This window comes from Nonomuraea sp. NPDC003727 (genome assembly GCF_053586935.1).
On sequence record NZ_JBSFNE010000001.1, the window covers coordinates 968,255 to 1,025,925 of the forward strand.

Genomic DNA, 57,671 nt, shown 5'->3' on the forward strand with positions numbered 1-57,671 from the left:
GCTGACCGCGTCCAAGGCCGTCAGCAGTTCCTCCAGCGAGCCGATGACCGTCACGCCGTCCGGTGCCGGCCCGTCCCCGCCCCGTGCCCCCACGGCGCCCTCGCGTTCCCGGCCATCCCCCGCACGCGACCCCGCGGCACCCTCGCCTGCCGATACGTCCCCCGCCGGTCGCCCTGCGGCGCTCTCGCGGGCCGGAGCAGCCCCCACCTGCGGCCCCACGGCGCTCTCGCGGGCCGGAGCAGCCCCCACCTGTGACCCTGCGGCGCTCTCGCGGGCTGGTACGGCGCCGCGGCCCGACCGGTCGAGCCAGAAGGCGCGCAGTCCCGCGTCGCGTGCCCCCAGCGCGTCGATGTCGTACTTGTCGCCCACGAACGCGACCTGCGCAGGGGGCAGGCCGAGCCGCGCGCATCCCTCCAGGAAGATGCCGGGGTGCGGTTTCGCCTGGCCGTACTCGCTGGAACACACGATCGCCGTCGTGCCGAAGTGGCCGAGCAGGCCGAGCGCGGTCAGCTTGGCCAGCTGGTGCGACAGCGTGGAGTTGGTCACCACCCCCAGCCGGTAACGCGGCGCGAGCGCCGCCAGCACGGGGGCGGCGTCGGGAAAGGCCGCCCACGCGGCGTTGACGAGCGCCGAGTAGCCCGCGAACCAGGCCGTCGCCTCCTCTTCCGGCACCGGCCTGCCGAGGAACCTGCTGACCCGGACGAGCCGCTGCTCCTCGAAGGTCAGCTCGCCGACCAGGAACCTGTCGTACTCCTCCTCCATGATCCGTCGCCACCGCGCGACCGCCTCCTCGGGCGACGGGAAGCCGTCCAGCAGGCCCTCGGCGGCCAGATGCTCGAGCAGGCCGGCGCGTTCGGAGCTGGAGTAGTCGAAGAGGGTGTCGTCGATGTCGAACAACACGCCACGGATGAGGTCAGCCACCGTCCCGCCTCGTCGTCGTCAGGAAGTCGCAGTAGTCGCAGGAAGTCGCAGGAAGTCGGATCCAGCAGGCACGCTACCCGGCACCGCCCCGATCGTGCCTTCCGCCCCCCGCGTCGGGGCGCCGCCCCTGATCCGCGGTGCGCGCGCCGGGCGGATCCCAACCAAACCAATGCCCAATTTGCACACTTTTAGGGAGAAATGTGAAGCCGGGGAGGGCATGAACAGAGGACACGCCGGTGATCGACACCGGCGGTGTCGCATACCGGCTTCCGGCCGGTACGGGCGCGCGAAGCGATGGAGGAGGAAGCCGCCGACGGGGTCGACCGCGCTCGCCGTGTGATCGGCCGCGCTTTCGCAACGGAGGACGCAGAGGATGAGCAGCACCGTCTCGCCGGATCCGCGCCGCCCGGGAAAGCCGGAGACCGTCCCGGAGCGGGGGCAGGGGGCCCGTCCGGCATGGCACGCGGTCGATGTCGCGACGGTGCTCCGGGAGTTCGGCGTCCAGCTCGACCAGGGGCTCGGTGCCGAGGCCGCGCGCGAACGCCTCAGGACCCACGGCCCGAACCGGCTCGCCGCGGGGAAGAAGGAGTCCGCGCTCCAGGCGTGGCTGCGCCAGTACCGGGACTTCATGCAGATCGTGCTGCTCGCCGCCGCGTTGATCAACCTGCTCGTCACGCGCGAGGTCGGAACGTCCGTGGTCCTCGTCGCGCTCACCGTCTTCAACGCCGTGGTCGGGCTGCGCCAGGAGGCGAAGGCCGAGGAGAGCGTCAAGGCCCTCTCCCAGATGATGAAGACCATCGCGCGGGTGCGCCGGGACGGCCAGGCCGTCGAGATCGACGCCGAGGAACTCGTCCCGGGTGACGTGGTGCTGGTGGAGGCGGGCAACAGGATTCCGGCGGACGGCCGGATCTGCGTCGCCGCCACGCTGGAGATCGAGGAGGCCGCCCTCACGGGCGAGAGCCTGCCGGTCCTCAAGAGCGTCGAGCCCGTGCCGGGCAAGGAGGTGCCGCTCGGCGACCGGACGTGCTTCGCCTACATGAACACCTCCGTCACCCGGGGCCGCGGGGAGATCGTCGTCACCGCGACCGGGATGGACACCGAGATCGGCCACATCGCCGACCTCCTCGCCAGTACGGAGGCGGACAAGACTCCGCTGCAGAAGCAGCTGGACTCGCTTTCCAAGATCATCGCGACGATCGCCGGCATCGCCCTCGCCCTGGTGGTCGTGCTCGGGCTGCTCCAGAACAAGCCGTTCGACACCCTGTTCGTCACGGGTGTGGCCCTGGCCGTCGCCGCCATCCCGACGGGCCTTCCCGCGGTCGTGACGGCGCTGCTGTCGATCGGCACCCAGAACATCGCACGCCGTAACGCCATCGTGAAACGCCTGCCCGCGGTGGAGACCCTGGGCTCGACGTCGATGATCTGCTCCGACAAGACCGGAACGCTCACACTCAACAAGATGACGGCCAGGGAGATGGTGATCCCTGGCCAGAACCGCTTCACCGTGTCGGGTGAGGGCTACCGTACCGAGGGCGAGATCAAGCACGTCGGCGGGACGAGCGTCGACCTCGACCCGTACCTGCTGCCGATGATCCTGTGCGCGGACGCCGTCCTGGACGGCGAGAACCTGATCGGGGATCCGACGGAAGGCGCGCTGATCGTGCTGGCCGCCAAGGGCGGGCTCGACATCGCCGACACCCGCGCCGCCTACCCCCGGATCGCGGAAGTCCCGTTCGACTCGGACTACAAGTTCATGGCGACCTTCCACGAGATGACCGGCGCGAACGGGCAGCCGGTCGTCCGCTGCTACGTCAAGGGCGCCCCCGACGTGCTCATCGCGCGCGGGACCGCCTACCGCGCGCCGGACGGCTCACGCGTCCAGGTGACGGACGGCAACCGGTCGCTCGCCCTGGACGCGAACGACCGCATGGCGGCGGCGGGCGAGCGGGTCATGGTGGTGGCCGAGCGGGAGTTCGATCCGCGCGCCTTCAACCCGGACGGCGACCTCATCGGCCAGGTGCTCGACCTCACCCTGCTCGCGATGGTGGGAATCGTCGACCCGCCGCGTCCTGAGGCCAGAAGCGCGATCGCGACGTGCAAGAAGGCCAGCATCCGGGTACGGATGATCACCGGCGACCACGCGACGACGGCGGCGGCGATCGCCGGTGAGCTCGGCATCACCGGCCAGGCGATCACCGGGGCCGAGTTCGCGGCGCTGAGCGACGACGAGGCGCTCAGGAAGCTGGATGACATCGGCGTCGTCGCCCGGGTGGCGCCCGAGGACAAGCTGCGCCTGGTCCGGCTGCTCAAGCAGTCCGGCAACGTGGTGGCCATGACCGGCGACGGGGTGAACGACGCACCCGCCCTGAAGGCGGCCGACATCGGCGTGGCGATGGGGATCACCGGCACCGAGGTGTCCAAGGAAGCCGCCGTGATGATCCTCACGGACGACAACTTCGCGACGATCGTGGGCGCCGTGGAGTACGGCCGCTCCCTGTACGACAACCTGCTGAAGTACCTGCGCTTCCAGATGTCGACGCTGGTCGCCTACATCGCGGTCTTCATCGGCGCGGCCCTCTTCGGCATCGCCGACGGGATCCCGCTCAACCCGCTGCAGATCCTGTGGATCAACATGGTGGTGGACATCCCGATCGCCATCGCGCTGGGCTTCGACGAGCCGACACGCGGCCTGATGGACCGCGCGCCCCGGCCGGTCGGCGCACCGGTCCTGTCCCGGGCGAACTGGATCCGGCTGTGCGTCCAGGGGCTCGTCATGACGGTCGGCTCGCTGGCCGCCTACCAGGTCGGCGTGGCGTACGGGGCGCTCGTGGCCTCCACCATGCTCCTGACCACGCTGTCGCTCTTCCACGTCGCGGCGGGAGTGCTGACCAGGGACCAGACGAACACGATCTTCTCCAGGGACGCCATCCCCGGCCCGAACCAGCTGCGCAGGTACGCCATCGCGCTCCTCGCGGTCATCGCGGTGACCGTGGTCGGCTTCCTGCAGAGCATCCTCAGGACCACCGGCCTGAACCTCGCCCAGTGGGGCGTCTGCGTCGGGATCGCGGCGACCCTCGTCGTGATCGAAGAGCTGATCAAACTCGTCGTACGGCACCGCGTGCACGCGAGCCACGCACGGGTGGCGGAAGCGACCTGAGGCGGAGGCGCCGGCCGCTAGTGCTGGGCCATGTCGACGAAGCGGCTGTAGTGGCCCTGGAAGGCGACGGTGACCGTCGCCGTGGGGCCGTTACGGTGCTTGGCCACGATCAGGTCCGCCTCACCCGCGCGCGGCGACTCCCGCTCGTAGGCGTCCTCGCGGTGAAGCAGGATCACCATGTCCGCATCCTGCTCGATCGATCCAGATTCGCGAAGGTCGCTGACCGCGGGACGCTTGTCGGTGCGCTGCTCGGGACCACGGTTGAGCTGGGAGATGGCGATCACCGGCACCTCGAGCTCCTTGGCCAGCAGCTTGATCGACCGTGAGATCTCCGACACCTCGTTCTGCCGGGACTCCGTCTTCTTCGGCGAGCTCATCAGCTGGAGGTAGTCGATGACGACGAAACGCAGGTCGTTGCGCTGCTTGAGACGGCGGCACTTGGCCCTGATCTCCATCATCGACATGTTGGGCGAGTCGTCGATGAACAACGGCGCCTCGGCCACCTCGCTCATCCTGCGGGCGAGCCTGGTCCAGTCGTCGTCGGTCATCATGCCCGAGCGCATCGCGTGGAGCGCCACGCGCGCCTCGGCGGACAGCAGTCGCATGGTGATCTCGTTGCGCGACATCTCCAGCGAGAAGATGACCGTGGTCATCCCGTGCTTGATCGCCGCCGACCTGGCGAAGTCCAGTCCCAGCGTCGAGTTGTGCGTCGGAATCCAGGACCGACTGGCGAGGTACAGGTGCTCCGGGTTGTCCACCTCGACGCAGCGAACCGGAACCGACTCGACTCGCCGTACGGCGACGATGTTCCGGTAGCCGACCTTGGGGCTGGCCTGCGGCCGGTGTCGGGCGGCTTTCCCGCCGAGCTTGAACACCTTGTCGCCAGGGGTGAAGCAGACCTGGTAGCACGTGGAACCGTCCTCTGAGCGGCCGTTGACACGCTTGGTGGCGATGGTCGCCTTGTATCCGAGACCGAGGATCAGTTCCTGCGTGTCGTAGGCCAGTCGCCGGTTGGTGACGGCGAACACGACCGTGCCGCTGTCGTCGACGTACCCGTCGGTGTCCAGCAGGCCGGCGAGCAGGTCCCGGCGCTGTTGTTCGGAGGCACGCAGGTAGATGGAAGGGATGTGCTTGTTCCCCAGCACTCCCATACCGCGGAGAATGTCCTGAGCGGTCCCGTGGTGGTCCCGGCGGCGCAATCCGGTGGAGGGGCCGCCTTTTTCGACGCCTATCCCCTCTTGTTCGATGTAAGCGGCGATCTCCGGGTCCGCCGATGTGAACCTGGCGCTGTCGCTGTTCCCGTCTCCCAGCCACACCCCAAGGGTGTATGGCGGCAACGGGAGGTCGCGCTCGGGCAGCTCCATGGAACCGGCGACGGGTACTGAGTGGTTGAATCGCACGTCGGACGTGTTGCAGAGGAGAGTGGCGGCGATCTCCTCGGTGGTCTTCACCGAAGCACTCCGCCGGCCCGCCCTGCGGGATGCCCGTGTGTCCGTCAGCCACTGATGGGAGCCGTCGGCGACGATCACCGTACCGTCGGCGAACTCCACCTCGTAGCAGGGCCTGCCGTGCATGACGTCCGTCGCCGCGACAACGCGGGTGGGCTTTCCGTCGGCTCCGATCAGATGGTCACCGACTCTCACCTCACCCATGGTGGTCCAACCCGTCGGGGTCGGCAGGGGAGTGTCGAGCGCGAGCGCCTTGCCGATCGCGGGGCGGGCGGCGACGACGATCATCTGGCCGGGGTGCAGGCCGTTGGTGAGCGAGTCGAGGTCCTGGAAGCCGGTCGGGACGCCGACCATCTGGCCGCCGCGGGAGCCGATCGCCTCCAGCTCGTCGAGGGCGCCCGGCATGATGTCGGACAGCGGCGCGTAGTCTTCGGACGTGCGGCGCTCGGTGACCTTGTAGATCTCCGCCTGTGCCCGGTCGACCAGGTCGTCGACCTCTTCGTTCTGCCCGCCGTAGCCGAAGGAGACGATGCGGGTGCCGGCCTCGATGAGGCGGCGCAGGATGGCCTGCTCCCTGACGATCTTGGCGTAGTAGCCGGCGTTGGCGGCGGTGGGGACGACCGCGGTCAGCGTGTGGAGGTAGGCGGCGCCGCCGACCCTGGCCATCTCGCCGCGCTTCTGCAGCTCGTCGAAGACGGTGACGGCGTCGGCGGGCTCGCCCCTGCCGTACAGGTCGGTGACGACCTCGTAGATCATCTGGTGGGCGGGCCGGTAGAAGTCGTCGGACCTGATGATCTCGACGACGTCGGCGATGGCGTCCTTGGACAGCAGCATGCCGCCGAGGACGGACTGCTCCGCCTCGATGTTGCTCGGTGGGGTGCGCTCGAAGCCAGGACCGCCGCTTGGCTCGTCGTCTTCCATGGTCACCGCGCCCCCTCGAAACACCTAGCAGGCGGTCGCACCACCCCCACTTGTAGTCGACCGGGCTGACAGTTTCGCCCGTCGTTAGACGGTACGGCAACGCAGCCTGTGGACAACCCTGTGGTCAAGCTGTGCAGGAACCGGTGGAAGGTGGGGGAGCGCTGTGGACGAGCCTGGGGATAACTCTGAGCCTGGCTGTGGAAAACCGCCCTGACCAGCGAAAACAGTATCCACCAGCTGTGGAGGAAAGAAAGTTGGCCCGACACGCCAAAGGATCATTACGTAAGGGGCATAATGGCTAAATGCCCATTACTGCCCGGGACAGGGAGATTCTGCGCCTGGCACTCCCCGCCTTCGGGGCACTGGTCGCCGAACCGCTGTTCCTGATCGCCGACTACGCGATCGTGGGCCACGGTCTGGGCACCACCGCGGTCGGCGCGCTCGGCGTGGCGGGGACCGTCCTGTCGACGCTGGTCTATCTCTGCGTGTTCCTCGCCTACGGCACCACCGCCTCCGTCGCCAGGCAGATCGGCGCGGGCAACCACACCCGCGCCATGCGCGACGGCGTGGACGGGCTGTGGCTGGCCTTCGCCATCGGCGTCGCGCTCATCGTGATCTGCTGGCCGCTGTCACCCGCGATCGTCGACCTGTTCGGCGCCGAGCCCGCGCAGTCCGCGGACGCCGCCACCTACCTGCGGATCAGCCTGCTCGGCACCCCCGGCATGCTCGTCGTGCTCGCCGGCACCGGCGTCCTGCGCGGCATGCAGGACACCAGGACACCGCTCGTCGTCGCCGTCGCCTCCTTCACGCTGAACGCCGTGCTCAACGCGTGGTTCGTGCTCGGCCTGCACTGGGGCATCGCGGGCTCGGCGTGGGGCACCGTTCTCGCCCAGACCGCCGCGGCGGGCGTCTATCTGTGGGTCGTCGTCAAGGGCGCCCGGCGCGCGGGCGTACCGCTCACACCCGACCCGGCGGGCATCAAACAGGCCGGTACGGCAAGCGTCGCCCTCCTCATCAGGACGATCTGCCTGCGCATCGTGCTCCTGGTGGCCACCGCCATGGCGACCAGGCTGGGCACCGCCGAGCTGGCCGCGCACGCCATCACCACCCAGCTGTGGACGCTGCTCGCCCTCGCCCTCGACGCCATCGCCATCGCGGGGCAGGCCATCACGGGGCGCTCGCTCGGCGCGGGCGACGCCGCGGGCACCAAGGACGCCACCAGGCGCATGGTGTGGTGGGGCCTGTGGTCGGGGGTCGCGCTGGGCCTGATCGTGGTCGTGGGACGGCCGTTCTTCCCCGGCGTCTTCGACGCCGATCCCGAGGTGACCGCCGAGCTGCTCGGCGTGCTGTGGGTGGTGGCGCTGCTCCAGCCGGTCTCGGGCATCGTGTTCGTGCTCGACGGTGTCCTGATCGGCGCGGGCGACCAGCGCTACCTGGCGTGGGCCGGGGTGTGGACGACGCTCGCCTACCTGCCACTGGCGCTCGCGGCGGGCGACCTGGTCGTGTTGTGGCTGGCCCTGGGCGTGTGGATGGTCGCGCGTCTCGTCACGCTGGGAGCCAGGGCGTACGGCACGCGGTGGCTGGTTACCGGAGGTTGACCACTAGTCAACCGGCCCGTGCTTGCCTGGCACGCTCCACGGCCTGCATGGTGAGAATCCTCACCCCGGCGATTGGTACAGACACGTGCCCCGTCTCCCCCTCGCCGCGGCCACCGGCCCGCGCACCGGTGCCCGGCACCGCCTGCACCGGCTCTACCGGCCTGCCGACCTGGTGATCCTCGGGCTCGGCGTGATGATCGGCGCGGGCATCTTCAGCGTCGCCGGCCGCCAGGCGGTCACCACCGCCGGCCCCGGCGTGATCCTCTCCTTCATGATCGCCGGGATCGCCTCGCTGCTGGCCGCGCTCTGTTACGCCGAGCTGGCCTCCACGATCCCCGCCTCGGGCAGCGCCTACACCTTCTCCTACGTGCTGTTCGGCGAGGTGTGGGCCTGGCTCGTCGGCTGGGCGCTGGTCCTGGAGATGCAACTGGCGGCCGCCGTCGTGGCGCGGGTGTGGGCGCTGTACGCCGCCCAGACGTTCGCCGACCTCGGGGTGCCCCTCCCGGTGCCCCAGGGCGTGCTGACCGCGCTCGTCCTCGGCCTGCTGACCGCCACGGTCGCGATGAGCGCCAGGTTCGGGCTGCGCGCGCTGTGGCTGATCGTCGTGGCCAAGCTCGCCGCCATCGCCGCGGTGATCGCCGTCGGGGCGCTCCACTTCGACCCGGCCAACCTGGGTGACTTCATCGCGCCGCACCAGCCGTCGTCCGGCCCGCCCGACACCCTGCTCGGGCTGGTGGTGGGGCCGGCGGGATCCTTCGGATGGTTCGGGGTGTTCGCCGCCGCTCCCGCGATCGCCTTCGCCTACATCGGCTTCGACGTCGTGGCCACGGCCGCCGAGGAGACGCTGGACGCGCCGCGGGCCGTACCGAAGGGCATGATCCGCAGCCTGGTGATCGCCACCGTGCTCTACATCGCGGTGGCGGTGGTGATGGTCGGCATGGTGCCGTACACGCGCATCTCCGAGGTGGCGCCGCTGGCGGCGGCCTTCGCGGCGGTGGGCGAGAACGCGATGGTGCACGTCATCAACATCGGCGCCGTCCTGGGGCTGACGACGGTGATCATGGTGCTGATCGCGGGGCAGACCCGGATCATGTTCGCGATGGCCCGCGACGGGCTGCTGCCCCGCGGGCTCGGGACGCTCAGCCGCCGCTACCACTCCCCCACCAGGGTCACGCTGGTGATCGGCGTGACCGCGATCCTGCTGGCCGAGCTGGCTCCGGTGCTGATGCTGGAGCAGATCGTGGTGGTCGGGGCGTTGTTCGCGTTCCTCGCGGTGTCGGCCGGGGTGATCGTGCTGCGCCGCCGGATGCCGGACGCGCCCCGCGGGTTCAGCGTGCCGCTGTCCCCGCTGCTGCCCGCGCTGTCGATGCTGGCCACGCTGTGGCTGATGGTGAACCTCAGCGTCCAGACGTGGCTGTCGTTCGCGGCGTGGATGGCGGTGGGCGTTCTGGCCTATCTCGTGTACGGCAGGCGCCGCAGCCCGCTGGCCGCCCCCGTCGCCTCCGGACGCGGCCGCCACCGCCGCTAGGAACGAGGTGCGGGGCCGCCGGCCATGTACCTCGTTCCTAGAAGCGGCCGGACTCGATCACGCTGCGCAGGAAGTCGCGGGTGCGCGGGTGCCGGGGATCGGTGAAGATCTGCTCGGGCGTGCCGCGTTCGAGCAGCACGCCGCCGTCCAGGAAGCAGACCGTGTCGGCGATGTCCCGGCAGAAGCTCATCTCGTGCGTGGTCAGGACCATGGTCATGCCCGCGCTCTTGAGCTCCCTGATGACGCCGAGCACCTCGGTGACCAGTTCGGGGTCGAGCGCCGAGGTGACCTCGTCGAGCAGCATCAGCCGGGGCTGCGTGGCCATGGCGCGGATGATGGCCACCCGCTGCTGCTGCCCGCCCGACAGCTGGTCGGGGTAGGCCTTCGCCTTCTCCGCCAGGCCGAACCTGGCCAGCAGTTCCCTGGCCTGCTCCTCCGCCTGCTTCCTGGACACCCCGTGCACCTGGCGCGGAGCCAGCGTGATGTTGTCCAGGACGCTCATGTGCGGGAACAGGTTGAACGCCTGGAAGACGATGCCCATGCGCTTGCGCACGTCGTCGACGTCGACATCGGGGTCGGTGATCTCCCGCCCGTCGAGCGTGATGATCCCGTCGTCGACGGTCTCGAGCAGGTTCACCGTACGCAGCAGGGTGGACTTGCCCGATCCGGAGGCGCCGATGAGACAGACCACCTCGTGCGGCGCCACCTCGAGGTCGATCCCGCGCAGCACGGGATGGTCGTGGTAGCTCTTCCACACCCCTTCGAGGGTGAGCACGCTCATCGTCCCCTCCGCCTCTGCGACCGCGCGGCCAGGTAGTCGGTGAAGCGCGCCATCGGGATGGTGAGCAGGATGAACAGCAGCGCGGCCACCAGGTAGGGCGTGTAGTTGAAGGAGCTGGACGCGTGGATCTGGGCCTGCCTGAGCGCCTCGATCGCCCCGATCGTCGCCACCAGCGCCGTGTCCTTCTGCAGCGACACGAAGTCGTTCAGCAGGGGCGGGATCACCCTGCGCACGGCCTGCGGCAGCACCACGAAGCGCAACGTCTTGCCCTGTGTCAGCCCGAGCGAGCGGGCCGCGGCCACCTGGCTGGGATGGATCGACTCGATGCCGGAGCGGAACACCTCCGCCACGTAGGCGCCGTAGGAGAGCGTCAGCGCGATGATGCCCAGCGTCGCCTCGTCCGAGGGGGTGCCCTGCAGCCGCAGCGCGGGCAGGCCGAAGCCCACCAGGTAGACCAGCAGGATCGTCGGGATGCCGCGGAAGATGTCGGTGTAGGCGACGGCCAGGCAGCGCAGCGGGAAGAACACCGGGGCGGTCAGCCCGCGGGCCAGCGCCACCAGCAGCCCGACGACGAGGATCAGCGGCTCGGCGATCAGGAAGATCTTGACGTTGAGCAGGAACCCGTCGAGCACGTCCGGCAGCGCGGCGACGAACTGCTCGGGGTTGAAGAAGGTGTCCTGCACCCGATCCCAGCCGGGCGCGTTCGTGACCACCCAGACCACGAGCACCAGGAAGACGATCGTGGAGACGGTGGCGGTGGAGGCCGAACGGCGGGCGCGCCTGGCGCGCACCCGCTCACGTTCGAGCTGCTTTTCGCTCTTGACCCAGGTGGACGCCATCACTTCAGCTCGGGAGCACCCGCCGCCTCGCCGAGCCACTGCTGCTCGATCTTGGCCAGCTCGCCCTTGGTCTTGAGCGCGTCGACCGCCTTGTCGACGCAGGACTTCAGCGCGCTGCCCTTCTCCATGACCAGGCCGAACTCCTCGGGTGTGCCGCCCGAGGCGCTGAACTGGCCGATGATGGCGGAGTTGTCCACCTGGGCGGCGGTCACGTAGAAGGCCGTCGGCAGGTCGACGACGAGCGCGTCGATCTGGCCGTTCTTCAGCGCGTTGACCGCGTCGATCTGGTCGTTGTAGACCTTCGGCTGCTTGGCCGGCTTGATGATGTCCTGGACGGCGCTGAACGCGGTCGTGCCGACCTGCACGCCGATCGCGGCGTCCTTGAGCGCCGCCAGCGACGTGGCGCCCGCGACCTTTGACCCCTTCACCGCGACGACGGCCTGCTTGGCGGTGTAGTAGCCGTCGCTGAAGTCGACCGCCTGAGCCCGCGCGGGCGTGATCGAGACCTGGTTGATGTCGAAGTCGAACTTCTTCGCGCCGGGGGCGAAGGCGGTGTCGAACTTGACCGTCGACCACTGCACCTCGTCGCGGTCGAAGCCCATCTCACCGGCGACCGCGTAGGCGATCGCGCTCTCGAAGCCCTGGCCGTTGCTCGGGTCGTCGTCCTTGAACCACGGCTCGTAGGCCGGCTTGTCGGTGCCGATCGTCAGCTTGCCCGCGTTGACGAGCTTGAGCTGGTCCTTCGTGCAGGCGGTGGAGGCGGCGCCGCTCGGGGCGGCCGTACTGGCGGTGTTGTCGGCTGGGGCGCACGCCACAGTCGCCGTCGCCAGCGCACCGAGAGCGAACAGCATAGAAGGGCGAACCATGGGCGTCTCCACGTCTACTGAATGAACGTGCAAATTGTACGTGGGCCTAATGGCGGTTCCATCCGGGCCTATATGTACGTGCTCTTCGGCTGCCGGACACCGGAAACTGTCAGGGCCCCCGGCGATACTCGGTACCACGGAGCCGACCGGGCGCCACGGGAAAGGAAGAGACATGGCCGAGGTGTTGCTGTTCCATCACGCGCACGGGTTGACGTCCGGTGTCCGCGTGTTCGCCGAGGAACTCAGGCGGGCCGGCCACACCGTCCACGTGCCCGACCTGTTCGAGGGGCAGGTCTTCGCCGACCTCGAGGAGGGCGTCGCCTACGCCCAGAAAACAGGGTTCGACGCGATCGTCGAGCGGGGGCGGGCCGCCGCCGAAGGGCTGCCCGGCGAGCTCGTCTACGCCGGGTTCTCGCTCGGGGTGATGCCGGCGCAGCTGCTGGCCCAGACCCGAGCCGGAGCGAAGGGCGCGGTGCTGGTCCACGCCTGCGTCCCGACCGCCGAGTTCGGCGGCGGCTGGCCCGACGGCGTGCCGGTCCAGGTGCACGGCATGGACGCCGACCCGTTCTTCGTCGACGAGGGTGACCTCGCGGCGGCCCGCGCGCTCGTCGCGACGGCCGCGGACGCCGAGCTGTTCCTCTACCCCGGCGACAAGCACCTGTTCGCCGACCCCAGCCTGCCCGCCTACGACGAGCCGGCCACCACGCTGCTCACCGAACGGGTGCTGGGCTTGCTCAACCGGGTCGCGTAGCCGCCCGCACGGCAGGCGCTCGCCGGCTCGGGTCACGGTGGCGAGCGTCCTTCGGTTCGCGGCGGCGGGCATCGACGGACGCGACCACCCCATCCGCTACGGGAATCCCCGCACGCGAGCCGAGCGAGCAAGCCTGCCCGACCCCGCACGATCCCCGAACAGAACCTAGCGAGTGACCGGCGGACAGCGGGCAGCGCGGGCAGAGCCTCGCGCGTGACCGAGGACTCGCGAGCGACCAGCGGACGGCGGGCGGAGCGGGCAGAGCCTCGCGAGTGAGCGGCGGGCAGCACGGGCAGCGCCGGTGTCCCGGCCACGCACGATCCCCGGGCAGAACCGCGAGAGCGGCTGGCGGACGCCGGGCAGCACGGGCAGGGCCTCGCGAGTGAGCGGCGGGCAGCACGGGCAGCGCCGGTGTCCCGGCCACGCACGATCCCCGGGCAGAACCGCGAGAGCGACTGCCTGAGCGGCGCGAACAGGGAAGCACGCCCTCGCAGGGTCCCCTGACAGAACTGCGAGAGTGAGTGACCGCCTGAGCGCCGGGCGGAGCGGGCAGGAAGCGCGCCCGCCCGCGATCCCCCGGACGAGATCGTGGGAAGGAGCGTGCCTCGGTCCAGGTCGGGCTGAGAGGCCGTGGAATGACGAAAACCCCCGCGGGAATCCCCGCGGGGGTTTTCGCTGGTGCGGAAACCGCTAGCCGGCGACGACTTCGACGTCGAGGGAAGCGGAGACCTCGGGGTGCAGCTTGACGCTGACCTTGTGGGAGCCGACGCTCTTGATCGCGTTGACGATCTCGATGCGGCGACGGTCGAGGGCCGGGCCACCGGCCTTCTGGACCGCCTCGGCGATGTCACCGGTGGTGACGGAGCCGAACAGGCGGCCGGACTCGCCCGCGCGGGTCGCCAGCTTGACCTTGAGGGCGCGGAGCTGGCCGGCGACCTCCTTGGCGGTGCCCAGGTCGCGGATCTCGCGGGCGTCGCGCGCCTTCTTGATCGAAGCGATCTGCTTCTCGCCACCACGCGTCCACTGGATCGCGTAGCCGCGGGGCACGAGGTAGTTGCGGCCGTAGCCGTCCTTGACCTCGACGATGTCGCCGGGGGCGCCGAGGCCGGAGACCTCGGTGGTGAGGATGAGCTTCATGTCGCAAGTCCTCCCTTAGCGCGCGGTGCTCGTGTAGGGCAGCAGAGCCACCTCACGGGCGTTCTTGATCGCGGTCGCCACGTCGCGCTGGTGCTGGGTGCAGTTGCCCGTCACCCGGCGCGCACGGATCTTGCCGCGGTCGGAGATGAACTTCCGAAGCAGCGCCGTGTCCTTGTAGTCGACGTAGGAGATCTTGTCGTGGCAGAACAGGCAAACCTTCTTCTTGGGCTTGCGCAGTGCCGGCTTAGCCATCGTGGTGCTCCTTTCAGAGCCCCGCCGTGAAGCGGGAATGGACTCGGGCTTGTTGACAGGTGGTCAGGCCTGGCGGCCCGACCGGGAAGGGCCCGCGAACGGGCCCTTCGGGTTAGAAGGGAGGCTCGTCGCTGAAGTCGCCGCCGCCGAAGCCGCCGCCACCCTGCTGGCCGCCGAAGCCGCCACCCTGGTTGCCGCCGCCGTAGCCGCCGCCACCGCCACCGCCGAAGCCGCCGCCCTGGGGCGGGGCGGGCGTGGCAGAGGCCCACGGGTCGTCGGCGGGGCCGCCGCCGAAGCCGCCGCCACCACCCTGACGGGAGGTGCGGTTGACCTTGGCGGTGGCGTTACGCAGGGACGGGCCGATCTCGTCGACCTCGACCTCGTAGACCGTGCGCTTCTCGCCTTCCTTGGTCTCGTAAGACCGCTGCTTGAGCCGCCCCTGAACGATGACCCGCATGCCGCGCTGCAGCGACTCGGCGACGTTCTCGGCCGCCTGCCGCCACACGTTGCAGGTCAGGAAGAGGCTTTCGCCGTCCTTCCACTCGTTGGTCTGGCGGTCCATGAACCGCGGAGTGGACGCGACGCGGAACTGGGCCACGGCTTGCCCCGTAGGGGTGAAGCGCAGCTCAGGATCGTTGACAAGATTGCCGACGATGGTGATGACGGTGTCGCCTGCTGCCATGGCTGGAGCCCTTCCTCAACTCTTGGGTTACGGCTCAGACTACGGCCCGCCCCCGACAGAAAATCGGGAGAACGAGCTGCTTAGTGCACGTCCGGGCGGAGAACCTTGGTCCGCATGATGCCCTCGTTGAGGTTCATCTGGCGGTCGAGCTCCTTGACCGTGGCCGGCTCGGCGGACAGGTCGATGACGGCGTAGATGCCTTCCGACTTCTTGTCGATGTCGTAGGCAAGGCGACGGCGGCCCCACACGTCGACCTTCTCCACGGTGCCACCGTCGTTGCGGACGACGGCGAGGAACTGGTCGAGGGACGGCGCCACAGTGCGCTCATCGAGCGAAGGGTCCAGGATCACCATTACTTCGTAACGACGCATGATGGACTCCAACCTCCTCTGGACTCTTGCGGTCACGACAATCTGTCGTGACAGGAGGACGCTGACGTTTTTCCCGGGATCGCCCCTTTCGGCGACCCGGTGGCGGTTGACACAGCACAACGCAGCCTGCTCAGGTTACCAGCCGCGCACGGATGGGAACTCCTTTACAGATGAGGGGGTGGTAGCCATGCCACACGTGCTTCGTCCCGGCGAGAACGAGAGGTCCAGGCTGACGCTCAACAGCGACGGCCGCCCGCACCCGATCGAGAACCTGCTGTCGATCGCCACGCTGGTGTGCGGCCTGGTCGCGTTCGGGTCGACCTTCTTCCCCGACGCCCACGTCGTCTCGTCGTGGGTGGGGGCGCTCGGCTTCGGCCTCGGGCTCTACTCGCAGTACATCTCGGCGACCACGCCGGAACGGGCGCTGAACATCGTGGGGATCGTGGCGTCGTTCGTGGGCGTGGCACTGGGCATCGCGCGCGGCGGGTTCCTGCCATAACACCCCGATGCGGGCGGCACCCCGGGCGGTGCCGTCCTTCCGTGTGCCCGTTGAAGACGTGCCCGTGGAACGGGCTCCTCCGCCCTTGGGCGGCCGCGGCGGAGGAGCGCCGGGCCGGTCTCACCCCAGGTGCAGGTCGCCGCCGAGGAGGAGGACGAACCACAGGAATGTGGCCAGCAGCGCCTCGGCCACGTCCTTCAGCAAAGCCGGGGTGATGTAGTCGTGGATCCAGGCCACGTAGAGGCCGACCAGGACGTAGATCAGAAAGAGGAAACTACCTAAGCGATAGCGGGTCATCTGGCGCTCCTAGCGTCGGGGGGCTGCGCCTCGACTGCCCTGATCCGTGCCGCCGAAACGGATAGCCTGGGAGGCATGGTGCGCATCGGAGCTCATGTCGACCAGGACGATCCCGCGGCCCACGCGGCCGAACGCGACGCGGAGATCGTGCAGTTCTTCCTCGGCGACCCGCAGGGCTACAAGGCGCCCGTGCTGCCCGACAAGCCGGTCGAGGGCGTCGACATCTACATCCACGCGCCCTACCTGATCAACGTGGCGACGACCAACAACCGGATCAGGATTCCCAGCCGCAAGCTGCTGGAGCAGCATCTCAAGGCGGCCGCGGGCCTCGGCGCCAAGGGGCTGATCGTCCACGGCGGCCACCTCAACAAGGACGAGGACCCGCAGATCGGGTTCGACAACTGGCGCAAGGTGTTCGAGCGGATGGAGTGCCCCATCCCCGTGCTGATCGAGAACACCGCGGGCGGCGGCAACGCCATCGCGCGCAGGCTCGACCGCATCGCCCGGCTGTGGGAGGCGCTCGACGGGTTCGACGTGGGCTTCTGCCTCGACACCTGCCACGCCCACGCGGGCGGCGAGGAGCTGGTCGACGTGGTCGACCGGGTCAAGGCCATCACCGGCCGCATCGACCTGGTCCACTGCAACGACTCGCGTGACGCCTTCGACTCGGGCGCCGACCGCCACGCCAACCTCGGTCAGGGGCAGATCGAGTCCGAGCTGATTCTGGAGGTGTGCCGCAGGGCGGGGGCGCCGATCATCGTGGAGACGCCGTTCGCAGGTCAGGCCGAGGACATCGCCTTCCTCCGCAAGAACCTGTGAGGGAAACACACAGCCTGTGGATAACTTCCATGGATTACTTTCCACCGGAAGCGGGTACGGATGTCAGCCGGCCCACGCGCCGGTGAGGAACCTCAGGGTGTTCAGCACCATCAGCGGGCCGAGGAGCAGGCCGTACCCGATGATCCACCGGGTCGACAGCCGGGAGATCAGCACCCACAGCGGGAACCACAGGATCAGGGCGCGCGGCACCGACAGGTAGTAGGCCGACAGCAGCAGCGCGCCCGCCTGCAGGCCGCAGTAGACGAACTCGCTCCACCGGCGCCGCACGAGCAGCCAGACCAGCACCGCGACGGCCACCACGGCGCCGACGATCTCCATCCGGAAGGCGACGGCGAAGTCGTCGGTGCCCATGGCCGAGTTCCAGGTGGTCCGCCACGCCTCCCACGGCCACACCATCTCCCGGCCCCAGCCGGCCTCCTGCGCGTGCTTCCAGGCCAGCCAGTCACCGGTACGGTCATGCAGGTACCACGAGTAGGCGAGCAACGGGACGAAGGGGACGGTCAGCCACGGCAGTTCTCGCCAGCGCGGCTTGCTGAGCACGAACTCCACGATCAGCGCGACCGCCAGGAACATCCCCGTGATCCGGACGGCGGACGCCCCTGCGGCCAGCAGCGCGGCGGCGGCCCACTGCCTCCTGCGCGCCGCCAGCCAGGCGGGGATCGCGAGCGCGAGGAACAACGCCTCGCTGTAGCCGGCGGCCAGGAAGACCGCCGTGGGGAACAGCACCATGGCCAGCACCGCCGTGGAGCCCGAGCCGCCCTCGAACTCCGCGAGCCGCGCCAGCGCCATCGCCGCCACGCCACCCGCGACCAGCGAGATCAGCAGCCCGCACAGCGCCCAGTCGGGGACGACCAGGTGGACGAGCCTGAGCATGGCGGGCATGCCAGGGAAGAACGCGGGCAGGCCGGGGTCACGCGGGGCGCCGGGGTCGCCGCCGTAGCCGTGCTGGGCGATCGTGACGAAGAGGCTGGCGTCCCACTGCTTCCACCTGTCGAGGTAGCCGCCCGCGCCGGCCAGCCATGACGCGCCCATCAGGGTGGCGAGCAGGAGCCCGAGACGGGAGGTGACCCAGATCCCGAGCGCCCTCATCAGGTGAGCGCGAACCTGTCAGGGGCGCGGTCGAAGACGCCGCCCGTCTGGTCGTCGACGCCTGCCTGCCGTACCACGTCCTTGTCAGGACGGAGGATGTCGCGCACCACGAACGCCATCATGATGAGGATCGTGATGACGCGGCCCCAGACGGCGGTGAAGTAGACGTCGTCGCCGATGCCCAGGTGCCTGCTCGCCTCGTCCTGGTAGAGCAGGTAGAGCCAGATCGCGAAGAAGTACCACACCTCGGCGACCTGCCACAGCGCCAGCGGCTTCCAGTTGGGCCTGGCCAGCACGGCGAACGGCACCAGCCACAGCACGAACTGCGGCGACCACACCTTGTTGGTCATCATGAACGCGGCCAGCGCCAGGAAGCAGATCTGCGCCAGGCGGGGCCGCTGCGGCGCCAGCACGGTCAGGACGGCGATGCCGAGACACAGCAGCGCCAGCGAGACCATGCCGAGCAGGCTCGGGTCCATGTCGCCGAGGATCGGCCAGTCCTTGCGCTCGAAGAACAGCCAGGGCGAGCCCCAGTCGACGCCGCGCTCCTGGGAGAAGACGTAGAAGCGCCGCCAGCCCTCCCACGCCAGCACCATGAACGGGACGTTGACGACGAGCCAGGCGGCCACCGCCGAGCCCAGCGAGACGAGGAAGGGCCGCCATTTTCCGGTGCGCACGGTCAGCAGGAACAGCGCGCCGAGGAACATCAGCGGGTAGAACTTGGTCGCGATCGCCAGACCGAGCAGCACGCCGGCCAGCACCTGGCGGCGGCGCGCCCACGCCAGCAGGAAGCCCATCGACAGCGCGCCCGCGATCAGGTCCCAGTTGATGTAGGCGGCGAGGATCACGCCGGGGGCGAGGGCGTACCAGGCGGCGTCCCATCTGCGGGTGGGCCCGGCCACGGCGGCCATCAGCAGCACGCCGATCACGAGGGAGATCCCCAGCAGGATCACCGTGATGTCGTAGAACCGCACCGCCTGGGTCGCCTCGTCCGGCGCCAGCCGGCGCACCAGCCAGGCGATGACCTGCATGACCTCGCCGAGCACGACGGGGTACTCCACCTGCTTGTCGAACGGCACCGCGGCGAAGTACGGGTCCTGCGTGTGCAGCTGCCGGTCGAAGAAGAGCGGGTAGATGTCGGTGTAGCAGGCGTTCGCGTACGTCTGGATGGAGTTGTTCCAGCCGCCCGTCCTGCAGGGCAGCTTCCAGACGTAGGCGAGCACCGCCCCCAGGGCCGCCATGAGCCCCAGGGGCAGGTACGGCACGACCGTCCGCGCCGTCGTCCCCAGCCGTGTCATTCGCTGTCGCGCCTGGTGGATCCGGCCATGGGATCGGGCACGATCGCGCCGCCGCCCATCGGGTCGTCGCCGGAGCCGACGTCACCGAGCCTGTCGGCCTCCGTCTGGCCGTCCTCGGGCAGGCCGTCGTTGTCGTCGTCGCTGTCGCAGCCGAGCAGGCCGCAGTCGTTGCCGTTGTCGTCGCCCCACGGGTCGTCCGGCGTGCCGAACGGGTTGTCAGTGGTCGGCGTCGGCTTGGGCTCCGGCTTCTCCACGATGTTCTCGGACTGGCCGATGTTCGCCCTGGCCGGGAACTGCTCGACCGGCAGCTTCAGCGTCTCGTGGGCGCGCAGCATGAAGGCACGCCACACCTCGGTGGGCGGACCGGCGCCCTCGAAGCCCAGCGACACCTCGTAGGGCTTGGTGTAGACCTTGTTGATCCCGTCGTACTTGCTGTTCTTCTTGCCGTCGGTCACGGGGCAGTTGGAGTGCTGCGGCGGGACGACCTTGCCGGAGGCGGTCCTGCACTCCTCGCGGTAGAAGCCGACCGCGGTGGAGATCTGCGGCGTGTAGCCGACGAACCAGGCTTCCTTCTCGTCGTTGTTGGTGCCGGTCTTGCCGGCGGCCGGACGGTTGCCCAGGCCCTTGCCCGCGGCGGTGCCGCCGGCCTTGAGCACCGACTGCATCGCGGCGGTGGCGTCGGCGGCGGCCTCGGCCGAGATCACCTGTCGCGGCAGCTTCTTCTCGGGGTTCCAGCGGACGCTCTTGTCCGGGTTGAGGACCTTCTGAACCACGTGGTAGTCGGCGTGCTTGCCGCCGTTGGCGAAGATCGAGTAGCCGGCCGCCTGCTCGACGGGGGACACCAGCGCCGAGCCGATCGAGAAGCCGTAGGCGTGGGAGGCGACGTCGTCGTCCATCCGCTTCTTGCCGAGGCCCGCCTCCACGACGATCCGCTTCACGTCCTCCAGCTGGCCGGGCAGCTTGTAGGCCATGGAGACGTACGCGGTGTTGACCGAGGCGGCGGTGGCCTTGACGACATCGACGGCCTGGCCGACGTTGTGGCTGTTGCGGTAGCCGCCGATCTGCTGGCCCGGGATCTCCTTGGGCACGGTCTCGTTGCCCGGCACGAAGCTGTTGAGGCTGTAGCCGGCGTCGAGCCAGGCGGCCAGCACGTACGGCTTGAAGGCCGAGGCCGCCTGCTTGTACGACTTGAAGGGCTCGTTCCACGGGTCGGTGATGTAGTTCCTGCCGCCGTAGAAGGCGAGCACCCTGCCGTTTCGGGGGTCGACGGCGGCCAGACCCGCGTGGAACTCCTTGTTCATGCGCGCGGTCACGCCCTCGACCGCCGCCTTGGCGTCCCTCATCAGCTGCTTGTCGAACGTCGAGACGATCCGGTAGCCGCTGCGCTCGATCTCGTCGCTGCTGATGTTGTTGCGCTCGAGCTCGTTGAGGACCTCCCTGACCATGTAGCCGGTGAGCCCGGACATCTCGCTCTTGTCGGTGGGCTTCTTGACCTTCGGCCACTTGGCGGTCGCCGGCAGGTTGCCGTACTTCTGCGGGAACTGGTCGGCCATGTACTTGATCACGGTGCTCCACCGCGACTTCAGCCGGGGGTCCTCACCGTCCCAGTTGGGCTGCTGGATGCGGGCGGCCAGGTACGCCGCCTGCGCGGGGGTGAGCTTGGCGGCCTTGGTGTTCTTGCCGAAGTAGGCCTCGGCGGCCGCCTGGATGCCGTAGGCACGGCCGTAGTTGATCGTGTTGAGGTAGTCCATGAGGATGTCCTCTTTGGACTTCTCCTTGTTGAGCTTCACCGCGACGAAGATCTCTTTGACCTTCCGCTGGATCGACTGCTCCTGGCTGAGGCCCTCGTAGTAGTTGCGCGCCATCTGCTGGGTGATGGTGGAGGCGCCCTGGACCTGCTGGCGGGTCACGGTCATCCACACCGAGCGGGCGATGCCGGGGATGGAGATGCCGGAGTCCTCCCAGAAGGTCTTGTTCTCGATGGCGATCGTCGCGTCCTTGACCGCGTCGTTGACCTCGCTGAACTTGATGATCTTTCGCGGGATGCCCCAGCGGGCGATCTCGGTCTTGCCGTCCCGGTAGTAGATGATGCTTTCCTGCGCGACCGCGTTCTGCTGGGCGACCTCGGGCAGCGGTGTGTTCGCGTAGGCGACCCAGATCATCCCGAACAGGCCGGCGGCCAGCACGACCATGCTGGCCATGACGATCTTCCAGTTCGGGATGAACCGCTTCCAGCCGCGGCGGCCCTTCCCCGCGTCGCCGCCTTCGCCACCGCCGCCACCGCCGCCACCGCCGCCGCGACCCGGGCCCTCGGGGCCGCGCGGGCCCCGGCCGCCGCGGGAGCGGCGCGGCTCGGGTCCGCCCACCATCGTCTCCTCGGCACCGCGCCGGCGCGACGGGGGTCCGTCCACGGGGTACTGCGCGGTCTGCTGTGGCGGCACCTGCTGCGGCCCCGACGGCCGGGAGGGTGCGGGCGGCTGCGCGTCCATCGCGCCCGTCTGCTCGTAGGCGGCCTCGGGACGGCGTTCCATGCCCCAGCCGGTTTGTGTCGGCTGCGAAGCGGGCACGGGACTCGAGCGACGGCGCCTCCCCTGGCGACCCGTCCCTTCAGCGCGCTCTCCGCGTCCGATCGGCTCGGGGCCATAGCTGCTGTTACTCAACACGTCCTCGCATCGTCGTCATCTGGCACGGCGGGCGCCGTCCTCGGTTCACGTGGTGCCGACGCTGTCAGGCGGCCCGGTGCCGAGGACATAAGAGACGGTCAGGTGGTTCCAGGAACAACCCTGACATACCTCGACCACATAGACCCTGAACTCCTCGTAATCATGGGCCATCTCGAGGATCTCTGATGTGGCCTTTGCGCGACCGGCATGTCGGCCCAGCGCATCGCCGTAGACATAGGTCACGTTGGTGACGTTCTCTCTCGCGCATACCGGGCAGGGACGTTCGGTCGGTTCGCCGAAGTGCCGTGCCGCGCGAAGGAGATAGGGCTGTGCGTCGCAGACATCACGAGTGGAGGCATGCCCGGAGCGAAGTGAGCGCACTGCCGCCCGCTTCGCCAGCCCGTAGTCCACCACCCCTCGCTGAGACCACATGGGCGCCAGACTACGGCTTTTTGCCGATTCCACCCAACCTCTTGGGGAATCCGTTGATTGCGGCGATATAGCGACGCGACGTATTGTGTGGATGTATCGACTCGATACATCGGCGCGAGAGGGGGCGGTTTCCTTGGCCAGCGGACAGGGCAGAGTGCTTGAACTCGCCGTGCTCGGGTCGCTGCATGAGACCCCTCTCCATGGCTACGAGCTGCGCAAACGGCTCAACGCGCTGCTGGGGATGTTCAGAGCCTTCTCCTACGGCTCGCTGTACCCGTGCCTGAAGTCGCTGCTGGAGCAGGGGCTCATCATGGAGGAGCGCCCGGCGGAGGCGGTCGTCGGAGGGCGATCGAAGATCGTCTACAAACTCACCGCCGACGGCAAGGAGCGGCTGCAGGACCTGCTCACCCAGGCAGGCCCGTCCGCGTGGGAGGACGAGAGCTTCGGCGTCCACTTCGCCTTCTTCAGGCACACGGAGGCCGAAGTACGGCTGCGCATCCTCGAAGGACGCCGCAGCCGCCTCGAGGAACGGCTCGACAGCGTCCGCACCGCGCTGGCCCGCACCAGGGAGCGCCTCGACAGCTACACGTTGGAGCTGCAGCGTCACGGTCTGGAATCGGTCGAACGCGAGGTGCGTTGGCTGAACGAGCTGATCGCCACGGAACGCAGGGCCTCACAGGAGCCCGAGAAAGATACGTCATCAGATGAGTAAGGGAGCGAGTGCGATGGGTTCGGTACGCGTAGCCGTTGTCGGTGTCGGCAACTGCGCGGCGTCGCTGATTCAGGGCGTTCACTACTACAAGGACGCCGACCCGGACACACGAGTGCCGGGTCTGATGCACGTCAAGTTCGGCGACTACCACGTCGGTGACATCGAGTTCGTCGCCGCTTTCGACGTCGACGCCAAGAAGGTCGGCCGCGACCTGTCCGAGGCGATCGTCGCCAGCGAGAACAACACGATCAAGATCACGGACGTGCCGCCGACCGGTGTCATCGTCCAGCGTGGCCACACCTTCGACGGTCTCGGCGAGTTCTACCGCGAGATCATCGAGGAGTCCGACGAGGCGCCCGTGGACGTCGTGCGGGTGCTGAAGGACGCCCGGGTGGACGTGCTGGTGTCCTACCTGCCGGTGGGCTCGGAGGAGGCCGACCGCTTCTACGCCCAGTGCGCGCTCGACGCCAAGGTGGCGTTCGTGAACGCGCTGCCGGTCTTCATCGCCTCCGACCCCGAGTGGGCGGAGAAGTTCACCGAGGCGGGCGTGCCGATCGTCGGCGACGACATCAAGTCGCAGGTCGGCGCCACCATCACGCACCGCGTGATGGCCAAGCTGTTCGAGGACCGCGGGGTCGAGCTGCTGCGCACCTACCAGCTCAACTTCGGCGGCAACATGGACTTCATGAACATGCTGGAGCGCAAGCGGCTCCAGTCGAAGAAGATCTCCAAGACGCAGTCCGTCACCTCGCAGATCCCGCACGAGATGGCCAAGGCCGACGTGCACATCGGCCCGTCCGACCACGTGCCGTGGCTCGACGACCGCAAGTGGGCCTACGTCCGCCTGGAGGGCCGCTCGTTCGGCGACACCCCGCTGAACCTGGAGTACAAGCTCGAGGTGTGGGACTCGCCCAACTCGGCGGGCGTCATCATCGACGCGGTACGCGCCGCGAAGATCGCCCTCGACCGGGGGATCGCCGGGCCGATCCTGTCGGCCAGCTCCTACTTCATGAAGTCGCCGCCCGAGCAGTACTCCGACGAGGAGGCCCACGAGTACGTGGAGAAGTTCATCCGCGGCGAGGTGGAGCGGTAGTCCTCCCGTACGGCAGGCCGGCCTGAGCGCCGACGTCTCGTCGTGGCCGGGCGCTGTCCCCGTGCGCCACTCCAGCGCACGGGGTCCCCGCCCCGACGGCGAGACGTTGCGCGTTTCCGGGGTACGCCGTGACGGCGGCCGGCCACGGGCGCTCGGTGAGCGTTTCCCTGGAGGGACGCCGGCCCCGCGCCTCGGGTGGCGCCGGCGGCGGCGTGCCGTAACCGGAGATCCCCCGTTTCCGCGGGCTCAGGAGAGCGGGCGGGCGGCCGGGGGCAGCTCGGCGGGCGCGGCGGGGGACCAGGCGAGCGGGTCGGCCCCGAGGTCGTCGAGCTGGGGCACCTGGTCGCGGCACCACGGCGAGATCGCCAGCAGCCCCGACATCACGCCCGAGGCGAACTCCTTCCACGGCATCCACACCACCTCCCCCACCTCGTCGGGGTTCGGCCGTACCGGCGCGCTCGTCAGCACCCGGTAGACGGGGCACAGCTCGTGCTCGACGACGCCGTTGGCCATCACCGCCCGGTAGGAGAAGCGGGGCAGCATGAGATCGACGCGGTCGACGACCATGCCGAGCTCGTAGGAGAGCCGGCGCAGCACCGCGTCCTGGAGGGGCTCGCCCGGCAGCGGGTGGCCGCAGCAGCTGTTGGTCCACACGTCCGGCCAGGTGACCTTGTGAGAGGCCCGCCTGGACAGCAGCACCCGGCCGTCCTCGTCGAAGACGTAGCTGGAGAAGGCCAGGTGCAGCGGCGTGTCAGGACCGTGTATCGACGCCTTGGGTGCGGTGCCGATCGCGTTGCCTTCGCCGTCGACCAACACCACGAGTTCGTCAGGAGTCACAGTCTGTAGCGTACGTGATCATGACGCTGGGCCGGAACACTTTTACCCACCTGTCACGTGACGTATCTCAGGGTCGACCCCGATGTCCGGACGTGGGGCGAAGGCTAGGCTTGCGTCGTGTCTTATGCCGCCGATCTCCAAACGGTCCTGAAGGGGCGCGACTTCAGGCGGTTGTTCTTCACCCGCCTGGTCTCGCAGTTCTCCGACGGGATCTTCCAGTTCGGCGTCGCGGGTTTCGCGTTCTTCAGCCCGGAGAAGCAGACCACCGCGCTCCAGGTGGCGATCGGCCTGGCCGTGCTGCTGCTGCCGTACAGCGTGCTCGGTCCGTTCGTGGGCGTCTTCATCGACCGCTGGTCGCGGCGGCAGATCCTGGTGGTCGCGCCGATCGTGCGCGGCGGGCTGCTGCTGGTCGCCGCGGCGTTCGTCGCCGCCGGCCTGCCCGACGAGTACTTCTACGCGGCGGCGCTCGGCGTGCTGGGCGTCAACCGGTTCTTCCTGGCCGCGCTGGGCGCCTCGCTGCCGCACGTGGTGCCGAGGGAGCAGCTGATGATGGCCAACGCCGTCACGCCCACCTCCGGCACTGTCGTCACCTTCGTCGGCGCGGGCTTCGGCATCGTGCTGCGCTGGGTGTTCGGGGCGGGCCCCGGCGGCACCGCGCTGCTGCTGGTCACCTCGGGCGTGGTGTTCGGGCTGAGCGCGCTCATCGCCCGCACCATGCACCGGTCCCTGCTCGGCCCCTCCTACGACCCGGACCGGCCGCAGGCGCGCGAGGCCCTGCGCAACGTGGTCAGCGGTCTCGTCGACGGCGCCAGGCACCTGATCCACCACCGCGCGGCCGCCGCCGCGATGGGCGCGATGGCCACCCACCGCTTCATGTACGGCATGGCGACGGCGATGGGCATCATCCTTTACCGCTACTACTTCACCGACGGCGACGCAGACGCCGCCCTGTCGGGCATCAGCATCGTGCTGGTGACCTCGGGCTTCGGCTACTTCCTCGCGGTGGTCATCACGCCGTGGGCCACCGAGCGCATGCCCATCGAGCGCTGGGTGCCGACCATGCTGGTCACCGCGGGCGTGCTGAGCGCGATCCTGATCATCCCGTTCCAGCCGTGGGGCCTGTGGATCGGCGGCTTCGTGCTGGGGGTGACCGGGCAGAGCGTCAAGATCTGCGCCGACACCAGCGTCCAGCGCGACGTCGAGGACGCCTACCTGGGCCGGGCCTTCTCGATCTACGACATGCTGTTCAACGGCATGTACGTGCTGGCGGCGGCGCTGTCGGCGGCGATCCTGCCGGCGAACGGCAAGTCCCTCGTAGCCGTCGCGATCATGGCGGTCGGCTACGTGCTCGGCGCGGTGATCTACCGGATCGTCACGCCGACGCGCTCTCCCCAGACTCTGTAGACCCGCTAGAAGCCGTTCTCCCCCGCCCACTCCAGCAGCGCCTGCGTGGCGGCCTCCTTGCCGATGACGCCCTTGTCGAGGCGCAGCTCCAGCAGGAACTTGTAGGCCTTGCCCACGGCAGGGCCAGGGCCGACACCGAGGACGCGCTGGATCTCGTTGCCGTCGAGCTCCGGCCTGATCTTCGCCAGCTCCTCTTCCTCCGCCAGCCGTTCGATGCGCTCCTCGAGCTGGTCGTAGGTGCGGGAGAGCACCTGCGCCTTGCGCTTGTTGCGCGTGGTGCAGTCGGCCCTGGTCAGCTTGTGGAGGCGCTCGAGCAGCGGGCCCGCGTCGCGCACGTAGCGGCGCACCGCGCTGTCGGTCCACTCGCCGGTGCCGTAGCCGTGGAAGCGCAGGTGCAGCTCCACCAGGCGGGAGACGTCGGCGACGACGTCCTTGGGGAACTTCAGCTCCGCCATCCGCTTCTTGGTCAGCTGCGCGCCCACCACCTCGTGGTGGTGGAAGGAGACCCGGCCACCGGGCTCGTGACGGCGCGTCTTGGGCTTGCCCACGTCGTGCATGAGCGCCGACCAGCGCAGGATCCGGTCGGGCTTGCCGTCCTCCTCCTGGGCGATGGCCTGTTCGAGCACGATCAGCGTGTGCTCGTAGACGTCCTTGTGGCGGTGGTGCTCGTCGATCTCCAGGCGGAGCCTGGGCAGCTCGGGCAGCACGTGCGCGGCCAGCCCCGTCTCGACGAGCAGGCGCAGGCCCTCCCGGGGCATCGCGCCGCAGACCAGCTTGTCGAGCTCGTCGCGGATCCGCTCGGCCGAGACGATCTCGATGCGGTCGCTCATCGCGGCCATCGCGGCGACGGTCTCCGGCGCGACCGTGAAGCCGAGCTGGGCGGCGAAGCGGGCGGCGCGCAGCATGCGCAGCGGGTCGTCGCCGAAGGACTGCTCGGGCGTGCTGGGCGTGCGCAGCGTCCTGGCCGCCAGGTCGTCCCGCCCGCCGTAGGGGTCGACGAACTCGTGGCCCGGCAGCCGCACCGCCATCGCGTTGACGGCGAAGTCGCGGCGCTCCAGGTCGGCCTCGAGCGTCTCGCCGTACATGACCTCGGGCTTGCGCGACTTGGGGTCGTAGGACTCGCTGCGGTAGGTGGTGATCTCGAGCAGCCAGCCGCCCTTGCGCACGCCGATCGTGCCGAAGTCGATGCCGATCGTCCAGACCGAGTCGGCCCAGTCTCTGACGATCTCCAGGACCCGTTCGGGACGGGCGTCGGTCGTCAGGTCGAGGTCGTTGCCGATACGGCCCAGCAGGATGTCGCGCACGGAGCCGCCCACCAGGGCAAGCTCGTGCCCGCGGGCGGCGAAGAGCTCGCCGAGTTCGTTGGCGACGGGAGCGATTTTGCGGGAGATCTCTATTGAGTCGGACAAGCTGGGTAGGTCCTTCTATTGCGGAACATATCCCCCGAGCCACACCGGGTCCGGGTTACCGTCGGTCAGAGACCGTCGGGGGCCCATGGAACGAGGCAAGGAGCGTATATATGAAGGACGCCCTCGCGATCCACCGCTGGCTCCTCGCACACCAGGTCCATCATGAGATCGTACGCCTTCCGCGCCCCATGACGTGCGCCGAAGAGCTGCCCTCGGCGACCTCGTCCGCACCCGGGCGGTGCGTGGCCGTGACGGTGTTCGAGCGCCACTCGAGGCTGGGCCGCGAGGCGGTGGCCGTGGTCTCCACGGTCGCCGACCTGCCCACCGCCCACACGGTGGGTCTGCTGCTGGGTTCGACGAACGTCAGCCCGGCGCCGGCGTTCGCGATCAACGCGTCCACCGACTACGCGGCCGGACTGGTATGTCCGCTCCTGCTCCCTCTCGAGCTGTTTGTCCTTGTGGACGAGCGGATCCCCGCCGACGGCGGCCTCGTCTTCACGCCGACGGGCGAGCGCCACACCGCACTGCGGTTGCACGCCCTCGACCTCCTGCGACTCGTCCGCGGCAAGACCGTGGACCTCGGCCTGATCCGTCCCAGGGGAACCCGTGAGGCGGTCGCGCTCCGGCACTGAGCCCGTACCATGGCGGCGTGCGTCGAACTCCTCCACGGGCAGAAGCGTGATCCGTAAGACCACGCTGCTCCCGGTCCTCATCGCGGCGTTGCTCTCCGCCTTCGTCGTGACGCCGGCCGGTACGGCTGCCGCCGCCACCGTCACGGCGCAGCAGGTCAGGGTGACGATCGAGTCGATCACGCCGGACGTGCCGCGCAAGCCCGCCGACGAGATCAAGGTCATCGGCAAGCTGACCAACACCGGCACGACACCGCTGGCCGCCCCGATGATGCGGCTGCGCCCTGCCCGGCAGCCGTTCTCGAGCAGAGCCGCCATGGAGGAGTACCTGGCGGGCGGCTTCGTCTCCGACTACGGCGCGGCCCACTCCGTGATCACTCTGCCCGCCATCGCGCCCGGCGGCACGGCCGCGTTCGAGCTGAAGACCACTCCCATGGCGCTGACCCTGTCCAGGTTCGGCGTCTACCCGCTGGGCGTCGAGCTGCTGAACGCCGGGCTGCCCGTCACCACCGTCCGCACGTTCCTGACGTACGCGCCGCCGAACGCCAAGCCGCCGAAGAACAGGATCGCCTTCGCGCTGCCGATCATCGATCAGCCGCGCCGCGGTCCCGACGACGTCTTCATCGACGACAACCTGCGCACCTCGCTGCTCGGCAGCGGCCGTCTCGCCGACCTGCTGCGCATCGCGAAGTCCCAGCCGAAGAACGTCACCTGGTTCGTCGACCCGGCCCTGCTCGACGACGTCCATGCGATGTCGGCCGGCGAGCAGTACAAGGTGCGGCCCAAGGCGGGCGGCGAGATCAAGCGGCCGCGCGACACGGCGGCGGCCCAGTGGCTCGACGAGCTGCGGGCGGCTCTCGCCACGCAGAACGTGGTGGCCACGCCGTACGCGGACCCCGACGTCACGGCGCTGGCGCACCAGGGGCTCGACGAGGAGACCGCGAAGGCCATCACGATCAGCGCCGCGAAGGCCAGGACGCTGCTCAAGCGGGACGTGCCCACCGCGACCGCGTGGCCGCCGGCGGGCAAGATCGACGATGACGCGCTCGACCTGCTGACCGTCGGCGGCGTCACCACGGTCCTGCTGGACGCCGACAACCTGACCACGAGCGCGCGGCCGAACCCGACGGCCGACGCGGCCCTGACCGTGCCCCCCGCGGTCACGCCCGACGCCGCGACGACGATCGACAGCGTCTCGGGGCCCGTCAGGGCGCTGGTCGCCGACCCGGGGCTGAGCCGCACGCTGGAGCTCCAGAAGGGCGTGCCGGGCTCGTCGACCCTGCAGAAGCAGCGGTTCGTGGCGGAGACCGCGATGATCGCCGGCGAGCAGGGCGTCAGCGCGCCCCGGTCGCTCGTCGTGGCGCCCCCGCGCCGCTGGAACCCCAACCCGACCCACGTGACCAACCTGCTGAAGACGGCCGCGGGCCTGCCGTGGCTCACCGGCGTGCCGCTCACCTCGATCAAGCAGACCAAGGCGTCCGCCCCGCGCGCGGGGCTGACCTACACCGACGCCGACCGCAAGGCCGAGCTGAGCAGGAAGTACCTCGAGTCGGTGAGGCGGGTCGCGGGCAAGGCCGCGCTCACCTCCGGCATCACCTCCGAGCACGCGCCGTCCGCCTTCGACACGGCGGTGCTGCGGCTGACCTCCTCGGCCTGGCGGGTCAAGTCCGGCATCGGCGCCAGGGAGGCCAAGCAGGTCGAGGCCAAGGTGGGCGAGAGCCTCGCGAAGGTCTACATCACCGGCTCGGCGCAGGGCAGGACGCGCTCCCTGGCCGGCCAGGAGGGCCAGATCCCCGTCAGCGTGAAGAACGGGCGCGACGAACCGGTCTCCCTGACCGTGCAGGTCACCTCCGACTCCACCGACCTGCTGGAGATCGTCAGCGACGGCAAGCCCCAGCGGCTCGACATCGGCCCGGGGCAGAGCGGCACGATCCAGGTGAAGATGCGGGTCAAGGTGAGCGGCGACTCGCTCGTCACCATCCAGCTGCGCACTCTGGACGGCAAGGCCTACCAGAAGCCCGCCAAGCTGACGATCAGGACGACGGGCTACACCCAGATCGCGCTGGTCATCGTCGGCGGGGCGCTGTCGGTGATGCTGGCGGCCGTGGTGATGCGAGTGCTCAGGCGCAGGTCGGAGCGGCGCGTGGCGAAGACGGCGAAATCTAGGGAGAGCGAGCGCGTATGAGCCGCATGCTGCGAGCCAGCGCCATCATGGCCGCGGGCACGCTGGTGTCCAGGGTCACCGGTTTCGTCCGCACGATCATCTTGGCCGCGGCGATCGGCACCGGCCTCATGGGCGACGCCTACCAGGCCGCCTACACGATCCCCTACAGCATCCTCGACCTGCTCATCCTCGGTGTGCTGAGCAGCGTGGTCGTGCCGATGATCGTGCGAGCCCAGCGGGAGGACCCCGACGGCGGCAGGGCCTACGAGCAGCGGCTGCTCACGCTGTCTACGCTCGCGCTCACGGTCGTCGCCGTGCTGGCCGTCCTGGCCGCCCCGCTGCTGATCGACCTGTACACCGACTGGCGGGCGGGCTCGCGGGAGTTCGCGGTCGCGGTCTCGCTGGCCAGGTACATCCTGCCGCAGCTGGCCTTCTTCGGCGTCGGGGCCATCGCCGGCGCCATCCTGAACACCCGGGACAGGTTCGCCGCGCCGATGTGGGCGCCCGTCCTGAACAACGTGGTCGTCATCGGCGTCCTGCTGGCCTACATCGCCGTCAGCACGGCCAGGGGCGACATCTCGAAGGTCACCGAGGGCGATCTGGCGCTGCTCGGGCTCGGCACCACCGCGGGCATCGTGGCCCAGGCCCTCGTGCTGATCGTCTCGCTCAGGCGGGCCGGTTTCTCCTTCCGCCCCCGCTTCGACGTCCGCAACGCCAGGCTCGGCGAGATGGGCAGGGCGGGCGTCTGGACCATCGGCTACGTCGTGGTGACCCAGCTCGGCCTGATCCTCACGACCAACCTGGCCACCGCGGCCAGCAAGGTGGCCCCCGGCCACGGCATCGCCGCCTACAACTTCGCCTTCCAGCTCTTCCAGCTGCCCTACGGCATCATCGGCGTCTCCGTCATCACCGCCATGCTGCCGAGGATGAGCAGGTCGGCGGGCGAGGGCAGGCTCGACGAGCTGCGCTCCGAGTTCGCCTCCGGGGTACGGCTGGTCGGCTCGGTCATGGTGCCGATCTCGCTGCTGCTCATGGTGCTCGGCCCCGCGATGACGGTGCTGATCTTCGGCCACGGCGACACCTCCTCGGAGAGCGCCGTCTACATCGGCAACGTGCTGCAGGTCTTCGGCCTGGCGCTGGTGCCGTTCTCGATCTTCCAGCTCCTGCTGCGGGTGTTCTACAGCTTCGGCGACACGCGGACGCCGGTTTTCGTGGGCGCGGGCACCACCGCTGTCAACGCGGTGCTCATGCTCGTGGCCTCCTTCACGCTCCCCGCGGAGTACGTCGTCATGGGGCTGGCCTTCGCCTACACCGTGGCGTACACGGTCGGCGCGACGGTGGCGTGGATGATGGCCAGCCGGCGCGTGGGCGGTCTGGGCGGCTGGACCGTCGGCTCGGCGCTGACCAGGATGTACGTCGCCGCCATGCCCACGGCCGTGCTCGCGCTCGCCGCCGTCTGGGGCGTCCAGCAGGCCTTCGGCATCCTGGGTACGGTCAACGCGCTGATCATTCTGGGCGTCGGCGGCGGCCTCGGCGGCGCCCTGTATCTGGTCGTCGCGCACAAGATGCGTATCCCGGAGGTCAACTCGATCGTTGGAATGGTCGCGGGGCGGGTAGGCCGGTACTAATGAGAAACGTGGCTATCAGACTGCCGCGTTCCCATGTCGCAGCTGAGCGCCCGTATCGGCAGTCCAGCGGCCACGTTTCTCATTAGTAAGAAGCGCGGGAGGAACCGGCGCGGCACTACCATGGTGCCCGACACGTGGCAAAACGGAAGCAGGAGGGGCGTGGGCGGATCCACCCGACATCGCGTGCCTGCGTGGAGGGACGTCACGCAGGTGATCGAGTCATGAGCGGCGCCTCAACGGTTGAGCCAGGAACCCGCCTCGCGGAGCGCTTCCGTCTGGAGGACCGTGTCAGCGAGTCGGAGGGGGCCACCCTCTGGAAGGCCATCGACGAGATCCTCGCGCGCCCTGTCGCGGTGCACACCTTCGATCCCGACTTCCCTCGCGTCACCGAGGTGGTGACCGCCGCCCGCGCCGCGAGCAGGCTCACCGACCCCCGGCTGACCCAGGTGTTCGACGCCGCCGAGGACGGCGAGCTGGCCTACGTGGTGAGCGAGTGGGTCACCGGCGACTCGCTGTCCGACCTGCTGGCCGGCGGCCCGATGGAGCCCGAGCGCGCCGCCGCCCTGGTCGCCGAGGCGGCCGAGGCGCTGGCCCACGCGCACGAGCACGACCTCCACCACCTGTGCCTGCACCCCGGCAAGCTCGTCTGGACCACCGGCAACACGGTCAAGGTGCTCGGTGTCGCCGTCGACGCGGCCCTCGCCGGGCTCACCACCGACGATCCCGCGCGCGACGACGCCGAGGGGCTCGGCCGCCTGCTCTACGCCGGCCTGACCGGGCACTGGCCGGGCGACGAGGAGGAGGGCGGGCTGCCCGCCGCCCCCATGACCGACGGCCACTTCTGCACCCCGCGCCAGGTGACCGCGGGCGTGCCCGGCTACCTCGACACCATCACGTGCCGGGCCGTGCTGCCCGAGTCGCGCAGGGGGCAGAGCGCGCTGGCCACTCCCGCGGAGATGGCCGAGGCGCTGGCCGACGTCGCCAGGCCGCTGCCGATCCCCTTCACGCCGGCTCCCCCGCCACCGCCGCCGCCCGCCCCCACCGTGGCCTCCCGCTCGGAGGGGATGGAGATCCGGCAGCAGCTCTACGTGCCCGCGCCGCCGAAGCAGCCGAGCACCCTCAACCGGGCGCTGATGACGTTCCTCGTGCTGCTGGTGATCGCCGCCGTGGGCGTCGGCGCGTGGACGCTCGGCCGCAAGCTCGGCAACCCGGGGCAGCAGCCGCCGGTCGCCGAGAGCTCGGCGCCGCCCACGCCGACGGCGGAGCCGCAGATCGTCAAGCCGTCCACCGCCACCGGCTTCGACCCGCTCGGCGACGACCGCGCCGAGCATCCCGAACTCGCCAAGGACGCCATCGACGGCAAGCCCGACACCTTCTGGAACACCACGAAGTACGTCAGCGCCACGCTGGGTAACCTGAAGCCGGGCGTGGGCCTCATGCTCGACATGGGGAAGCCGACGAAGATCGCTGATGTGATCGCGACGCTGTCCGACAGCCCCGGCGCCACCGTCGAGCTGAAGGTCGGCAACTCCGCCGATCTCAGCTCGCTGAAGACGGTGGCCAAGCAGAAGGACGCCTCGGGCAAGGTCACGCTGACGCCGGGGGAAGCCGCAACCGGTCAGTACGTTTTGATCTGGTTTACGCGTCTTCCCGCGGAGGACGGGGCGTTTCGTGGCACCATCTATGACGTAGTGGTGTATTCCCCCGGAACGGCATAAACCTTGTGAATTCCCCACCCGAGCCACCCTCTGACGCCGAGCTGCTCACCCGGCACCTCGACGGGGATCAGCATGCGTTCAGTGAGATCGTCAAAAGGCACCGAGACCGCATGTGGGCGGTCGCCCTGCGCACGCTCGGCGACCCCGACGAGGCGGCTGACGCCGTACAGGACGCGTTCGTCTCCGCCTACCGGAAGGCGCACAGCTTCCGCGGCGAGGCGGCCGTCACCACCTGGCTGCACCGCATCGTGGTCAACGCCTGCCTCGACAGGATGCGCCGCAAATCCGTCCGGCCCGTCGCCGACGACGAGCTGATCGAGGCGGCCGAGCGCGACACCCCGATGCCCGACCAGACCGGCGAGCGCGAGGTCTCCATGGAGGTTTCGGCCGCGCTCAAACTCCTTCCCGCCGACCAGCGGGCCGCGCTCGTCCTCGTCGACATGATGGGCTACTCCGTCGAAGACGCAGCTCAGGTGCTGTCCGTGCCGAGCGGGACGGTGAAGAGCCGATGCGCCCGCGGTCGCGCGAAACTTGCCCCAATTCTTTCGCATCTACGGAACCGAACCGACCTCACTCGCGTCTCATCCGCGAAGGGAGCAGAACTTCGTGACGGGTGATACGCACTACGATCTGGAGATCTTGGCCGAGCTGGCCGAGGGTCTCCTGGACGCTGCCACAGCCGAACAGGTACGCGAACATCTCGCGGTTTGCGACCCCTGCGGGGAGCTCCTGGCCGACCTGGCGGCGGTTCGCGAGGTGCTCGCGGCGACTCCCACCCCGGCCATGCCGATGGGCGTCGCGATGCGAATCGACCAGGCTCTTGCTCGTGAGGCTTCCGGGGGGCGTGTCGGCCTCGTGGAAAGTCCCGACTGGGATGAGCTGACCCGACAGGCACCGCCCGAGCCGGTACGGCTGGGCGTCGTCGCCGACGACGGCAGCATCGTCCCAGCGCGATCCCGACGCTCCGCACGCCGGCGCAGATGGGCCATGCCCGCTGTCGCGGCGGCCGCGGCGGCGGTCGTGGTCGGCACGGCGGCGGTCGGAACGACCATCCTGGCGGGCGGCGGCGACGCCCCTGTGGCGAAGCAGACCATGGCCCAGCCACAGCCGTCCGAACCGAGCCTCGGCTACGTCGTGACGGACACCGACTACAACTGGAGCTCGCAGGACCTGCGCCAGCCGCTGCAGGTCTTCTTCGGCCCCGCGCCCGCCTCCAAGGGCGGCGGCGTCGACGCCAGGGTGACCGCCTGCGTCACCAAGGTGTCCAACCGGAGCAGGCTCAAGCCCTTCATGGTCGACCAGAGCGAGTTCAACGGCCAGGAGGCCCTGATCGTCGCCTCCTGGAAGGACAAGGTCGCCCAGCGCGTCCGAGTCGACGTCGTCGACCCGTTCACGTGCAAGAACATCGTCAAACCCACACTGGGCAGCTGGAACTAGCGCCAAGCAGAAGGGCCCGCCACGGCGGGCCCTTCCTCTTTGTGGGCAGGTGGGAATCAGCGGCGCCTAGGATCTGTTGACGCCACTGGCAAACAGAGAAGGAAGGCGTGGAGCGTTGAGCGACGTCCGGAATGTGATCATCATCGGTTCGGGGCCCGCAGGGTATACCGCGGCCGTCTACTCCGCACGCGCCGAACTCAAGCCTCTGGTCTTCGAAGGCTCCGTGACCGCGGGCGGCGCGCTCATGAACACCACCGACGTGGAGAACTTCCCCGGGTTCCCCGACGGCATCATGGGCCCCGACCTGATGGACAACCTGCGCAAGCAGGCCGAGCGCTTCGGCGCCGAACTGGTCGCCGACGACGTGGTCGAGGTCGACCTGGAGGCCAACCCCAAGGTCGTCAAGACCCACACCGACACCTACTACGCCAAGTCGGTCATCCTGTCGATGGGCTCCGGCTACCGCGAGCTGGGCCTGCAGAACGAGAAGCGACTGTCCGGCCACGGCGTGTCCTGGTGCGCCACCTGCGACGGGTTCTTCTTCCGCAACAAGGACATCGTGGTCGTCGGAGGCGGAGACACCGCCATGGAGGAGGCCATCTTCCTCACCCGCTTCGCGCGCATGGTGACCGTCGTCCACCGCCGCGACGAGCTGCGCGCCAGCAAGATCATGCAGGAGCGCGCCTTCGCCAACGAGAAGATCCGCTTCGTCTGGGACTCCGAGGTCACCGACGTGCTCGGCGACGACAAGGTGACCGCGGTCACGCTGCGCAACATCAAGACGGGCGAGGAATGCGAGCTGGCCACCGACGGCCTGTTCATCGCGATCGGCCACGACCCGCGCACCGACCTGGTCAAGGGGCAGATCGAGCTCGACGACGAGGGATACGTCAAGGTGGCCTCGCCGTCCACCGAGACCAACATCCCCGGCGTGTTCGCCGCCGGCGACGTGGTCGACCACACCTACCGGCAGGCCATCACGGCGGCGGGCACCGGCTGCTCGGCGTCGCTCGACTCAGAGCGCTGGCTCGCAAGCAACGAGAACTAACGAAGGAGCCCACTGTGAAGGCAGTCACCGACGCCTCGTTCGAGGCGGACGTCCTCAAGAACGACAAGCCCGTCCTTGTCGACTTCTGGGCGGAGTGGTGCGGCCCGTGCCGCCAGGTCGCGCCGATCCTCGAGGAGATCTCGAAGGAGTACGGGGACAAGCTGGAGATCGTCAAGCTGAACATCGACGAGAACCCGAACGTGCCTCGCGACTACGGTGTGCTCCAGATCCCGACCATGAACGTCTACAAGGGCGGAGAGGTCGTCAAGCAGATCATCGGCGCCAAGCCGAAGGCCATGCTGCTGCGCGAGCTCGACGGCATCATCTAGCCGTACTCGTCACCGAGCCCCGGGAGTCGACCGACCCTCGGGGCTCGGTCGTTGTCGGGGGCGTCGTCCCACACGTCGCGTCCGCCGCGCGGGAGGCTCCTGCGTGCGGCTGTCCTGGAGGGACGGACATCGCTCCGCCACGTTCGGCCCCGCCTCCAGGCACCCCGAGCCACGCCGGAGACGATCAGGGCCGCCTTAACGCCACGGCTCCCCCCTTCGGAACCCCGGCATAGTCAGCCCCCGCCCTTCGGAAACCCCCAGCCACATCGGGGACGGCCGCGACCGCACACGACCCCGCGCCCCGTCCTCCGGGAAACCCCGGCCGTGCGCGGGACGATCAGGCCACACCCGACCCCGCGACGCCCGCCTCCAGGAAACCCAGGCACACCAGGGATGATCACGGCCGCACTTAACGCCGCGGCCCGCGCCCTTCGGAACCCCGGCAGTGCCGGGGACGGCCGCGACCGCACCCGACTTCGCGACCCCCTGTCCTCCCGGAACCCCGGCCACGCGCGGGACGATCAGGCCACACGATCAGGCCACATCCGACCCCGCGACGCCCGCCCTCCGGGAAACCCCCACCAGGGACGATCACGGCCGCACGCGACTCCGCGACACCCGCCCTTCAGGAGCCCCAGCCGCGCCGGGGACGGCCGCGACCGCACCCGACCCCGCGACGCCTGTCCTCTGGAACCCCAGCCACGCACAGGACGATCACAACCCCACACGACGCAGCAACCCCGTCCTCCAGCAAACCCCGACCGCACCGGGGACGATCACGGCCGCACTCGACTCCGAGACCTAGGCTCTTCGGGAACCCCAGCCACACCGCGATCACGGCCGCACGCCACCCCCGCGACCCCGCCGTTCCGGAACCCCCGCCGCACCCAGGACGGTCGGGACCGCCTCCGACCCCGCGACCCACGCCCTTCAGGAACCTCAGCCACGCACAGGACGATCACGACCCCACACGACGCGGCAGCCCCGGCCTCCAGGTAATCCCAGCCACACCAGGGACGATCACGGCCACACTTGACGACGTGGCCCCCCGACCGGCCTGTGTGGCGGTCGCGGCCGCGCTCGACGGACGCCCTTCGGGGGACCGGCCGGCCGGGGGATGGTCAAGGGTGAGAGCCGTCGCTTGTGCCGTTCAGGAGGCCCCAGCCGACCGGGGACACCTGGCCGTGCGGGGGATCACCGCCGGTCTGGGAACCGTGGTGGCCGTGGCCCAAGCCGTCGGTCGTGCGTGCCCCCGCCGGTTCCGGGCGGTGAAGGGCGCGGCCGAGGCCGTCGCCGTGCGAGCGGCCCCAGAAGCGCGTCAGACGGGGCGGAGGGCGCGCTCCGGGGTCATGGAGCCCAAGAGGCGTTCCAGGGCCACCTCGACGTCCTCACGCCACGAGATGGCCGTCTTCAGTTCCAGCCTCAGCCGCGGGAACCGCAGATGCGGGCGAACCGTCTTGAACCCCACCGACAACAGGTACTCGGCGGGCACCACGCAGCTCGGCTCCTCCCACTTCAGGTCGCCGAACGCCTCGATCGCCCGCACCCCGCGCCGCGTCAGGTCCTTCGCCACTCCCTGGATGAGCATGCGCCCCAGCCCGCCGCCCGAGAACTCGGGGATGATGTGGGCGGTCATCAGCAGGACGGCGTCCGCGCTGACCGGCGATGTCGGGAACGCCACCGACCGCGGGCTGTAGAGCGGCGGGCTGTACAGGACGAATCCGGCGGGCACCCCGTCGACATAGACGATCTTTCCGCAGCTGCCCCATTCGAGGAGCGTCGCCGAGATCCAGGCCTCCTTCTCCAGGCCCGGGTCGCCCGTCTTCACCGCCCGCTCCCCGCTGACGGGGTCGAGTTCCCAGAAGACGCACTGCCGGCACCGGCGCGGCAGATCATCCAGGTTGTCCAGGGTGACATTGGCCAGCCGACGCGACAACTCTGCCCCAATCGTTGCTTGGCGGAAAAGCGCGCGATTACCGCGTCCTCAGCTGGCATCGTAGCTCAGAGGCGCATTCGCCAGAGGACTCTCCCGGTCGAGGGCGAGTCACGGCTTTGACGTACTCTGGTCTCTCGGCCCCCATTTGACACCTAGGAGGTGGACCGTGACGGAAGAAGAGACGGATCACGGTCGGACGCCCGTGACCCAAGGGTCGCGCATCGACGCCTATGTCGATCGGTACGCGGCACGAGCTACCGGGATGGTCGCCTCCGAGATTCGAGCTCTCTTCGCCGTCGCGTCGAGGCCCGAGGTGGTCTCGCTCGCCGGCGGCATGCCGTACGTCACGGCCCTTCCCCTCGACGTCGTGGGCGAGCTGGTCTCCGACCTGGTCGCGCGCCGGGGCCCCGTCGCCCTCCAGTACGGCTCCGCGCAGGGCGATCCGCACCTGCGCGAGCAGATCTGCGAGGTCATGCGGCTCGAGGGCATCGAGGCCAGCCCTGACGACGTCGTGGCCACCGTCGGCTCGCAGCAGGCGCTCGACCTGATCACCCGCATCTTCATCGACCCGGGCGACGTCGTGCTCGCCGAAGGTCCCTCGTACGTCGGCGCACTGGGAACATTTGCCGCATATCAGGCGAAAGTTGTCCATATCGCGATGGATGACCAGGGACTCATTCCCGAATCGCTCGCGCAGACGATTTACGCGTTGCGCGCCGCGGGAAGCCGTATCAAATTCCTTTACACGATCCCGACCTTCCACAACCCTGGCGGCGTCACGCTCAACACCGCCCGCCGCCAGCAGGTGCTCGACATCTGCCAGCGGGCCGGGATCCTGATCGTCGAGGACAACCCGTACGGCCTGCTCGGGTTCGACGGCGACCCCATGCGCACCCTCCGCGCGGACAATCCCGACGGAGTGGTGTACCTCGGGTCGTTCTCCAAGACGCTCGCCCCCGGCTTCCGCGTCGGCTGGGCCCTCGCCCCGCACGCCATCCGCGACAAGCTCGTCCTCGCGATGGAGTCGGCGGTCCTGTCCCACTCGACGTTCACTCAACTCGCCGTCGGGCAGTACCTCGCGACCCAGCCGTGGCGCGAGCAGATCAAGTCGTTCCGCGAGCTCTACCGGGACCGCCGCGACGCCATGCTCACGTCGCTGGAATCGCTGATGCCGCCCGGCGTCACCTGGACCCGCCCCGGAGGCGGGTTCTTCGTCTGGGCGACCCTCCCCGAAGGGCTCGACTCCAAGGCGATCCTGCCGCGGGCGGTGGCCGAACGAGTGGCGTTCGTGCCGGGCACCGGGTTCTTCTCCGACGGCAGCGGGGCCAGGCACATGCGCCTGTCGTTCTGCTACCCGAAGCCGGACCGGATCAGGGAAGGGGTGCGCAGGCTCGCCGGGGTCATCGAACAGGAGATCCAGCTCCGCGACACGTTCGGCACCGGGTCCGTTCCCGCCCCGCACGGCGTGGACACGCCCGGACCTGATCTGGCCTGAGATCCGCTCATCCAGTGGTACGGCCGGCACCCCGTTCGGGGGGTGCCGGCTGTTTCACTTTCTTGCAGGAGAGCGATTCTGCGGAGCGGGAGGTCGAGGGGCTCGACGGTCGGATTCCGCCCGTGGCCCCTGGCAAGACGCGCTACCGGCCGTGGGCTTGGCGGTCCGATCCTGGCCGTGGGCGTGGTGAGCCTGTGGGCGTGGTGAGCCTGTGGGCGTGGTGAGCCTGTGGGCGTGGTGGGCCCGTGGGCTTGGGCGTGGTGGGCCCGTGGGCTTGGCGGTCCGACTGCGCCTGTGGGCTTGGCGGTTCGGTCCTGGCCGTGGCTGAACGGCCAGACGCGCCTACCGGCCGGCCCTGCTTCCCTTCCCCGTTCTCCCGCGGCCGTCGAGGCTCCCCGTTCTCCCTCGGCCGTCCAGGCGCGGCGTCCGGCTGGGCGGCTTTTCGCTTTCCGGGTGGCCAGGTGTGGAATCCGTTTGTCGGTTCGCCGTTGCGGCGGCCGGCCACGTGCGCACGAGGAGCGTCCCTTGGACGGGCGGTCAGCGGTGACTGCGGAGGCGCGTGGGGCGGCGTGCCGTACGGGATGATCCGAGGGCACAGGAGGGCGAACGGGCGGCGCTCGGGACGGGTACGGTGGAACATCGTGCGGCGCCGGCGACATGCGGAGGGGTTTTGATGAGCGACCTGAGTCACGTGCTCGTGCTTGCCGGCGGACTGTCCTACGAGCGGGAGGTCTCGCTGCGTTCGGGGCGGCGGGTGAGCGAGGTCCTGCGCGCGACCGGCATCGACGTCGAGACCAGGGACACCGACGCCTCGCTGGTCCCCGCGGTGCTCGCGGACCGGCCTGACGCCGTGTTCGTCACCCTGCACGGCGGGGCGGGCGAGGACGGCGCGATTCGCTCCGTGCTCGAACTGCTCGGCGTCCCCTACGTCGGCGCGGACCCGGACGCGTGCAGGGTCGCCTTCGACAAGCCGTCGGCGAAGGCGGTCGTCCGGTCGGTCGGTCTGCGCACGCCCGACTCGGTGACGCTGCCCAAGGAGACGTTCCACGACCTCGGAGCCTCGGCCGTGCTGGCGCGCATCGTCGACCGCCTGGGCCTGCCGCTGTTCGTCAAGCCCGCGCGCGGCGGTTCGGCGTTGGGAGCGTCGTTCGTCCGGACGGCCGAGGAGCTCCCGGCGGCGATGGTGGGTTGCTTCGCGTACGGTGACACGGCGCTGATCGAGCGCTACGTGGACGGCGTCGAGGTGTCGGTGTCCGTCGTCGACCTCGGCGAGGGGCCCGTGGCGCTGCCGCCGGTCGAGATCGTCCCCGACGAGGGCGTGTACGACTACGCGGCCCGCTACACCGCCGGGCACACCGAGTTCTTCGCCCCCGCCCGCCTCTCCCCCGACGCCGCGGCCGCGTGCGCCGAGATGGCCGTCACCGCGCACACCGCCCTGGGACTGCGGGACGTTTCCCGTACCGACCTCATCGTGGACGCCGACGGGTTGCCACACTTCCTCGAGGTGAACGTCGCCCCCGGCATGACGGAGACGTCGCTGCTGCCGATGGCGGTGGAGGCCGCCGGACAGGACCTTGGTGTGCTCTGCCGCACCCTCCTCGAGCGTGCCGCCCAGCGCGCCACCACCCCCTGACCTTTCCCTCGCCTCGCCCCCCTGACCCTCCGGCCCGCCCTGCCCCTGCAGGCATGCCAGAGCGCCGCTCTGTGGGGCCCGTTCGCGTTGTTCCGTGAGCACACCACCATGTGCTGCCTTCAAGCACGCCGGCCATCACCGCGCCCGGATGGTTCCGTGCGCTCTCCTCAGGCCGCCCCACTTTCTGCCGCCGTTCGACCTTCCGCAGTACTCCGCGAGCCGCGTCACCCGCTGATCCGGTGTGCGTTCCTCGGGTGCGCCCCACCTCCGCGGGTTCCTAACGCGCGGCCCTCCTGGCGCCGATCGCCAGACACGCAGCAGGCCCGCTGAGCCCCCGCATCCGGGTCCGTCCCCAGTTCGAGGCCGCCCTCGCCCTCGCGCGCGAGACCCGAGGCGGCTCGGCAGAAATCGGGGGCCCCGGTCAACATCCTGCTGACCAGTGACCGTGCCCTCGACCGCCGGCGCTGAAGAGCTCGGTGCACCGAGATGACACCGGCTCATTAGCCTGGCGATGTGCTCAACGACTCCCTGTATCCCAAGAGCTTCGCCAGCGACAACCACGCCGGCGTACACCAGGCGATCCTCGACGCCATCTCCGCGGCCAACGTCGGCGACGCCCCCGCGTACGGTGGCGACGCGGCGACCGCCGTCTTCGAGAGTCAGATCAGGACCGAGTTCGGTGACGCCGCCGAGGGCTTCGCCGTGCTGAACGGCGCCGGCGCCAACATGGTCGGTCTGGCGCTCATGCTCGGCCGGTACGACGCCATCATCTGCGCCGACACCGCCCACATCGCCACCCATGAAGCGGGCGCCGCGGAACGGCTGCTCGGCGTCAAGCTCGTCACCGTTCCAACCGCCGACGGCAAGCTCACCCCGGAGGACATCACCGCTCGCCTCGGCGGCCTCGGCAACCCGCACGAGTCGCAGCCGAAGGTCGTCTCCATCTCGCAGGTGACCGAACTCGGCACGTGCTACTCCCCCGACGAGATCGCCGCCCTCGCCGAGGCGACGCACGAGGCGGGACTCTTCCTCCACGTGGACGGCGCCCGCCTCGCCAACGCGGCGGCACATCTCGGCTGCTCCCTGAGGGCGATCACCACCGACGCGGGAGTCGACGTGTTCAGCCTCGGTGGCACCAAGAACGGCGCGCTGGCCGCCGAGGCCGTCGTGGTGCTGGAACCGTCGTTGAGCCGCGGCGTGCCGTTCCTTCGGCGGCAGTCGCTCCAGCTGGCGTCCAAGATGCGCTTCGTCTCGGCGCAGCTGTCGGCGCTCCTCACGGACGAGCTCTGGCGCGCCAACGCCGCCCACGCCAACGCGATGGCCACTCGGCTCGCCGCGGGGGTGGCGGGGCTGACCGGCGTCGACCTCGCCTACCCCGTGGAGTCGAACGCGGTGTTCGCCGCCCTCCCGGAGAAGGCGACCAGGGCGCTTCAGGAGCGGTACCTGTTCCACGTGTGGGACGAGCAAACGGGGGTCGTTCGCTGGATGACCGCTTTCAACACGACGCCCGAGCAGGTCGACGACTTCGTCCGCGACATCAGGAGCGCGTTGACCGCCTGACCGCGCACCGCCTTCATCAAGTGCCAACGGTTCCGATGGAAACCGGTTGGCCGCAGGCACACTCCCCCGATCCCTCGACCCGCCACCGCCTGAGTTTCACGTGAAACTTGATAGCGCCTGGGGTGCCTGTAGGTTGCCCTGCGGCATCGGTTTCACGTGAAGCGGGACGGCTGGCCCCGTACAGCGCTACGCCTGCATCGCGAGACCGTGCCCGCCGCGGCGGGAGGCGTCCTCGTCGCCGGGCTTCCCTCAGGAGGCATCGCTGTCGCCGCTGAAGCTGTTGGTTTCACGTGAAACCGGCAGCCCCGTTTGGTTGCGCGTGAAACGCAGCGTGCCGCTGTTCACCCTCCCCTCGCGTGCGCGTGCTCGGCCGTTTCACGTGAAACAGCGCCCGTCCCCGAACGAGACCGTTTCACGTGAAACGACGCGCACGTGAAGCGTGGGACATGACGGTGTGCAATCTCGGCGACCGACCGGAAGGCAGTCGAATACGCGACTACGCCGTGTGCCGCACCATGGCCACTGTCAACGCCCACGCCGACCGCTGCACACTCCGCCCCTCCTGCCCGTCCTCGTCCGTACGGCAGGCACGGCTCGGCGCATCCAGTGCCCGGTCTGCCGTGCGGGCCTGTGCCATCAGCGCGTGGCTGAATAGGACTCCCCTGACTCCACGCCACCGCTGACTCCATCCCACCGTTGACTCATCCCACCGCACCGACCCCTGCCAACCGAAGCGGCTGCGTAACTGCGGCACGGCGGATGCGCACCCGCGGCACGCGTGGCTGGGACGGCCGCCCCTTTGCCGCGTTGCCGTCCTCGAAGGCGTAGCCGCGTTGCGACCTCGAAGGCGTAGGGGCACGCCCGCAGGGCGCCCAGCGGGCATCATGCCGCACAGCCAGCACACCATCGCCCCAGGCGAGAGACCCTCGCTAGCAGCACGGCGCCATCGCCGCCAGGCGGAGCCCTCGCAGGACAGCACGGCGCCGTCGCTCCCGGAGGGGGTTCCCTGCTAGAGACAGCACAGCGCCATCGCCGCCGGGCAGGAGAGGCCGCTCAGGCCCAACGCCATGACCGCCACGCAAGACGGCGTCCCCGGGGCCGTCACCATGCATGACCGCAGGGCAGGGTGTTCCTCTGGGCAGCACAGCATCATCACCGCCGGCCGCCACCACCACCGGGCGCCACCGCCGGGCGCCTTCGCCGCCGGGCGCCACCGCCATCGGGCGTCGCCGCCGCCGGGCGCCACCGCCATCGGGCGTCGCCGCCGCCGGGCGCCACCACCACCGGGCGCCACCGCCGCCGGGAGTCACCGCCGCCGGGAGTCACCACCACCGAGTGCCATCGCCGCCGGATGGCATGGCCGTTGGGGCTGACACCATGCCATGACCGCCACGCAAGGTAGCCGCCTGGGGCCCATCGCCATGGGCGCCGGAGAAGATCGCCGCCGGAGCAGACGCCATGGCCGCCGCACAGGGCCGCCGCACAGGGCCGCCGCACAGGGCCGCCGCACAGGGCCGCCGGAGCAGACGCCGTGGTCGTCCGTCTCACGGGATGGCCGCGCAAGGCCCGACGCCATGGTCGTCAGGCAAGGTGCCGCCTGGGCTGCCATCGAGGTCACCGCACACGATGGCCGCCCGAGTCCCGACCCCATGGTCGTCGGGCAAGGTGACCGCTCTGGCATGACGCCATGGTTGCTGGGCAAGGTGGGGCCGCTCTGGCATCACGCCGTCCATGGTCGTCGGAGGCTGGCCGCTGAGCGGCACGACACCATGGCTGCCTGACAGCAGCGCGGCGCGATTGGCCGCTGGGCAGCACGACACGGGGAGCTCAATATGGCGCTCGTGCAGTGCGCAGCCGCCTGGTGCTGCGAGCACGCGGACGATGCGGCTGTGCGGCGAGGAGCCGACTGGCGTGGGTAAGAAGCCGGCAATGGCGCGGGCGAGGAGCCGACGCTGGGTGCGGGCGAGGAGCCGATTGGCGCGGGCGAGGAGCCGACGCTGGGTGCGGGCGAGGAGCCGATTGGCGCGGGCGAGGAGCCGACGCTGGGTGCGAGCGAGGAGCCGACGTTGGGTGGCGTGCAGGTCGCCGGGGACTGGCACAGCGGTCGGCGCGACGGGTGTTTCACGTGAAACGGGAGGCCAGCTTCAGCCGACCTCCCGTTGTTTCACGTGAAACGCGAAGCTAGAACTCCCCGTCTCCGTCGCGCATCGCCTGGGCCGCCTCGGGAGCCATCGCGCTGATGATGCGCTCGAGATCGTCGATCGTGGCGAACTCCACGATGATCCGGCCCTTCCTACGCCCCTGGTCCACCTTCACCTTCGTCTCGAAGTGGTCGGACAGGCGGTCGGCCAGGCGGACGAGTCCGGGCATCGACGGGCGCTTCGCCGTACGGGATCGGGGTTCGGTGCCGGCCGCCTTGGCGCCGCCGGTCGCGACGATCTCCTCCACCGTCCGGACAGAGAGCCCTTCGGCGACGATGCGCTTGGCGAGGTAGTCCATGGCGCGCGGGTCGTCGAGGGTGAGGAGGGCGCGGGCGTGCCCGGCCGTGATGATCCCGGCGGCGACTCGCACCTGGACATCGGGCGGGAGGTTGAGGAGGCGGAGCGTGTTGGTGATGTGCGGACGTGACCGGCCGACCCGCTGGGCGAGCTGCTCGTGGGTGGCGCCGAAGTCGTCGAGGAGTTGCTGGTAGGCGGCCGCCTCTTCAAGGGGGTTGAGCTGCTCGCGCTGGAGGTTCTCGATCAGGGCGTCGCGGAGCAGGTCGTCGTCCTGGGTGTTCCTGACGATGGCGGGAACGGGGTCGAGCCCGGCGAGGTGGCAGGCGCGCCACCTGCGCTCCCCCATGATGAGTTCGTAGCTGCCGGCGCCCACGGCTCGTACGACGATCGGCTGGAGGAGGCCGACTTCCTTGATCGAGGCGGCGAGCTCGTCCAGGCGCTCCTGGTCGAACACCTCGCGTGGCTGGCGAGGGTTCGGGGTGATGGCGCTGAGGGCGACCTCCCTGAAGTACGCCCCGGCGATGGGCTGCGGGCCCGCTTCCTGAGGGGAAGCGGACGTGGATGGCACCGCGCCTGTGCCGTCAACGATCGGGCCGGTCGGGATGAGCGCCCCGAGTCCCTTGCCCAGTCCCCGCCGCTGCTGACTCACTGCGTCTCCTCATCCACCCGGCCGCTCCTGTCGCTTCTGGAGAGGTTACCGTCGAGAGCGTGTCGGAGTGCCCGCTCGCCACACGCAGTTCGGTCGGGTTTGCCACATCCCACCCGAACCGGAACCGGAACGGCACAGAGGTGTGGCGTCGGTGAAGAGTTGACCGGGGAGTGGACGCGATTGGGGCAGTCACCCGCAAGCCGGGAGCCATCGGTCCCCCTTGGCCCCTCCTGGTCCCCCTTGGTTGCCCCACACGCGGTCATCGGGCTGGATGGGGTTCGGGGATGGGACGAGCGAGGGATGCCCTGTGGTCGGGCTTCTCGCGGGCCTGATGTCCATCCGCCGATTGCCGCGGAAGGCGGCCGTCAGGCGTTCCAGGCGCGGTAGCGGCGCCCAGCGTGGACCCAGGCAGGACCGACCGTAAGCAGCGCTCGGTGCGACCGATGGGCCTGGAAGCGGCGTCTGGGACGGACGGCAGGCAGGTGTGGGAGCCGCGCGCCCGGCGCGGGCTCAGGCAGGCTACAAGCGGTGCCCGGTGCAGCCGGACGGCGTAGAAGCCGCGCCTGGCCCGGACCGCACGGGAGGCGCGGAAGCGGCGTCTGGCGGGGACCCCGGCGCGGCGCGCAAGCGGCGCCCAGCGCGGGCTCAGGCAGGCGCGCAAGCGGCGTCTGGCACGGACCGCACGGGAGGCGCGGAACCGGGTCTTTAGCGCGGGCGGCGTGGAAACGGGACCGATGCGGGCACCGGCAAGCGTGGAAGCGGTGTCTGGCGCGGCCAGACGGCGCAGACGGGGTGCCCTGGCTCGGCGGCGTAGAGGCGGTGCCTGGCGCGGCCAGATGACGCAGACGGGATGCCCTGGCTCGGCGGCGTAGAGGCGGTGTCTGGCGCGGCTGGACGGGCGCTGGACGGGCGCGGAAGTGGGACCGGGCGGGCGGGGCCTGGGCGTGCCGAGCCTGAGGCCATGGAGGCGGGTCGGGGTCCGGGCGACGTGGAACTGGGACCGACGCGGGGCACAGGCAAGCGTGGAAGGGCGCCTGAAACTGATGCGGATGCAGGTCCGGCGTAGGCAGGGATTGTGTACGGCGCGCGCATGGAACGCGCGGGAAGTGCGCTACCCGATGTGAAGCGCGCGAAGTGTGCGGCCGCGGCAGCGCCCCAGGTAGGCGCGGAGCGCGGCTGTCGAGCCGTGCAGGCCAGGAGCAGAGCGCGCCAACCAGTACGGCCGGCGGCGAGGAGAGCCCTCATGCTGAAGGACTCCCCTGTCCGCGTGGCCCGTCAGACGCTCACCGCGCGGTAAGCGATCTCCCGCGCCGCGTCCATGTACGCCATCGCCCCGCTGGACCCCGGGTCGTACGTCATCACGGACTGCCCGTAGCTCGGCGCCTCGGACAGCCGCACGCTCCGCGGGATCACCGTGTTCAGCACCGTGTCCCCGAAGTGTGCCCGCACCTCCTCGGCCACCTGGGAGGCCAGGCGCGTCCGCCCGTCGTACATCGTCAGCACGATCGTCGACAGGCTCAGCGTCGGGTTGAGGTGCGCCTTGATCAGGTCGACGTTCCTGAGCAGCTGGCCGAGTCCTTCGAGGGCGTAGTACTCGCACTGGATCGGGATGAGCACCTCGTCGGCCGCCACGAGCGCGTTCACGGTCAGCAGTCCGAGCGACGGCGGGCAGTCGATGATGATGTAGTCGAGTTCCACCGCGTCAAAGGCGGTCAGCGCCCGCCGCAGCCGGGCCTCGCGGGCCACGAGGGAGACCAGCTCGATCTCGGCTCCCGCCAGGTCGATGGTCGCGGGCGCGCAGTACAGACCGGGCATGTCGGGCACGGCCTTGACGATGTCGGCCATCGGGAGGTCATCGACGAGCACCTGGTACACATCGGGGACATCACCGCGGTGCTCGGTGGCAAGGGCGGTCGACGCGTTGCCCTGGGGGTCGAGGTCGACGACCAGGACGCGCTCGCCGTTCATCGACAGGGCGGCAGCGAGGTTCACCGACGTCGTGGTCTTGCCGACACCGCCCTTCTGGTTGGCAACGGCGATGATGCGAGTCTTGGACGGGCGCGGCCAGGAGTCGTCACCCGGCGTTACGGTGTCCGCTGTCTGAGTCGCAGATGTTTCACGTGAAACCACGGAGCTGAGTGCCTCTCGTACCAGCGGCGAATCGCCGGGGTTAAGGGGGGTCTGGGTCACGATGGCCATCCTTTCAACCAGCGGCCGGGTCCTGCCCGTCATCCGGTGCCGCGACACGCCCAAATCCGGCCAGCCGACACCCTCGAGGCTCTCGGGACCGGGCTCACCCGGCCAACCGAGTCCACTGGACGTGCCCGGCACAACCGTCACCTCTTTCGTCGGCGCCGACCTGGCTCTGGCGCGCGACCCGCGACCACGCGGACCAAAGTTGCAGGCGGCTCGACCTTACCGTGCCCGACCGTGATCAGCTCAGCCGTCTGTGCCCCGCTGGCCCGCAATTGGGCTTCGGCCTCGGCGAGTTCCTCCGCGGCCCGCTCCCCCTTCATCGCGATCAGCTCGCCGCCTTCGCGCAGGAGCGGCATCGACCACTTGAGCAGCCGGTCGAGCGGCGCCACGGCGCGGGCGCAGGCGACGTCGAACACCCGCTTGCCCGCCAGTTCCTCGGCTCGCCCGCGCAGCACCTCGACGTTGTCGAGCTTGAGCGTGTCGACGCACTCCTCGAGGAAGACGGTACGGCGCAGCAGCGGCTCCAGCAGCGTGACCGACAGGTCCTGCCGTACGATCGCCAGGACCAGGCCGGGCAGCCCGGCGCCCGAGCCGATGTCGACCAGGCGGACGTCCTGGGGGACGGCCTCGGCGACCACCGCGCAGTTGAGCAGGTGCCGGTCCCAGATCCTGGGCACCTCGCGCGGGCCGAGCAGCCCGCGCACGACGCCTGGACCGGCGAGCAGCTCAGCGAACTGCCGCGCTCTGTCCCAGGCGTCGCCGGTGAACACCTCGCGCGCTATCTGCGGGGGAGCCGTCAGCTCGTCGCTCACTGATCCGGTGGCCTTTCCTGAAGATGCGTGTTCTTGGGGTGGTACGGCGGAGCGCCGGTAAGGACGAAGACTAGCCGTCTCCGCCGTCGCTCCGGTCGAGGCGCGGAAGCCGGGAGCCAGAACGGTGTGATCTCAAACGAAAGGCCGCCAGCCCCGAAGGAGCCGACGGCCTGGCGTTGGTGCCTGCCGTACCCGGTGGAGGGTCAGGCGGGCAGGACCACGACGAAACGGTTGGGCTCCTCGCCCTCGGACTCGCTGCGCAGCCCTGCGGCCGCCACCGCATCGTGCACGATCTTGCGCTCGAAGGGGGTCATCGGGTGCAGGGACTTCGGTTCGCCGTTGCGCTTGACGGTCTCGGCGACCTCGGTGCCGAGCTTGCTCAGCTCGGCCCTGCGCTTCTCGCGGTAGCCGGCGACGTCGAGCATGAGGCGCGACCGCTCCCCCGTCTGCCGGTGGACGGCCAGCCTGGTCAGCTCCTGGAGCGCCTCGAGGATCTCGCCGCCGGGGCCGACGAGGTCGGTGCCCTTCACGCCGACGACGGAGACCAGCGCGCGGTCGCCCTCGACGTCCATGTCGATGTCGCCGTCGATGTCGGCGATGTCGAGCAGCCCCTCGACGTAGTCGGCCGCGATCTCGCCTTCCTGCTCAAGCGCCGCAAGATCGGGAGCCTTCTCCTGCTCGGCCTCGGTCACGTCAGGCCTCTCTTTCGTGCTGGTGGGTGAGGATCAAGACTTCTTGCTGCCCGTGCGCTTGCTGCGGGTCTGCTTGGCCGGCTGCCGCCGAACGATCTTAGGCTCCGTCGGCGCGGGCGGGGCCTCCTCCTCGGCGACGGCCGGGCTCTTTCGCACCTTGGACAGCAGGCTCGGCTTGGGCTTGACGGGGATCACGTTGCCCTTGGCGTCGTACTCCGGCATGGGGTGCCGGGAGTAGAACCAGTGCTGCTGGCCGAGCGTCCACAGGTTGGTGGTGACCCAGTAGAAGATCAGGCCCAGCGGGAAGTTGAGGCTGAAGAAGGCGAACAGCGGAGAGACGTACATCAGGATCTTCTGCTGCTGCGCCATCGGGTTGTCCGGCATCTGCTGCATGGAGCGGGTGACGGACTGCCTGACGGTGAGGAAGGTCGTGAGCGAGCTGATCGCCACGAAGATCGCCAGCACGATCTTGGTCTGCAGCACGCCGGCGTTGAAGGACTCGATCTGCTCGGCGCTCATCCAGAAGTTGGCCGGCAGGGGCGCGCCGAAGATGTGCGCGGCTCGGGCGCTGTCGACGAACTCCTTGGTCATCCCGAACTTGACCTGGCCGTGCGCCATCGCGTTCAGCACGGTGAACATCGAGATGAAGATGGGGAACTGCGCGACAACGGGGAGGCAGCCGCCGAGGGGGTTGGCGCCGGCGCCCCGGTAGAGGTTCATGACCTCTTCGTTCATGCGCTGCTTGTCGTTCTTGTAGCGCTTGCGGATCTCCTGCACCTTGGGCGCGAGTTCCTGCATCTTGCGCGAAGAACGCATCTGCTTGAGGAAGAGCGGGAAGATCGCCAGCCGCATGAGGACCGTGATCGTGATGAGGGTCAGCGACCAGGTCAGCCCGCTGTCCGGGTCGAGAACGGTGCTGTAGGCCTGGTGGATCCAGGTCAGGATTTGGGCGATGGCTGTGTAGAGCCAGTTAAGCCAGGACAGCTCCACCGAGCTAGCTCCCTTGCGTTTCGTCGGACGGAACCGGGCGTGGGGGCACCGGGTCAAAACCTCCGGGGTGGAATGGGTGGCAACGCCCGATTCGCCGGACAGTCAGCCATATGCCGCGCAAAGCACCATGTACGGCTATCGCCTCAAGCCCATAAGCACTGCATGAGGGGTAGAAACGGCAACGCGGACCCAGCATCGGGCTGATGAACGCCCGATAGAACCGGATGGGGGCGATGAGGATCCGAGCCGGTAGGCTCGGCGCCCCTTGCGTCTGCTCCGTCATCGTTGTTGTTCTCGCCTTGACAAACGATCCAGCGCGGCATCGAGGTCAGCGGCAAGGCGCTCGTGTCGCGCGGACGCGGCAGGTGGATTAGCGCGTACCACAAGCAGGCTACCTCGCGGCAGCCGCACTATACGGTCCCGCACCAGGTGTCGGAGCCGCCGCTTGACCTTGTTGCGCACGACAGCACCGCCCACGGCCTTGCTGACCACGAAGCCGACCATCGGTGGCCGGTCTTCCTCGGTCAGTTTCAGATGCAGGACGAGGGTGGGACGGCCGGCGCGGGCACCGCGCTTGACCGCGGTGGAGAAGTCTTCACCCCGCCGCATGCGGGACTCTCGCGACAACACGTCAGACGCCTATCGCCCGCCGACAAGCAGCGCCGGCGGGCGACCAAGCTGAGACAGGACGACCGTCAGGCCGACAGCTTCTCGCGGCCCTTGCGGCGACGAGCGGCGAGGATCGCGCGGCCGGCCCGGGTGCGCATACGCAGCCGGAAGCCGTGGGTCTTCGCGCGGCGACGGTTGTTCGGCTGGAAAGTACGCTTGCTCACGAGTGGGCTCCAGGCTTGAAAGTGCGCCCCCACCTGCAAGCGAGAGCGCGTGACACACATGGCTGGCCTGCCGAGCTCGCGAGGGCATGCAAAAGAGCCGTCACGTGACAAGCCGACCGTCGTACGTTACGGGTCAGGCAGGGCCGAGGTCAAACCGGCGGGGTTTTCCACGTTTCCACAGGCAAGTTTTCCACCGTGGATAGCACGTCCACAGTCTGTGCACTCAGGTGCCACTAGGCTGTGGACAACGACTTGAACACAGGTGTGCACAACTCCCCGAGCCCGGCCGTAATGGTGGGATCACTCTGTGCACAGCCTGTGGATCTCCTGTGGATCACGTGTGGATCGTCTGCGGAGATCGCTCGAGACACACCTGTGGATAGACACGCAATCCGCGATCATGGCGGTTGCGATCTGTGGAAAACGACGGAGGGGAAGCCACACCATGAACGAGGACGACCTCGGGACGGTATGGGCCCACGCGCTGGCCAACTTCCTCAACGACAACCTGCCGATCCAGCAGCGCACCTGGCTGGCGATGGTCAGGCCGATCGCCATGGCGGGCGACACGATCGTGCTCGGCGTCCCCAACGAGTTCCTCAAGGACCTGATCGAGGGCAAGCTGCGCACGCCGGTGAGCCACGCGCTGTCCCACGAGCTCGGCAGGCCGGTGCGCGTGGCCGTGATGATCGACACCACCACCCCGGACCAGCCCGTCGCCGAGCCTCATCCCCAGCCCGCGGCGCCGAGTTATCCCCAGGCGCCGGAGCCTGTGCCGGGTTATGCACAGCCCGCCTACCAGGCGCCGGATCCCTCTCTCTTCTTCGCCCCACCGTCGGAGCCGTCGCAGATATCCACCGAATATCCACAGGCGCAGCCCGAGCCTCCACAGAACCGGTGGGAGGCCAAGAGCACCAAGCCGAGCGAGCCGGCCAGGCTCAACCAGAAGTACACGTTCGAGACGTTCGTCATCGGCGCCAGCAACCGGTTCGCGCACGCGGCCGCCGTCGCGGTGGCCGAGGCGCCCGCCAAGGCCTACAACCCGCTGTTCATCTACGGCGACTCGGGCCTGGGGAAAACCCACCTGCTGCACGCCATCGGCCACTACGCGCAGTCCCTGTACGACGGCGCCAGGGTGCGGTACGTGAGCTCGGAGGAGTTCACCAACGACTTCATCAACAGCATCCGCGACCACAAGGCCGACGGGTTCCGCAGCCGCTACCGCGCGATCGACATCCTGCTTGTGGACGACATCCAGTTCCTGGAGGGCAAGGAGCAGACGCAGGAGGAGTTCTTCCACACCTTCAACACCCTCCACAACGCCAACAAGCAGATCGTCATCTCCAGCGACCGGGCGCCCAAGCAGCTGATCACCCTGGAGGACCGGCTGCGCAACAGGTTCGAGTGGGGCCTGATCACCGACGTCCAGCCGCCCGAGCTGGAGACCCGCATCGCGATCCTGCGGAAGAAGGCCATCCAGGAGGGCCTGGCCGCGCCGCCCGAGGTGCTGGAGTACATCGCCAGCCGGATCTCCACCAACATCCGCGAGCTCGAGGGCGCGCTGATCAGGGTCACGGCGTTCGCCAGCCTCAACCGGCAGGGTGTGGATCTCCAGCTGGCCGAGGTGGTGCTGAAAGACCTCATCACCACCGACGCGAGCTCCGAGATCACGATCGCCACGATCATGGCCAAGACGGCCGAGTACTTCGGCATCTCGATCGACGACCTGTGTGGAAGCTCGCGCAGCAGGGCGCTGGTCAGCGCCCGCCAGATCGCGATGTACCTGGCCAGAGAGCTGACCGACCTGTCGTTGCCGAAGATCGGGCAGCAGTTCGGCGGCCGTGACCACACCACGGTGATGCACGCCGAACGGAAGATACGCTCCCTCATCGCCGAGCGCAGGTCGATGTACAACCAGGTCAACGAGCTGACAATGCGTATCAAGCAGACATCCAAAGCCTGATTGTGCACAGCCTGTGGATAACTCTGTGGACCAGCTCAGACGGCCTTTCCGGGGCCAGATGAAGATCAAAAAGCGCGAACGCCGCCCACAGAGCCTGGGGATAAGGCTGGGGACATGTTGGGGACAACCTGGGGACAGCTCGTGGACAACCTGTGGACGCCCTGTGAACATCGGAAACGGGAGCTCCAGGTGACCCCTTCTACCCCGTGGATAACCTGTTGAAACCCAGTGGATAACCGGTGGATGAAGGCCCCCAGATCTGGGGACGGCCTGTGGGCAACGATCCGTCATCCCCAGGCGGCGAAGTTCTCCCCAGGCTTCGCCCACATGGGCAGTGGATGAACATCGACGGGATGAGCTGCGGAAACGCCGGTTATCCACAACATCCACAGCCCCTATGAAGATGACTCCACTTATCTCTAACGAAGAAATTCAAAGACCCATAGAGGGGTTCTCCCCGAGCTCATGTGCGGGAGAGTGAAGACTTGACAACCAGCGACGACCAACCAGGAGGGTGATCCCCGTGATGTTCCGGATCGAGCGCGACGTGCTCGCTGAGGCGGTCGCATGGACGGCACGCAGCCTGCCTGCGCGCCCGTCCGTGCCCGTCCTGGCAGGCATGCGCATGGAAGTCACCGATGCGGGCCAGCTGAAGCTGTCGGGCTTCGACTACGAGGTCTCGGCCGAGGTGACGCTCGAGCCGCAGACCGGTGAGGCGGGCGTGGTGCTCGTCTCCGGCAAGCTGCTCGCCGAGATCACCCGCGCGCTTCCCGCACAGCCTGTGGATTTCGTGGTGGACGGCGCCAAGGCGGTCGTCACGTGCGGCAGCGCTCGATTCACCCTGCTGACCATGCCTGTGGAGGACTACCCGTCCCTTCCCACGATGCCGCCCGCGGCCGGCCGGGTGGGCAGCGACGTGTTCGCCTCCGCCGTCAGCCAGGTCGCCGTCGCCGCAGGCAGGGACGACACGCTGCCGATGCTCACCGGTGTGCGGATGGAGATCGAGGGCGACACCGTGACCCTCGCGGCCACCGACAGGTACCGCCTGGCCGTACGGGAGCTGAAGTGGCAGCCGGGACAGCCCGACTTCTCGGCGATCGCCATGATCCCCGGCAAGACGCTGGCCGACACCGCCAAGGCACTGGGATCGACCGGCGCCGAGGTCGAGATCGCGCTCAGCTCCGTGGGCGGCACCGGCGAGGGGATGATCGGTTTCTCCAGCGCGGGCCGGCGCACCACCACGCGGCTGCTGGACCCCGAGTTCCCCAAGTACCGCTCGCTGCTGCCGACCGAGTTCTCCGCCAAGGCGGACCTGTCCACAGGCCCGTTCGTCGAGGCCGTCAAGCGTGTGGCGCTGGTCGCCGAGCGCAACACCCCGGTACGGCTGGCCTTCCGCGGCGGCGAGGTCGTCCTGGAGGCGGGCAGCGGCGACGAGGCGCAGGCCGTCGAGGTGCTGCCGGTGGACTACGAGGGCGAGGAGATGAACATCGCCTTCAACCACCAGTTCCTGCTGGAGGGTCTCGGCGCGATCGACTCCGATGTGGCCAGGCTGCAGATGACCACCTCGACCAAGCCCGCTATCCTCACTGGCGGCAAGCCTGTGGACGACGGTGGCACGCCTGACTACCGTTACCTGATCATGCCCATCCGCTTGTCCAGCTGACCAGGCCATCAGAGATGATGGAAGCCTGACAAGGGGGTTATCAACATGCAGATCGGCATGGTCGGGCTCGGGAAGATGGGCGGCAACATGGCCGAGCGGCTGCGCCGCGGCGGCCATGAGGTGGTCGGCTACGATCGCGATCCCGAGGTCAGCGACGTCGCCAGCCTCAAGGAGCTCGTCGAACGCCTCCAGACGCCCCGCGCGGTGTGGGTCATGGTCCCGGCGGGCGGTCCCACCCAGCAGACGATCAACGTGCTCGGCGAGCTTCTCGAGCCGGGCGACCTCGTGGTCGACGGCGGCAACTCGCACTATGTGGACGACCAGCGCCACGCCGAGGAGCTCAAGACCCACGGCATCGGCTTCGTCGACTGCGGCGTCAGCGGCGGCGTGTGGGGCCTGGAGAACGGCTACGCGCTCATGTGCGGCGGCGCCGAGGCCGACGTCCAGCGGCTGATGCCCGTCTTCGAGACGCTCAAGCCCGAGGGCGAGAACGGCTTCGTCCACGCCGGCGAAGTCGGCGCGGGACACTTCGCGAAGATGGTCCACAACGGCATCGAGTACGGCATGATGCAGGCCTACGCCGAGGGCTGGGAGCTGCTCGAGGCCTCCGACATCGTCAAGGACGTCCGCGGCAGCTTCGCCAGCTGGCGCACCGGCACGGTGATCAGGTCGTGGCTGCTCGACCTGCTGGTGCGGGCGCTCGACTCCGACGAGCACCTCGACAAGCTCAAGGGTTACGCACAGGACTCGGGCGAGGGCCGGTGGACCGTCCAGGCGGCGGTCGACCACGCGGTCCCGCTGCCGGTGATCACGGCCGCGCTGTACGCGCGGTTCGCCTCGCGGCAGGACGACTCGCCGGCCATGAAGATGGTCGCGGCGCTGCGCAACCAGTTCGGCGGGCACGCGGTCGTCTCGGAAGCGGGCGCCCACGCGAAGGGCGCCGACTCCCCCGGCGCCGACGTCGTCCCGCCGAAGGAAGCCGAGTAACCCGGTATCCCGTTCGCTCCCCCGGTTCGTCCACAGGGCGCGCCGGGATGTGGACAGGGATCCACCGGGCGCGGCAGGTTGTGCACAGGGTGCGGCGGGCCATATCGGTTTTCCACAGGGGAGCCCGACGGTGACCCCAGTGGTCGGTGTGGCCCACTAACCTTCGTGGGGTGCACGTCGCCCACCTGTCGCTGACCGACTTCCGGTCCTACGCCTCCGTGGAGCTCGGCCTGGAGCCGGGCGTCACGGCGTTCGTCGGTCCCAACGGCCAGGGCAAGACCAACCTCGTCGAGGCCATGGGCTACGTGGCGACGCACTCCAGCCACCGGGTGGCCACCGACGCCCCTCTCGTCCGGCAGGGCGCCAGCAGGGCGATCATCCGCTGCGCCGTCCACAGGGACGACCGGCGCGCGCTGATCGAGCTGGAGATCAACCCGGGCAGGGCCAACAGGGCCAGGCTCAACCGCTCCCCCGTCTCCCGGCCCCGCGACGTCCTCGGGCTGCTCCGCACGGTGCTCTTCGCCCCCGAGGACCTCGCGCTCGTCAAGGGCGACCCGGGCGAGCGCAGACGCTTCCTCGACGACCTGCTCGTGGCCCGCGCGCCCCGCTTCGCCGGGGTCAGGGCCGACTACGACCGGGTGCTGAAGCAGCGCGGCGCCCTGCTGCGTACGGCCGCCCAGGCGCGCAGGGGGCGCGGTGGCGGGCGCAGGGCGGAGCGGGATGCGGCCTTCGCCGCGGCGGGCGCGGGAGACGTCCTGAGCACGCTGGAGGTGTGGGACGCGCACCTCGCCCGGCACGGCGCGGAGTTGCTGCGCGCCAGACTCGATCTGATCGAAGCGCTGCGGCCACTGGTCGCCTCCGCCTATGCTTCGCTGGCGCCCACGAGCGCTCCCGCGCGGCTGGCCTATCGCAGCACGTTGTCCACAGGCGGGGATGCCGTGGACGGCGAAGAGGCCGGTGAAGCCGGATCTCCCGATGCACACACG

Annotated in this window: 50 protein-coding genes (3 of these 50 only partly in view); 25 read left to right on the top strand and 25 right to left on the bottom strand. The window is 69.3% G+C overall.

All coding sequences use genetic code 11. From position 1 onward, the window contains the following. On the top strand, positions 1-5 hold the 3' portion of the coding sequence (locus ACWDLG_RS04740) for a TetR/AcrR family transcriptional regulator (protein WP_449915969.1). It extends 664 nt beyond the left edge of the window; 5 of the gene's 669 nt are visible here — the last part of the coding sequence; its start codon lies off the left edge, out of view; its stop codon occupies positions 3-5. On the opposite strand, the gene ACWDLG_RS04745 is transcribed toward ACWDLG_RS04740, so the two are convergent. Beyond that, positions 1-921 carry the 5' portion of an HAD-IA family hydrolase gene (locus tag ACWDLG_RS04745; RefSeq protein WP_449915971.1) on the bottom strand. 33 nt of this gene lie to the left of the window's left edge, so the window shows 921 of its 954 coding nt (coding positions 1-921); it begins with the start codon at positions 919-921; its stop codon lies beyond the left edge, outside the window. The genes ACWDLG_RS04740 and ACWDLG_RS04745 overlap by 38 nt on opposite strands. 373 nt (positions 922-1,294) lie before the next feature. Here ACWDLG_RS04745 and ACWDLG_RS04750 point away from each other — a divergent pair, with 373 nt between their 5' ends. Continuing rightward, the gene (locus ACWDLG_RS04750) at positions 1,295-4,078 is read left to right on the top strand and encodes a cation-translocating P-type ATPase (protein ID WP_449915974.1); all 2,784 of its coding nucleotides are present in this window, start codon (positions 1,295-1,297) and stop codon (positions 4,076-4,078) included. Positions 4,079-4,095: 17 nt separating this feature from the next. On the opposite strand, the gene dnaB is transcribed toward ACWDLG_RS04750, so the two are convergent. Beyond that, entirely contained in the window at positions 4,096-6,447 is a 2,352-nt protein-coding gene (gene dnaB / locus ACWDLG_RS04755) for a replicative DNA helicase (RefSeq protein WP_449916185.1), read from the bottom strand. Positions 6,448-6,749: 302 nt separating this feature from the next. On the opposite strand from dnaB, the gene ACWDLG_RS04760 reads away from it, so the two are divergent. Both ACWDLG_RS04760 and ACWDLG_RS04765 read left to right on the top strand, forming a co-directional pair. After that, positions 6,750-8,045, top strand: a complete 1,296-nt coding sequence (locus tag ACWDLG_RS04760; RefSeq protein WP_449915976.1) for an MATE family efflux transporter — start codon at positions 6,750-6,752, stop codon at positions 8,043-8,045. Positions 8,046-8,130: 85 nt separating this feature from the next. Then, positions 8,131-9,573: an amino acid permease gene (locus ACWDLG_RS04765; RefSeq protein ID WP_449915978.1), complete on the top strand. Its 1,443-nt coding sequence runs from the start codon at positions 8,131-8,133 to the stop codon at positions 9,571-9,573. A 37-nt stretch (positions 9,574-9,610) separates the two neighbouring features. Here ACWDLG_RS04765 and ACWDLG_RS04770 read toward each other — a convergent pair whose 3' ends face one another. Genes ACWDLG_RS04770 through ACWDLG_RS04780 form a run of 3 tightly spaced genes read right to left on the bottom strand, consistent with a single transcriptional unit; the run spans position 9,611 to position 12,059 of the window. Beyond that, positions 9,611-10,354 (bottom strand): amino acid ABC transporter ATP-binding protein, encoded by a 744-nt coding sequence (locus tag ACWDLG_RS04770; protein WP_354919186.1) that lies wholly within the window; start codon positions 10,352-10,354, stop codon positions 9,611-9,613. Further along, on the bottom strand, positions 10,351-11,193 hold the full coding sequence (locus ACWDLG_RS04775) for an amino acid ABC transporter permease (RefSeq protein WP_354919189.1): 843 nt from the start codon (positions 11,191-11,193) through the stop codon (positions 10,351-10,353). Before ACWDLG_RS04775 ends, ACWDLG_RS04770 begins: the two co-directional genes overlap by 4 nt. Then, positions 11,193-12,059: an ABC transporter substrate-binding protein gene (locus ACWDLG_RS04780; RefSeq protein ID WP_449915982.1), complete on the bottom strand. Its 867-nt coding sequence runs from the start codon at positions 12,057-12,059 to the stop codon at positions 11,193-11,195. Before ACWDLG_RS04780 ends, ACWDLG_RS04775 begins: the two co-directional genes overlap by 1 nt. A 172-nt stretch (positions 12,060-12,231) precedes the next feature. Here ACWDLG_RS04780 and ACWDLG_RS04785 point away from each other — a divergent pair, with 172 nt between their 5' ends. Further along, a complete protein-coding gene (locus ACWDLG_RS04785) occupies positions 12,232-12,810 on the top strand; it encodes a dienelactone hydrolase family protein (protein ID WP_449915985.1) in 579 nt (192 codons plus the stop codon). Between the two features lie 690 nt (positions 12,811-13,500). Here ACWDLG_RS04785 and rplI read toward each other — a convergent pair. The 4 genes from rplI to rpsF form a co-directional block, all read right to left on the bottom strand. Next, positions 13,501-13,947 (bottom strand): 50S ribosomal protein L9, encoded by a 447-nt coding sequence (rplI, locus tag ACWDLG_RS04790; RefSeq protein WP_354919198.1) that lies wholly within the window; start codon positions 13,945-13,947, stop codon positions 13,501-13,503. A gap of 15 nt (positions 13,948-13,962) precedes the next feature. Next, on the bottom strand, positions 13,963-14,199 hold the full coding sequence (gene rpsR, locus ACWDLG_RS04795) for a 30S ribosomal protein S18 (RefSeq protein WP_020543048.1): 237 nt from the start codon (positions 14,197-14,199) through the stop codon (positions 13,963-13,965). Between the two features lie 112 nt (positions 14,200-14,311). Beyond that, on the bottom strand, positions 14,312-14,881 hold the full coding sequence (locus tag ACWDLG_RS04800) for a single-stranded DNA-binding protein (protein WP_449915987.1): 570 nt from the start codon (positions 14,879-14,881) through the stop codon (positions 14,312-14,314). 80 nt (positions 14,882-14,961) lie between these two features. Beyond that, positions 14,962-15,252 carry a 30S ribosomal protein S6 gene (gene rpsF, locus ACWDLG_RS04805; RefSeq protein ID WP_379572850.1) on the bottom strand — a complete coding sequence of 97 codons (291 nt, stop codon included), beginning with the start codon at positions 15,250-15,252 and terminating at the stop codon, positions 14,962-14,964. A gap of 187 nt (positions 15,253-15,439) precedes the next feature. Between rpsF and ACWDLG_RS04810 the strand changes: the two genes are divergently transcribed. Continuing rightward, entirely contained in the window at positions 15,440-15,751 is a 312-nt protein-coding gene (locus ACWDLG_RS04810; RefSeq protein ID WP_354919207.1) for a hypothetical protein, read from the top strand. 120 nt (positions 15,752-15,871) lie between these two features. Here the strand turns inward: ACWDLG_RS04810 and ACWDLG_RS04815 are convergent, their stop codons facing one another. Then, positions 15,872-16,048: a hypothetical protein gene (locus ACWDLG_RS04815; protein ID WP_449915991.1), complete on the bottom strand. Its 177-nt coding sequence runs from the start codon at positions 16,046-16,048 to the stop codon at positions 15,872-15,874. Positions 16,049-16,123: 75 nt separating this feature from the next. Between ACWDLG_RS04815 and ACWDLG_RS04820 the strand changes: the two genes are divergently transcribed. Continuing rightward, positions 16,124-16,867 carry a deoxyribonuclease IV gene (locus tag ACWDLG_RS04820; RefSeq protein ID WP_449915994.1) on the top strand — a complete coding sequence of 248 codons (744 nt, stop codon included), beginning with the start codon at positions 16,124-16,126 and terminating at the stop codon, positions 16,865-16,867. Between the two features lie 63 nt (positions 16,868-16,930). Here the strand turns inward: ACWDLG_RS04820 and ACWDLG_RS04825 are convergent, their stop codons facing one another. The 4 genes from ACWDLG_RS04825 to ACWDLG_RS04840 form a co-directional block, all read right to left on the bottom strand. Next, entirely contained in the window at positions 16,931-17,977 is a 1,047-nt protein-coding gene (locus tag ACWDLG_RS04825; RefSeq protein WP_449915996.1) for a mannosyltransferase family protein, read from the bottom strand. After that, entirely contained in the window at positions 17,977-19,275 is a 1,299-nt protein-coding gene (locus ACWDLG_RS04830) for a glycosyltransferase family 87 protein (RefSeq protein WP_449915997.1), read from the bottom strand. Before ACWDLG_RS04830 ends, ACWDLG_RS04825 begins: the two co-directional genes overlap by 1 nt. Next, a complete protein-coding gene (locus tag ACWDLG_RS04835; protein ID WP_449916000.1) occupies positions 19,272-21,806 on the bottom strand; it encodes a transglycosylase domain-containing protein in 2,535 nt (844 codons plus the stop codon). Before ACWDLG_RS04835 ends, ACWDLG_RS04830 begins: the two co-directional genes overlap by 4 nt. Before the next feature lie 177 nt (positions 21,807-21,983). Beyond that, positions 21,984-22,370 (bottom strand): DUF5318 family protein, encoded by a 387-nt coding sequence (locus ACWDLG_RS04840; RefSeq protein ID WP_449916002.1) that lies wholly within the window; start codon positions 22,368-22,370, stop codon positions 21,984-21,986. 133 nt (positions 22,371-22,503) lie between these two features. Between ACWDLG_RS04840 and ACWDLG_RS04845 the strand changes: the two genes are divergently transcribed. Beyond that, on the top strand, positions 22,504-23,082 hold the full coding sequence (locus tag ACWDLG_RS04845) for a helix-turn-helix transcriptional regulator (protein WP_449916004.1): 579 nt from the start codon (positions 22,504-22,506) through the stop codon (positions 23,080-23,082). A gap of 13 nt (positions 23,083-23,095) precedes the next feature. Continuing rightward, positions 23,096-24,175: an inositol-3-phosphate synthase gene (locus ACWDLG_RS04850; RefSeq protein WP_354919231.1), complete on the top strand. Its 1,080-nt coding sequence runs from the start codon at positions 23,096-23,098 to the stop codon at positions 24,173-24,175. A 246-nt stretch (positions 24,176-24,421) separates the two neighbouring features. Here the strand turns inward: ACWDLG_RS04850 and idi are convergent, their stop codons facing one another. Next, positions 24,422-25,012, bottom strand: coding sequence for an isopentenyl-diphosphate Delta-isomerase (idi, locus tag ACWDLG_RS04855; protein WP_449916007.1), 591 nt, complete (start codon positions 25,010-25,012; stop codon positions 24,422-24,424). Between the two features lie 117 nt (positions 25,013-25,129). Here idi and ACWDLG_RS04860 point away from each other — a divergent pair, with 117 nt between their 5' ends. Then, the gene (locus tag ACWDLG_RS04860) at positions 25,130-26,416 is read left to right on the top strand and encodes an MFS transporter (protein ID WP_449916010.1); all 1,287 of its coding nucleotides are present in this window, start codon (positions 25,130-25,132) and stop codon (positions 26,414-26,416) included. A gap of 5 nt (positions 26,417-26,421) precedes the next feature. Here the strand turns inward: ACWDLG_RS04860 and ACWDLG_RS04865 are convergent, their stop codons facing one another. Continuing rightward, the gene (locus ACWDLG_RS04865; RefSeq protein ID WP_449916012.1) at positions 26,422-27,825 is read right to left on the bottom strand and encodes a CCA tRNA nucleotidyltransferase; all 1,404 of its coding nucleotides are present in this window, start codon (positions 27,823-27,825) and stop codon (positions 26,422-26,424) included. A gap of 110 nt (positions 27,826-27,935) precedes the next feature. Here ACWDLG_RS04865 and ACWDLG_RS04870 point away from each other — a divergent pair, with 110 nt between their 5' ends. From ACWDLG_RS04870 to trxA, 8 genes are all read left to right on the top strand, one after another. Further along, positions 27,936-28,457, top strand: coding sequence for a YbaK/EbsC family protein (locus ACWDLG_RS04870; RefSeq protein ID WP_449916014.1), 522 nt, complete (start codon positions 27,936-27,938; stop codon positions 28,455-28,457). 46 nt (positions 28,458-28,503) lie between these two features. Beyond that, entirely contained in the window at positions 28,504-30,639 is a 2,136-nt protein-coding gene (locus ACWDLG_RS04875; RefSeq protein WP_449916016.1) for a DUF6049 family protein, read from the top strand. Continuing rightward, positions 30,636-32,246: a murein biosynthesis integral membrane protein MurJ gene (gene murJ, locus ACWDLG_RS04880; RefSeq protein WP_449916018.1), complete on the top strand. Its 1,611-nt coding sequence runs from the start codon at positions 30,636-30,638 to the stop codon at positions 32,244-32,246. The genes ACWDLG_RS04875 and murJ overlap by 4 nt, the downstream gene beginning before the upstream one ends. 221 nt (positions 32,247-32,467) lie before the next feature. Further along, positions 32,468-33,964: a protein kinase family protein gene (locus ACWDLG_RS04885; protein WP_449916021.1), complete on the top strand. Its 1,497-nt coding sequence runs from the start codon at positions 32,468-32,470 to the stop codon at positions 33,962-33,964. 5 nt (positions 33,965-33,969) lie between these two features. After that, a complete protein-coding gene (gene sigM / locus ACWDLG_RS04890; protein WP_354919254.1) occupies positions 33,970-34,581 on the top strand; it encodes an RNA polymerase sigma factor SigM in 612 nt (203 codons plus the stop codon). Beyond that, the gene (locus ACWDLG_RS04895; protein WP_449916024.1) at positions 34,571-35,401 is read left to right on the top strand and encodes an anti-sigma factor family protein; all 831 of its coding nucleotides are present in this window, start codon (positions 34,571-34,573) and stop codon (positions 35,399-35,401) included. The genes sigM and ACWDLG_RS04895 overlap by 11 nt, the downstream gene beginning before the upstream one ends. A gap of 115 nt (positions 35,402-35,516) precedes the next feature. Next, a complete protein-coding gene (trxB, locus tag ACWDLG_RS04900; RefSeq protein ID WP_354919259.1) occupies positions 35,517-36,449 on the top strand; it encodes a thioredoxin-disulfide reductase in 933 nt (310 codons plus the stop codon). Positions 36,450-36,463: 14 nt separating this feature from the next. Next, positions 36,464-36,778, top strand: coding sequence for a thioredoxin (gene trxA / locus ACWDLG_RS04905; RefSeq protein WP_312895737.1), 315 nt, complete (start codon positions 36,464-36,466; stop codon positions 36,776-36,778). Between the two features lie 1,318 nt (positions 36,779-38,096). Here the strand turns inward: trxA and ACWDLG_RS04910 are convergent. After that, a complete protein-coding gene (locus ACWDLG_RS04910; RefSeq protein WP_354919262.1) occupies positions 38,097-38,714 on the bottom strand; it encodes a GNAT family N-acetyltransferase in 618 nt (205 codons plus the stop codon). Between the two features lie 262 nt (positions 38,715-38,976). On the opposite strand from ACWDLG_RS04910, the gene ACWDLG_RS04915 reads away from it, so the two are divergent. From ACWDLG_RS04915 to ACWDLG_RS04925, 3 genes are all read left to right on the top strand, one after another. Beyond that, positions 38,977-40,209 (top strand): aminotransferase-like domain-containing protein, encoded by a 1,233-nt coding sequence (locus tag ACWDLG_RS04915; protein ID WP_354919306.1) that lies wholly within the window; start codon positions 38,977-38,979, stop codon positions 40,207-40,209. Between the two features lie 673 nt (positions 40,210-40,882). Then, positions 40,883-41,842, top strand: a complete 960-nt coding sequence (locus ACWDLG_RS04920) for a D-alanine--D-alanine ligase family protein (protein ID WP_354919265.1) — start codon at positions 40,883-40,885, stop codon at positions 41,840-41,842. A 513-nt stretch (positions 41,843-42,355) separates the two neighbouring features. After that, a complete protein-coding gene (locus ACWDLG_RS04925; RefSeq protein WP_449916029.1) occupies positions 42,356-43,402 on the top strand; it encodes a threonine aldolase family protein in 1,047 nt (348 codons plus the stop codon). 2,181 nt (positions 43,403-45,583) lie between these two features. On the opposite strand, the gene ACWDLG_RS04930 is transcribed toward ACWDLG_RS04925, so the two are convergent. The 8 genes from ACWDLG_RS04930 to rpmH all read right to left on the bottom strand — a co-directional run bounded on the left by ACWDLG_RS04930 (position 45,584) and on the right by rpmH (position 52,072). Then, positions 45,584-46,549 (bottom strand): ParB/RepB/Spo0J family partition protein, encoded by a 966-nt coding sequence (locus ACWDLG_RS04930; protein ID WP_449916031.1) that lies wholly within the window; start codon positions 46,547-46,549, stop codon positions 45,584-45,586. A 1,275-nt stretch (positions 46,550-47,824) separates the two neighbouring features. Further along, positions 47,825-48,748, bottom strand: coding sequence for a ParA family protein (locus ACWDLG_RS04935; RefSeq protein ID WP_449916032.1), 924 nt, complete (start codon positions 48,746-48,748; stop codon positions 47,825-47,827). A gap of 137 nt (positions 48,749-48,885) precedes the next feature. Then, on the bottom strand, positions 48,886-49,557 hold the full coding sequence (gene rsmG, locus ACWDLG_RS04940) for a 16S rRNA (guanine(527)-N(7))-methyltransferase RsmG (protein ID WP_449916033.1): 672 nt from the start codon (positions 49,555-49,557) through the stop codon (positions 48,886-48,888). Between the two features lie 203 nt (positions 49,558-49,760). After that, a complete protein-coding gene (locus ACWDLG_RS04945; protein WP_354919277.1) occupies positions 49,761-50,249 on the bottom strand; it encodes a Jag family protein in 489 nt (162 codons plus the stop codon). Between the two features lie 33 nt (positions 50,250-50,282). After that, a complete protein-coding gene (gene yidC / locus ACWDLG_RS04950) occupies positions 50,283-51,239 on the bottom strand; it encodes a membrane protein insertase YidC (RefSeq protein ID WP_449916036.1) in 957 nt (318 codons plus the stop codon). Between the two features lie 4 nt (positions 51,240-51,243). Continuing rightward, the gene (gene yidD, locus ACWDLG_RS04955) at positions 51,244-51,522 is read right to left on the bottom strand and encodes a membrane protein insertion efficiency factor YidD (protein WP_354919282.1); all 279 of its coding nucleotides are present in this window, start codon (positions 51,520-51,522) and stop codon (positions 51,244-51,246) included. After that, positions 51,519-51,869: a ribonuclease P protein component gene (gene rnpA / locus ACWDLG_RS04960; RefSeq protein WP_449916039.1), complete on the bottom strand. Its 351-nt coding sequence runs from the start codon at positions 51,867-51,869 to the stop codon at positions 51,519-51,521. The genes yidD and rnpA overlap by 4 nt, the downstream gene beginning before the upstream one ends. 65 nt (positions 51,870-51,934) lie before the next feature. After that, a complete protein-coding gene (gene rpmH, locus ACWDLG_RS04965) occupies positions 51,935-52,072 on the bottom strand; it encodes a 50S ribosomal protein L34 (protein ID WP_043614899.1) in 138 nt (45 codons plus the stop codon). A gap of 445 nt (positions 52,073-52,517) precedes the next feature. Between rpmH and dnaA the strand changes: the two genes are divergently transcribed. The 4 genes from dnaA to recF all read left to right on the top strand — a co-directional run. Further along, positions 52,518-54,035 carry a chromosomal replication initiator protein DnaA gene (dnaA, locus tag ACWDLG_RS04970; protein WP_449916042.1) on the top strand — a complete coding sequence of 506 codons (1,518 nt, stop codon included), beginning with the start codon at positions 52,518-52,520 and terminating at the stop codon, positions 54,033-54,035. A 523-nt stretch (positions 54,036-54,558) separates the two neighbouring features. Next, positions 54,559-55,698 (top strand): DNA polymerase III subunit beta, encoded by a 1,140-nt coding sequence (gene dnaN / locus ACWDLG_RS04975; RefSeq protein ID WP_354919292.1) that lies wholly within the window; start codon positions 54,559-54,561, stop codon positions 55,696-55,698. Positions 55,699-55,743: 45 nt separating this feature from the next. Next, a complete protein-coding gene (gene gnd / locus ACWDLG_RS04980) occupies positions 55,744-56,685 on the top strand; it encodes a phosphogluconate dehydrogenase (NAD(+)-dependent, decarboxylating) (protein ID WP_449916045.1) in 942 nt (313 codons plus the stop codon). Positions 56,686-56,855: 170 nt separating this feature from the next. Further along, positions 56,856-57,671, top strand: the 5' portion of a protein-coding gene (gene recF / locus ACWDLG_RS04985; protein WP_449916047.1) for a DNA replication/repair protein RecF. Its footprint extends 417 nt past the window's final position; the window shows 816 of its 1,233 coding nt (coding positions 1-816); the start codon lies at positions 56,856-56,858; its stop codon lies beyond the right edge, outside the window.

Coding starts and splice junctions, on each gene's coding strand:
- ACWDLG_RS04775 (WP_354919189.1), bottom strand. CDS start 11,193: ATGGCGTCCACCTGGGTCAAGAGCGAAAAGCAGCTCGAACGTGAGCGG.
- yidD (WP_354919282.1), bottom strand. CDS start 51,522: ATGACGGAGCAGACGCAAGGGGCGCCGAGCCTACCGGCTCGGATCCTC.
- ACWDLG_RS04850 (WP_354919231.1), top strand. CDS start 23,096: ATGGGTTCGGTACGCGTAGCCGTTGTCGGTGTCGGCAACTGCGCGGCG.
- ACWDLG_RS04800 (WP_449915987.1), bottom strand. CDS start 14,881: ATGGCAGCAGGCGACACCGTCATCACCATCGTCGGCAATCTTGTCAAC.
- ACWDLG_RS04825 (WP_449915996.1), bottom strand. CDS start 17,977: ATGAGGGCGCTCGGGATCTGGGTCACCTCCCGTCTCGGGCTCCTGCTC.
- murJ (WP_449916018.1), top strand. CDS start 30,636: ATGAGCCGCATGCTGCGAGCCAGCGCCATCATGGCCGCGGGCACGCTG.
- ACWDLG_RS04815 (WP_449915991.1), bottom strand. CDS start 16,048: ATGACCCGCTATCGCTTAGGTAGTTTCCTCTTTCTGATCTACGTCCTG.
- dnaA (WP_449916042.1), top strand. CDS start 52,518: ATGAACGAGGACGACCTCGGGACGGTATGGGCCCACGCGCTGGCCAAC.
- ACWDLG_RS04820 (WP_449915994.1), top strand. CDS start 16,124: ATGGTGCGCATCGGAGCTCATGTCGACCAGGACGATCCCGCGGCCCAC.
- rpsR (WP_020543048.1), bottom strand. CDS start 14,199: ATGGCTAAGCCGGCACTGCGCAAGCCCAAGAAGAAGGTTTGCCTGTTC.
- ACWDLG_RS04830 (WP_449915997.1), bottom strand. CDS start 19,275: ATGACACGGCTGGGGACGACGGCGCGGACGGTCGTGCCGTACCTGCCC.
- ACWDLG_RS04750 (WP_449915974.1), top strand. CDS start 1,295: ATGAGCAGCACCGTCTCGCCGGATCCGCGCCGCCCGGGAAAGCCGGAG.
- ACWDLG_RS04920 (WP_354919265.1), top strand. CDS start 40,883: ATGAGCGACCTGAGTCACGTGCTCGTGCTTGCCGGCGGACTGTCCTAC.
- ACWDLG_RS04770 (WP_354919186.1), bottom strand. CDS start 10,354: ATGAGCGTGCTCACCCTCGAAGGGGTGTGGAAGAGCTACCACGACCAT.
- ACWDLG_RS04760 (WP_449915976.1), top strand. CDS start 6,750: ATGCCCATTACTGCCCGGGACAGGGAGATTCTGCGCCTGGCACTCCCC.
- ACWDLG_RS04915 (WP_354919306.1), top strand. CDS start 38,977: ATGGTCGCCTCCGAGATTCGAGCTCTCTTCGCCGTCGCGTCGAGGCCC.
- ACWDLG_RS04810 (WP_354919207.1), top strand. CDS start 15,440: ATGCCACACGTGCTTCGTCCCGGCGAGAACGAGAGGTCCAGGCTGACG.
- dnaB (WP_449916185.1), bottom strand. CDS start 6,447: ATGGAAGACGACGAGCCAAGCGGCGGTCCTGGCTTCGAGCGCACCCCA.
- ACWDLG_RS04935 (WP_449916032.1), bottom strand. CDS start 48,748: ATGGCCATCGTGACCCAGACCCCCCTTAACCCCGGCGATTCGCCGCTG.
- ACWDLG_RS04885 (WP_449916021.1), top strand. CDS start 32,468: ATGAGCGGCGCCTCAACGGTTGAGCCAGGAACCCGCCTCGCGGAGCGC.
- ACWDLG_RS04870 (WP_449916014.1), top strand. CDS start 27,936: ATGAAGGACGCCCTCGCGATCCACCGCTGGCTCCTCGCACACCAGGTC.
- ACWDLG_RS04780 (WP_449915982.1), bottom strand. CDS start 12,059: ATGGTTCGCCCTTCTATGCTGTTCGCTCTCGGTGCGCTGGCGACGGCG.
- ACWDLG_RS04840 (WP_449916002.1), bottom strand. CDS start 22,370: ATGTGGTCTCAGCGAGGGGTGGTGGACTACGGGCTGGCGAAGCGGGCG.
- rpsF (WP_379572850.1), bottom strand. CDS start 15,252: ATGCGTCGTTACGAAGTAATGGTGATCCTGGACCCTTCGCTCGATGAG.
- gnd (WP_449916045.1), top strand. CDS start 55,744: ATGCAGATCGGCATGGTCGGGCTCGGGAAGATGGGCGGCAACATGGCC.
- ACWDLG_RS04835 (WP_449916000.1), bottom strand. CDS start 21,806: ATGGAACGCCGTCCCGAGGCCGCCTACGAGCAGACGGGCGCGATGGAC.
- ACWDLG_RS04785 (WP_449915985.1), top strand. CDS start 12,232: ATGGCCGAGGTGTTGCTGTTCCATCACGCGCACGGGTTGACGTCCGGT.
- rplI (WP_354919198.1), bottom strand. CDS start 13,947: ATGAAGCTCATCCTCACCACCGAGGTCTCCGGCCTCGGCGCCCCCGGC.